We start from the raw sequence: 57671 nt of genomic DNA, 5'->3' as shown, positions 1-57671 counted from the left end.
ATTCTCGCCATCTCGTTGGCGCTCATCGCCCCGACGAACGCCACTGCCGCCCCGCCGGCCGACTGGTCCAAAGCCGTCGTCGACTCGACGATGAAACGCTTCACCCCGGACAAGCTGGGCGGCTGGGGCTACACCCGCGGCCTGTACCTGTACGGCCAGTACCTGGTCTACAAGCGCACAGGCGACAAGAAGTACTTCGACTACATCAAGGCCTGGGTCGACCGCTTCGTGAAGTCCGACGGCAGCATCAGCAACAGCTTCAACAACCTCGACGCCATGCGCTCCGCCACGCTGTTCGTGATCCTGCACCAGGAAACGGGCCAGGCGAAGTACAAGAAGGCGGCCGACAAGCTCCGCGCCCGCTTCACCAGCTACCCGCGCACCTCCGACGGCGGCATGTTCCACGCCACCAGCAAGGTCGGCCAGCTGTGGGCAGACGGCGTCTACATGGCCCAGCCTTTCATCGCCATGTACGCCAAGGCCTACAACGATCCCTACGGCTACGACGAGGCCGTCCGCAACATGAAGGCCTACTTCGCCCACCTGAAGTCCGACGACGGCCTGCTCTGGCACGCCTACGACGCCGACGGCTCGGAATCCTGGGCCAAGAACCCGGGCAGGCACTCGTCCGAACACTGGGCCCGCGCCATCGGCTGGTTCGGCATGACCGCGGTCGACCTGCTGGAGATCCTGCCCGCCAACCACCCCGGTAGGACGGACCTCATCAGCATCGTGAAGCACCTGGCCATCGGCTACACCCGCTACCAGGACGCCGCCACGGGCCGCTGGTGCCAGATCGTCGACAAGTGCTCGAACCCGAAGAACTGGACCGAAACCTCAGCCTCGTCGATGTACACCTTCATGCTCTCGCGCGGCGCAGAACGCGGCTACATCGACGCGTCCTACAAGGCCGTCGCAACAAAGGGCTACCAGGGAGTCCTCGCCAAGGCGTCGGTCGGCTCAGACGGCCTGACCAACATCAGGGACATCTCCGAGGGCACCAACGTCGGCAACGCCGACTACTACTACGCCCGCCCACGAAACACGAACGACTTCCACGGCCTGGGCGCTTTCCTAATCATGAACGAACAACTGACCCGCACGACCTAGCCTCCGGCCGCGAGGGAGTCTCTTCGGGCGACTCCCTCGCGCACGGCCGATGGCTCTTCTAGTCGTACCCGCGAATGTGGCCGTCCTCGTCAGCGAGAATTTCGTGGCGATCCATGTCCGGCTCCTTCCGTCGTGGCTGACATCACAAAGGTAGAGGCCCAACGACGTCCTGTGGAGTGAATTTGGACAGCAACCGGGGTATCACTCACGAACCCAAGGGGGTCGTAGGGGTGACCCCCACCACACACCCCAGCGCGTGGCCTCCATCACACCCATAGGCTAAGACCCGGCTACACAGAGCCAATCAAGACGCCAACTTTGCCCCAACGGGTTGCCTCCCCTACCCCACTCGGGGGACAAACCCAGTCATGCGAACGATGCTGACCGTAATCGCCGCAGCCACCCTCCTGGCCACGGCGACACCCCCTGCCGCGGCCGCCGACCCCGTGGCCAAGACGGTGGAACTGCTCAACGCCTACCGCGCAAAGCACGGCGCACCGCCTCTCTCCCTCGATTCCGAGGTGACCCGAACAGCCCAGGAATGGGCAGATCACCTGCACGAGACAGACGGTTTCGAACACCGCCCAGCCAACCCCTACGGCGAGAACCTGTACTGGACCGGCAGCACCCGACGATCCCTCGACACGGTCGCCACAAACGCACTGGAAAAGTGGTACGCCGAATCCACCGGCTACGACTACACCCGCGAGATGACGTCCGACAACATCAACTACGACGTCCTCCACTTCACGGCCATGGTCTGGAAGTCCTCCGACCGCGTGGGCGTGGGCCTGAAGCAGGGCACCAACGGCACCTACGTGGTGGTCAACTTCGCACCCCGGGGCAACACGCTGACCCAGTTCGTGGCGAACGTCCTCCCCCCAACCACCACCGCATGACCCACGCAACGGCACCCCAACCACGCAGCCGAGCCCAAGCGATGGCGCAGCCGAGCAGTCCTTGGCATACCCGGCTGGTGGGGTGGGTCCCGCCCGGAACGCAACCCACCTACGCAACCGGCGGCCGCCCATCGCACCAGGCGTGCCATCAACCCGCCCGCGGCGCTGGTGGGTCTTTGATCAGATTGGCGGGGTCTGGGGCGGAGCCCCAGAAAGCAACCGGAACATGACTACGGCACGCGCCCACCTACGGACACGCAACAGGAAGACGCCAACGCACCAGGGGGACGACCCACAAGACCCACGCGCCCGCCGAAGGCGGCAATCACCGCAACCCAGCAGTCTCGGTAACAGCCCTCAAAGCCGCCACAACAGCCGAAAACGGCGGCAAAAACGGCTTCTCCAGAGGCGGCTCCCCCAACCACCCCACCACCCCACGATCAATCCGGGAAGGCGGCAACGGCACCAACGTCCCCAACCGATGAGTCAACGCGCCCCGAGCCCGCAACCGAATCAGATTCACCTGAGAAGCCGAATCACCGGAAGCAGTGAGGATGAGCCACCGCCGGGAAGCCCCCGGCAGCACCACCACCGGCCCGGCCAGCATCCGAACAGACAGGTAGTGCTGCACCTCCCCGCCAATCCCAGCCGCAAGCTCCACAGCGGACACCTGATGATCAGTGGTGAGCAGCAGCCGGTTCTCCGAGCGCAGTACGAGCCATCCCCACGACGAGTACCGCTCGAACGCGCTGGAGAACGAGTCGAGCCGCGGCAAAGCTCCCTTGGGCGAGTTCATCGATCTCACCTCATTGGATTGACGTGTAACCCCGATCACACGATTTGACTCTCCGCCGCCATGAATTCACTATCGGCCCGCCATCGGCACACTCGAACGGGGCTGGAGAGCGTGACCCACCTGCACCAACGCCATGTCACCATGATCGCCCTGGGAGGTGTGATCGGCGCCGGCCTCTTCGTGGGCACAGGCGCGGGCATAGCGCTGGCAGGCCCGGCGGTCCTCATCTCCTTCGCCCTGGCAGGCCTCCTGGCGCTCCTGGTCATGCGCATGCTCGGCGAGATGGCAGCAGAACACCCGAGCGGCGGCGCCTTCTCGGTGCACGCCGAAAAGGCCTTGGGCGAATGGGCGGGCTTCACGATCGGCTGGCTCTACTGGTCGACGGTGGGCGTGGTCCTCGCGGTGGAAGCCACCGGCGCCGCCAAGATCGCGTCAACCTGGATCCCGGCGGTCCCGCAATGGGCCTGGGTCCTCATCTTCATGTCCGCCCTGACCGCGGTGAACCTCACCAACGTGCGAAACTTCGGCGAGTTCGAGTTCTGGTTCGCAGGCCTCAAAATCGCCGCCATCGTGGTGTTCCTGGCCCTGGGCGCAGCCGCCATCGCCGGAGTGATCCCGTCAGTCGACTCGCCTGGGCTGGCCAACCTCACACCGTTCCTCCCCAACGGCTGGGGCGGCGTGGTGGCAGGCCTGATGGCGGTGGTGTTCGCGTTCGGCGGCCTGGAAGTGGTCACGATCGCCGCGGCCGACGCGGAAGACCCGAAGCACGCCATCGGCAAAGCGGTCCGGACCTCCATCACCCGGCTGCTCATCTTCTACCTGGGTTCGATGGCCGTGGTCGTCACCCTCCTCCCCTGGAACAGCGCGGAAGTTGGCGCCAGCCCGTACGTCGCGGTGCTGACCAGGATCGGCATCCCGGCGGCAGGCCAGATCATGAGCGCGGTCATCCTGATCGCCCTGCTGAGCGCCATCAACGCCACCCTGTACGGCGCGTCCCGCATGCTCTGCTCGCTGGCCGAGCGCGGCGAGGCCCCCAAGGCGTTGCTGAACAGGAAGAACGGTGTGCCCCGCAACGCCGTTCTGGCCTCCGTGACGTTCGGCTTCATCTCGGTCCTGCTGAACTACCTCTGGCCGGACACCGTCTTCCTGCTCCTCCTCAACGCCGCGGGCTCCTCGCTCCTCATCGTCTGGGGCTTCATCGCGATCTCCCAGATCCGCCTGCGCCGCACCATCGAGAACCCGACGGTGAAGATGTGGGGCTACCCGTACCTCTCCTGGCTGACGCTCGCCGGCATCGTCGCCATCATCGGCCTGATGCTGAACGACGACCAGGCCCGCGGACAGATCCTGTCCACGGGCCTGCTCGTGGCCGTCATCGCCGCGATCGCGCTCAGCAGGACAGCTTCGCGCCGGCGAAGTCTCCGCGGTCGAACCTGACGCCGTCGCCGCCGTCGTTCAGCACGAGCCGCAGGAACTTGGCTCCCTGCAACGATCCTGAGATGGACACCGCGTCGTCCTTCCACGTGCGCACACCGCTGGAGGCGACGCGGGTGCCGTCCGCCCAGATCTCGAAGATCGCCGAGCCCTGCTGGTTCACGTCGCGTTCGTCGTCGATGCCGACGTCGGACGAGAACGACGTGCAACGCCCGCCCACGTACAGGATCAGCTCGGCGTTGGCGTGCGCGCCGAGGCCCTTCTCGTAGGTCTTGCCGTTGATGGTCAGCGTCTTGCCGTCACCACCGAGGTAGCCGCCGTTGGACCTGTCGCGCTCGACCGGCCCGTAGCCGCTGCGTTCGGTGGTGAACGTGACGTCGCTGGCCCACAGCGAGGCACCCGACGGCGGCGCGACCGGCACCAGCACCGGCGAGGTCACCGGCCGGGTGAGGGTGCCGTGTCCGACCCACGTCACGCCCAGCGAGCCGTTGAGCACATGGGCTCCTGGCGCGGCATCGGCAGGTGGCGTGACCCGCCACTTGCTCTGCACCGACTGCGAGGTCAGCAGCACGGGCGCGCGTTCGGAGGAGAGTTTCTCGACCTTCCACCCGGCGGGTGCGGTGAAGGAGGTCGACGCGTCCAGCACCGGGATCGGTGCCTGGTTGGTCGCCGTCACGGTCGCCACGAACGGTTCACCGGCCGGGGTGATCGTGCTCGGGATTCCCGCGTACTTCTCGGCGATGTCCAGCGAGGTGTCGATCGCGGGCTCGTGGGTGAACCAGTCCTGGGAGGCCTTCACCCGGAAGATCGCCGTGCCGTGCGGCGGCAGCGAGGCCGAGACCCTGCCCGCGGACTGGAAGTTCTTGTGCTGCCACAGGTCCCGCACGGTGTAGCCGACGCTGCGCGGCAGGCCCAGCTCGCGGGCCGTGGTGGAGATCGTCGCGTTCACCTCGGACTCGTTGAACAGCGCCACCGCCTTGTCACCGTTGGCCAAGGGCTTCACGAACACCCAGTGCCCGTCCTTCTGATGGATCACCTTGCCCTGGACGCCGAGCTTGTCCTGGTTGACCGCGATGATCTCCTTGTTGCGCAGGATGTCGAGGTGCTCCGGCGCGATCTTGCGCAGGTCCGCGCCGATCAGCAGCGGCGCGGCCATGATCGACCACAGCGCGAAGTGGCTCTGGTACTCGGTCGTGGTCTGCCGGCCGTTGCCGACCTCGAGCATGTCCGGGTCGTTCCAGTGGCCCGGTCCCGCGTACTGGTCCAGCGGCGCGTTGAGCTTGAGGATCTCGACGGTCTTGGACCAGGTGTCGTTGATGTCGCCGGTGGTGCGCCACAGGTGGCCGACGCCCTTGCCCCATTCCCACGGCTTGTTCTGGCCCCACTCGCAGATCGAGTAGACGATCGGGCGGCCGGTCTTGCGCAGCGCGTCCCGCATCTTCGTGTAGCGCTCCAGCGCCGGGCGGCCCTGGTTGTTGCAGTTGTCGTACTTGAGGTAGTCGACGCCCCAGTCCGCGAACGTCTGCGCGTCGAGCTCCTCGTGGTCCAGCGCTCCCGGCATCGTCTTCGCGCACGTGAGAGTGCCCGCGCTGGTGTAGATGCCGAACTTGAGGCCGCGGGCGTGGACGTAGTCGGCGAGCGCCTTCATGCCGCTGGGGAACCGGGTCGGGTGGTTGCGCAGCCGTCCCGTCTCGGGATCGCGGGTGGCGTCGGCCCAGCAGTCGTCGACGTTCACGTACTGGTAGCCCGCGTCCTTCAAGCCCTTGGACACGAAGATGTCCGCCATGTCGCGGATCATCTGCTCGTTGATGTCGCAGCCGGTGGTGTTCCAGTTGTTGAACCCCATCGGCGGTGTGAGCGCCAGCGTCGGGTCCGCCGCGACGGCGGGTGGTGCGGGTACGGCCACGGACGCCGCGACGAGCGCCAGCGCGGTGAGCAGTGATCTCACTTCGACTTCTCCAGGGTGATCGCGAAGACGTGCAGGCGCGGCCCGCCCGTCCTGGGCAAGGTGACGGCGGAGAGCTCCTCGGCGGGATCGAGCTCGATCGTCTGGTGGAAGATCGACACCTGCTTCTGCACCGGCCCTGCGGGCGTGTGCATCAGCGTGGTCGCAACGGGTTCCGATTCACCGAACTGCGGCCGCTGCTGCCACGCGGTGACGCGGAACCGCGCGGTGGCCGAGCGTCCGGCGTAGGTGACGGCGCCGTCCGCTTCGACGTTGCCGGTGTCGGCGGCCGCGAGCAGGTGCAGCTTCACGTACTTCCCGGTGGGGACGGCCAGCGTCTGGCCGTTGGCGATGACGTTGTTCTTGCTCGCCTCGTCACCGTTGTGGAACTCGAACAGGACGCCGTCGTCGGTCACCGACCCCGTCTGCGGCAGCTGGGCGGCCGGGTAGGTGTTGCCGAGGCCGTCGAAGTTCCCGTCCCTGCTGGTGAACTCGTTGGAGAGCCCGTCGTTGTCGAACGCCGCGCTGAGGTCCACCGGCACCGTGCTGCCACCAGGCGGCAACGCGGGCAGGCCCCACCGCTTTCCGGGCTGGGAGATCCGCACCGGCGCGATGGTGAAGTCGCGCTCGCCCTTCGCGTGGATCAACGCTTCCTGGCCGCGCCGCAGTTCCAGCTCCACGACGCCGTCGTGCACGCTCCACTTCGAACAGCCGCGGACGCGCAGGGGACCTTCGATGCCCGTGCGGATGCGGCACGGCTGACCGGCCTCGCTGTGCACGCGCACGAACCGCGTCCTGCCGCCGCGCCGCACCGCGCTGACCAGGAACGCGCCTTCGGTCCTGGTGTCGTGGATCGTGACGTCCTGCCACACGGACGGCACGGCCGGGAAGATCCGGATCAGCCCGCCCCAGCTCTGGATCAGCATGTCCTGCAACGACTTCGCCGCGGAGAGGGGTGTCTCGATCACCGGGCCTGCCTCGAAGTACATCGTGTTGGGCTGAGCGAACCTGGCCACGAACTCCCGCAGGTACCGCAATGCGTCGTCGCCGCGGGTCATCTGGGCCGCGATCGAGGCGGCGCCGGTGAAGGTGAAGCCGCGCAACGACCCCTCGAAGCTCAGCCAGTGCTTCAACGACCGCTCGATGAGGTCGCGGCGCTCCGGCTGCTCCCAGTTGACCTCGTGCAGCGGGTAGACCGCGAGCAGGTGCGAGTAGTGCCGGTGCGACTTCGCGAACGGCACCCCGGCGCCGATCATGAACCCACCCGCGTCGACCGGGTACTCGACGAGCTGGTCGAGCACCTCCTGCCACCTCGGCGCCAGCGGGTCGTCGATCCTGAGGATCCTGGCGCTGTCGAGGAGGGTCCGGCACGACCAGCGCAGCAACGCGAGGTCGAAGTTGCAGTCCGGTGCGACGCCGTACTCGGGTGAGTAGGTGGGCAGCAGGTGCAGCTTGCCGTCGTTGCCCTTGCGCAGGAAGTGCAGGTAGTAGTTGGTGGACCTGCGCAGCACCGGGAAGGCGATGTCTCGGAGGATCCGTTCGTCCATGGTGTGCCGGTAGCTCAGCCACGCGTTGTGCAGCAGCCACGGCAGGTTCCCGATCTCCGGGTCCGGTGACGGGTGCAGCGGCGATCCGACGAACCCGGCGTCCTGGAAGGTCGGGTCGGTGCTGCGCCGCAACCCCATCGAGTCGGCGCGGAACTCCGGCCGCAGCGCGTCGACGAGGATCTGCTGGTTCTGCGCGATCGTGCGCGGGATCGGGTCCAGTTCGAGGTGGTTGGACGCGTGCACGGGCCAGTACTCGAGCTGGGCGTTGAGGTTGAACCACACCGAGGGCCACGGCGTCGGCTCCAGCCACGGCCCGGTGGTGGGCATGATCGGTGCCTCCGCACGGGCGCCGGACGCGAGCTTGTACAGCTGGATCCAGTAGAAGCTCTGCATCAACGCGTCCGGCACGGACACGAAGCTCTTGCGGTAGAAGCGATGCCACCACCGCTGGTGCTGATGCCGCAGCACCTCCGGGATCGGCGCTCTGCCGATGGTCTCCCTGACCGTCACCTCCGCGGTGCGGTCCGGGAACGAGTGGTCCACCGACAGCAGCAGCTCCGTGCGGCCGTGGAGTCGCCTGATGCGATACGCGGTGGCGGTCTGGCCGCCCGCGACCATCTCCTGCGTGACGAGCGTCAGCCCGTTCTCGGTGCGGGTGACCGGCTTGGGGTTGAGGGGCAACGTCGCCGGCGGTGGCTCGCGGATGATGCGCGGGCTCATCGCGTCGAGCGCCCGGAACTCGAGCGCGCAGTCCTTCTCGCCGCTCGTCGGCCGCACCTCCAGGTGCAGCAACGACTTCTCGGCGTGCACGAACGCCCTGACCCTCAGCTCGCCCCGGTCGGTGATGATCCTGCCGCGCAGCTCGGCGTTGAAGAGGTCGAGCCGGAGGTCGACCCCGGTGATCTTGCCTTGTGGCGTCAGCAGGAGGCGCCCGACCGGCAGCCGCGCCACGCCCCACTCGTTGCCGAACTGCGGCCGGTGGTCCTGCACCTTCGCGTGGTCGACGGTGAACCGGACCGCGTTCGCACCCGGCTCGCGGTAGACGGCCGTGGCGAGAAAACCGTTGCCCAGGAACGGTCCCTCGTACCAGGCGCGCGGGATACGCTGCCACACCAGGTCTTGCTCGCCGAGGAACCGCTCCCAGTCGATCCTCGTCGCGCACCCGGTGAGCTCCGGGTCCGCGTTCGCCTTGGCGGGCAACGCCGTGAGCGCCGCCCCAGCCACCACCCCACCGAGCAGTCCGCGCCGCGACAGATCCACTCCAACACCCTTCAGGTCCGCGGCGGCAGCGAACAAAGATCGGAGGTGTACCTTCCAGCGCAGCCTAGGACGCCCCTCAAACGCGGTCAAGACCAGTCAAGCCTCGGATGAAACCGTTTACCAACTCTGGAGGATGCTCGTGATTGCGCGTTCCTACCCGTTCGGTCCGGTGGACGGGCTCGAGATCGACCCGATGTACGGCCGGCTCCGCGACACCGAACCGCTGGCCCGCGTCAAGCTCCCGCACGGCGAAGAAGGTTGGCTGCTCACGAGATATGACGACGTGCGCCTGGCGCTCAGCGATCCGCGGTTCAGCCTCGCGCAGGCCGCCGTCCGCGACACACCGCGGATGGGCCCGCAGCGGATGGGCGCGATCCTGACCGACCTCGACCCGCCCGAGCACACCCGGTTGCGCAGGCTGCTGGCGCACGCGTTCACCGTGCGCCGCGTCGAACAGTTGCGGGCCGGCGCGGAACGCACGGCCGGTGAGCTGCTCGACGAGATGGAGAAGGCGGGCCCGCCTGCCGATCCCGTGACGGCGTACGCGGTTCCCTTGCCAGGACTGATGATCTGCGATCTGCTCGGCGTGCCGTACGCCGACCGCGACCACTTCCAGGACCTCGCCGCCGCGTTCATGTCGATCACGGCCATGACGGACGAGGAGAAGATGTCGAGGCTGGGCGAGCTCGCGGCCTACCTCGCCGGGCTCGCGGACCAACGGCGCGAGCACCAGGAGGACGACCTCATCAGCACGCTGGTGGTGGCGCAGGAGGAAGGCGACCGGCTCACCGCGGACGAACTGGTGCAGCTGACGGTGTTGCTGCTCGGCGCCGGCTACGACTCGACCGCCGCCCACATCGCCAACTCCGTGTACACGCTGCTGAAGTTCCCGGATCAGGCCGATCTGCTCCGCTCGAACCCGGACCTGATGCCGTCCGCCGTCGAAGAGCTGCTGCGCTGGATCCCGGCCCAGGAGATCGCCGACATCCTGCCGCGGTACGCGCTGGAGGACGTGGAACTGAGCGGTGGCACCGTTCTCGCGGGTGAGCCCGTGCTGCTCGCCAAGCACGCCGCCAACCGCGATCCGCGCCAGTACCCCGACCCCGACCGGTTCGACGTGACGCGCAACGCCAAGGGGCACCTCGCGTTCGGGCACGGGCCACACCACTGCATCGGCGCCCAGCTCGCGCGGATGGACCTCCAGGTCGCGTTGACCGCGATCCTCGAACGGTTCCCCGGCCTGCGACTGACCGGGGAACCGCGGTGGCGGACCGGCATGGCCATGCGGGGTCCGCTGGCCATGCCGGTCACCTGGTGATCAGCCGGTGACGTTCTTGAGCCGGACAGCGCGGTACTTGCTGTTCGGCTCAAGGCCGTACCTGAGCGGACGGTGGTCGGTGCCGAACCCGCCGCGCTGCTCGTAGGCCAGGTACTCCGACCTGTCGCCCTTGGTCCACTTCTCGAAGATCACGACGTGCCGGAAGTCCGACCCCGGTTCGTCCACCGGATCGATGAACAGGTCACCCGGCTTCATGTCGGCGATCTTCACCGGCGTCGTGTACTTGGCGGTGGCCAGGGCCTCGGTGTTCGGACCACCCTTGGGATTTGCGTTCCCCAGTTTCGCGGCCATCGACACATAACCCGAACAATCCTGCCGGTAGCCGTCCTTCCAGTACGTCTTCATGCTGTACGGCACGCGGCCACCGTTGTTCGCCGTCAGCCACGACGCCGCGCGCTGCAGCATCTCACCCCTGCTGACCTGCTCCGCCGGTGCCGCGGACACCGCGGGAGCACCGACGAGTGCGAACGTCAGGAACGCAGCGATCACCGCTGAAATGAATTTCATCATTCCCCCTGTTGCGAGAAGAGTGAATCTCGTGGATCCACCGGAACACGCAGCAGGAAGGCAAGTCAAAGGTTTACTCGGCGAACGGCCGGGGTAGGACCAACTTTCGTCGTCACTCACCCGAGGCGAATTCCCACTATCGCGGGACGTCCTAGGCCGAGCGGCTCTGCGGCGCCAGCACCTCGTTGATGGCGTCCAGCGAGATGCCCAGCGCACCCGCGAGCGCGGCGATGGTGAAGAACGACGGCGTGGGGGCACGTCCCGTCTCGATCTTGCGCACGGTCTCGGCCGACAACCCGGCGCGGGCCGCGATCTCGACCATGCTCTCGTCGCCGCGGGCGTTGCGCAGCAACTGTCCGAGCCGCCTGCCGCGCTCCCGCTCCGTCGAGGTCAGGGGAATGCGCACCATGTCTGCGGATTCTACGCGAAACGCGCAAGTCGAGACGGTCGTAAAACTCCGTTGCACCGCCAGCGGATCACGACATAGGTTCGTCGTACACAAGAGAGGAGGTGGTCCGAAGTTGTATAGCTACAGGACTCGTGAGGTGGCTGTCCGCTAGGACCAGTCCTCGGTGACGCCTAGTGCAAACCAAGGCAGCCACCCGGCCCCCGGACTCCGAGCGCTGGTCCCGCTCGGCCCGCTCACGCGGGAGTCGTCCGGGGGTTGTCCCGTTTCACAGCGCTTTTCTCAACGCCTTGAGATCGGCCACGAACGCCTCGTAGGCCTCGGTCCAGTTCTCCGCCCGCAGCACGGACGACGGGTGCACGGTCACCCCGATCTTCAACCCGTCCTGCTCCAGCACCTCGCCGCGGTGCTCGGTGAGCTTGAACGACGACCCCAGCAACGCCTTCGCCGCGACGGCCCCCAGGCACACGATCAAACGCGGCTGCACGACCCTGATCTCCTCGCGCAGCCACGGGAAGCACGCCACCACCTCGGACCGCCGGGGCTGCTGGTGGATCCGGCGCTTCCCCCGTTCGGTGAACTTGAAGTGCTTCACCGCGTTGGTGAGGTACGCCTCGTCCCGCGCGATCTTCGCGGCCGCCAGCGCCTTGTCCAGCAACCGTCCGGCAGGGCCCACGAACACGTGCCCCTCGACGTCCTCGCGGTCACCCGGCTGCTCGCCGACCATCATCAGCGGCGCCGGCACCGGGCCTTCGCCGAACACGGTCTGCTTGGCGTCCTTGTAGAGCTCGCAGCCTCGGCACGCGCAGGACGCCGAACGCAGCGCCGCCCAGTCCTTCCCCTCGGGGACGAACTGGGCGGCGCTGGTCGCGTCACTTGTCCGAGCGGAAGGCATCCTTGACCTTCTCGCCGGCCTGCTTGATGTCGGCCTTCGCGCGCTCGGCGCGGCCCTCGGCCTGCCACTGCTCGTTGTCGGTGGCGTCGCCGACAGCTTCCTTCGCGCGGCCCTTCAGCTCTTCAGCCTTGTTGCTGAACTTGTCGTCGGCACCCATGGATCAGGCTCCTTCGGTACGTGGTCAGCTACGTCGATTGGTTACCCGGCGAGCACCGTCCGAAACAGTTGATAAGGTGATCACTCGCGGTTGAGAACCCAGCCGCAAGCCGATGAGATGGCTTGCTCTGGGTGTGTCCCGCCTTTTCGAGCGCTCCCGAGCCGTCGTCCCCATCGGCATGCCGCTGTGACCATGACGACGTGAAAGGAGCCGGCGGTGTCGTCCGCGAGAATCACCGCCCTCGAGGCCGAGGTCGCGGGGCTGCGCAAGGCTCTGGCGTCCCGGACCGTCATCGGGCAGGCCACGGGCCTGATCGCCGCACGCAAGCCCTGCACACCCCAGCAGGCGTTCGGGCTGCTGGTGCACGTGTCCCAGCACCACAACATCAAGCTGCACGTCGCCGCCGACCGGCTGGTGACGGCGTTCGTGCACGCTCACCTCGGCCGGCCGGTCAACCCGGCCGACCAGGTGTTGTGGGATCACGTCAGCGCGACCACCGCGAACGACTCCGGTGAAACCGATGACGGGTTCGCCGAGGAGGTCAACAGCACGTCGCCCTGAGGCAGCGGGACGGGCGTCGTGCCGAGGTTCACCACCACGCGGGTCGCCCCGCGGTGCAGCACGAAGCACAGCCCGTCCTGCTCCACCACGAACCTGTCCAGCCGCGGATCGGCGAGCTCCGGCCTGCGGCGGCGCAACGCGATCAGCGCCCGATACGTCTCCAGCACCTCCGCGTGCTCACCCTCGTGGACCTCGTCCCAGCGCAGCCGCGAGTTCTGCACGGTCTGCGGCGACATCGGGTCCGGCACGTCGGACTCACCCCAGCCGTGCCGCGCGAACTCCCGGCGCCGCCCCGTCCTGACCGCCTCGGCCAGCCCGGGATCGGGGAAGGACGCGAAGAACTGCCACGGCGTGGAAGCCGCCCACTCCTCCCCCATGAAAATCATGGGCGTGTACGGCGAGCACAGCACGATCGCCGCGGCGCACAGCAACTTCTGCTTGGACACCGACGCGGGCAGCCGGTCTCCGGTCGCCCGGTTGCCGATCTGGTCGTGGTTCTGCGTGTACGCGAGGAACCGATGGCCGGGAATCAGCGCCGTGTCGACGGGCTTGCCGTGGTGCTTCTCCCGGAACGACGACCACGTGCCCGCGTGGAAGAACACCTTCTCCAACGTGTTCTTGAGCGCGCCGGGCGCCGCGAAGTCCTCGTAGTAGCCGAAGGTCTCGCCGGTCAGCGCCACGTGCAGGCAGTGGTGCAGATCGTCGGACCACTGCGCGTGCAGGCCGTAGCCACCGCCTTCGCGTGCGGTGACCAGCTTCGCGTCGTTGAGGTCGGATTCGGCGATGAGGCTCAACGGCCGGTTGAGGCTGGCGGAGAGCGCGTCCACCTCGACGGCGAGTTCTTCGAGGATGTGCACAGCGCGCTGGTCGGCCAACGCGTGCACCGCGTCGAGCCGGAGCCCGTCGACGTGGAAGTCCCCCAGCCACTGCAGGGCGTTGTCGATCACGTACCGGCGGACCTCGTCGGAGTGGGGTCCGTCCAGGTTCAGCCCCGGACCCCAGTCGTTGCGGCCGGCGAAGTACGGCCCGAACTTGTCCAGGTAGGCCCCGGACGGTCCGAGGTGGTTGTAGACCACGTCGAGCAGCACGGCGAGCCCCTTGCGGTGGCAGGCGTCCACGAACCGCTTGAACCCGTCGGGGCCGCCGTAGGGTTCGTGGACCGCGCCCCACAGCACGCCGTCGTAGCCCCAGCCCTCGGTGCCGTCGAAGCTGTTGACCGGCATGACCTCGACGAACGTGATGCCGAGATCCACCAGGTGGTCGAGCTTCCCGATGGCCGCGTCGAACGTGCCCTCCTGCGTGAACGTGCCGATGTGCAGCTCGTAGATCACGCCGCCCGGCAACGTCCTGCCGGTCCACGCGCTGTCCGTCCACTCGAAATCGTGCCGGTACACACGGGACGCCTCGTGCACCCCGTTGGGCTGCCACAGCGACCGCGGATCCGGATACGCCTTGTCGTCGATGACGAACGCGTAGTCCGTCCCGTCGGCGGCCAGATCAATCTTGGGTGAGTGCCACCAGTCGCCGTCGCGCTTCATCTCGTGGTCGACACCGTCGACGCGGACATGGACCTGCTCGGGCGTGGGAGCCCAGACCGAGAACGTCACCGCACACACGCTAGTCCCCCGGACGCGGGGAGGGGCGGTGGCCGCGGCCACCGCCCCCTGCAGGGTGATCAGGTCACCAGGCCGTGCCACCCGCCGGGATCTCGGCGTAGGCGGCGAACCAGTCGTGCCACTTCACCGCCGTGCCCACGAACGAGGAGCTGTTCGAGGTCGCGACGTACACGTCGGCCGCGTCGCCGCGCGTGAACGTGACGATGTCGTCCCTGCCGTCACCGTTGAAGTCACCGGTTCCGGGGATCTCGCTGTACGCGGCGAACCAGTCGTGCCACTTCACCGCCGTACCCACGAACGACGAACCGTTCGACTTGGCCACGTACACGTCCGCGGAGGTACCACGCGTGAACGTCGCGATGTCGTCCTTGCCGTCGTTGTCGAAGTCGCCCACGGCCGGGAACTCGGCGCCCGCCGCGAACCAGTCGTGCCACTTCACCGCCGTACCCACGAACGAGGAACCGTTCGAGGTGGCCACGTACACGTCGGCCGAGCCGTCCCTGGTGAAGGTCGCGATGTCCGCCTTGCGGTCACCGTTGAAGTCGCCCACCAGCGGGATCTCGTTGTACGCGGCGAACCAGTCGTGCCACTTCACCGCGGTACCGACGAACGACGAACCGTTGGACAGAGCCACGTACACGTCCGCCGACCCACCACGGGTGAACGTCGCGATGTCGTCCTTGCCGTCGCCGTTGAAGTCGCCGACCGCCGGGATCTCGTTGTACGCCGCGAACCAGTCGTGCCACTTCACCGCCGTGCCGACGAACGAGGAACCGTTCGACAGAGCCACGTACACGTCGGCGGAGGTACCGCGGGTGAACGTCGCGATGTCGTCCTTGCCGTCACCGTTGAAGTCACCGACCAGCGGCACCTCGTCCCACGCGGCGAACCAGTCGTGCCACTTCACCGCGGTACCCACGAACGACGAACCGTTCGACAGCGCCACGTACACGTCCGCGGACCCACCACGGGTGAACGTGACGACGTCGTCCTTGCCGTCACCGTTGAAGTCGCCGCTCTTGCTGGCGAAACCGTCGGCGAACGAGCCGGGGATGTTCGAGCGCACCCAGTCGTTGGTCGACTGGTCGCCGATCCTGGTGTAGACGCCGGGCTTGTTCGGCCGGGCGCAGCCGGTGCCCCACGACACGATGCCGACCTGCCGCCAGCCGCGCGCGGTGCCCGCGAGCAGCGGACCGCCGGAGTCGCCCTGGCAGCTGTCCTTGCCACCGGCCAGCGGACCGGCGCCCAGCATCGTGTCGGCCTTGAAGGTGCTGCCGTAGGCGGCCGCGCTGGACATCGTCGAGTCCGGCTGGACGGGCACGTCGACCTCGCGCAGGTCGTTGCTGCCCGCGCCGCCCTCGGACGTGGCGCCCCAGCCCATCGTGCGCACGGTCGCGTTCGGCATCCACGTGTCGCGCTCGGCCGAGGTCGCGATCTGCAGCGGCGCCTTGGTCGACGCCGAGCTGAGGCGCATCAGCGCGACGTCGAAGCCGCTGCCGCTGGCGCTGGTGTACTGCGGGTGGATCCGGATCTCGGCGACGCTGCGGACGTCGCCGCCGGAGCCGCCGGAAATCCGGGTCTGACCGATCAGCGTGCTGAAGTTCGCGGCGGTGAGCCCGCTGACGCAGTGCGCCGCCGTCAGCACCCAGTTCGGGTCGATCAGCGTGCCGCCGCACCAGTGGTTGAACACGCCGGGCCGCGAGATGGACACCATCCACGGGTAGGCGTTCGTCGGCGAGACGTTGCCGCCGACGATCCTGGTGCTGGGCGGGTCGGTGTCATCCCCGTGAGCCTGCGCCGCCAGCCCCGCGGTCGCCATGCTCGCCGCGGCCAGAACGGCCAGGGATCTCTTGATGAGTCTCACTTTTCGCGATTCCCCCTCGCTTGTTGAGCTGTTCACCGCGGCCGACAGTGCCGACTGGCCCCTCGCCAGTCACCGTTCTCGACCAACTTCGACCACTGAGCGGTCCGCCCCGGTGACAGCCGGCGACGGCCTCAGTACGTTGAAGCCCTCCTGGGGGGAACGGGAGAAAATGCGTGGCCAGAGGGGAAAGAGGCGGACCGGTGGGGGATCCTCCCGGACCGCAGGGGGCAAGAACGTTCGAAGATCTCGCCGGCCGCTTGCGCGCGTTGAAGTCGTGGGCAGGTGTGAGCTACCACGAGGTCCACCGCCGGGTGGTGACTTTCCGACGGACCAGGGGGATCGCCGAACTTCCTTCCTACAACACGGTTTTCCGGTGTTTCCAGGCCGGGCGGACGCGCATGGACGTCGAGCTGGTGGTGCACATCGCGCGTGTGCTGCTGGGTGAGGACGACGCGAGAGCGGCCGAATGGCGGCTCGCGCACCAGGTGATCACCGGGGTCGCGACCGAGGCCGGGATGGTCCGGGTGAGCGGCGCGCTGCCGGACGACGTCGCCGATTTCACCGGCCGTGCCGCGGAGTTGGACGTGATCATGGCCGCCGCGGAGGCCGTCGTGATCGAGGGCATGGCGGGTGTCGGCAAGACGCAGCTCGCCACCCGTGCCGCACATTTGTTGCTGCGCCAAGGAATGTATTCCGACGTGCAGCTCTCGGTGAACCTGCGCGGGTACGATCCCGAGCGGCCTCCCGCCGATCCCGCCGCGGTCCTGGACGGCTTCCTCCGGCAGCTGGGCGTGTCCGGTGACCGCATCCACGCCCTGGACCTCGCCGGTCGCAGCACCGCGTTCCGCAAGCTGCTGATCGGACGCAAAGCGTTGGTGCTGCTGGACAACGCGATGAGCGAGGACCAGGTGCGGCCGTTGCTGCCGGACAGTCCCGACGCGCTGGTGCTGATCACCAGCCGCCGCGTGCTGCCCGGCCTGCCGGGGGTGCGGCTGAGCTTGACCGCGTTCGGCCAGGAGGAGGTGCTGGACCTCTTGCGCCGCAGGGCGGGCGCGGACCGCGTGGCCGCCGACGTGGAGACCGCCACCAGGATCGGTGAGCTGGTGGGACGGCTACCGCTCGCACTGGGACTGGTCGCCGGCCTGATCGCCGATCGTCCTCATTGGACTCTGGCCGACCACCTCCTCCGGCTGACCGAGCGGCACGAACTCCGGCACCTGGACAGCGGCGTGGAGCTGGCCCTCGACCTCTCCTACCGCGCCCTGCCCGCCGGGCACCAGCGCACGTTCCGGCTGACAGCGCTGCACCCCGGCCACGACTTCGACGCCGCGGCCGCCGCCGCGCTGGCCGGCGTCGACCTGGGCCTGGCGCAACGCCACCTCGACGACCTGCTGGCCGACCACCTCCTGCAGCTCAAGACGCCGTCGCGGTACGAACTGCACGACCTGGTGCGCGTGTTCGCCGCCGCCCGCGTCGTGGACGAGGAACCGAAGTCCGCGCAACGCGAGGCTTTGACCCGCCTCTTCGACCACTACCTGCAGACGGCGGCGGCCGCGCGCAACACGCTCAACCCCGCCGAACGCCACGAGTGCGTTTCCGCCGCCTCCGTCACCGACGCCAGGGCGTGGCTGGAGGCGGAGCACACGAACCTGATGGCGGTGGCCGACCACACCGCCCGGCACGGCTGGTTCAGCCACACCGCGCGGCTGATGACGACGCTCGCGAGGCACCTGGACATGACCGGCCGGCACAACGACGCCATCGCCCTCTACCAGCACGTGCTCAACACGGCCGACCGCCAGGGCCAGGGCGCCGCACTGCACAACCTCGGCCGTGTCTACTGGCGGCTGGGCGACCACGAGGCCTCACTCGACCACTTCGCGCGAGCCCTGGAGATCCACCGCGACACGGGCAACCGCGCGGGCGAGGCCGCCGCGATCAACAACATGGGCAACGTGCACCAGCGGCTGGGCCACTACGACCTGGCCCTGCAGCTCTACCTGCGCGCACTGGCCCTGCGCCGGGAGCTCGGCGACCGCGTCGGCGAGGGCGCGACCCTCGGCAACATCGGCATCATCTACCACCGCACGGGCCACTACGACGAAGCCTTCGCCCACTACCGTCCGGCACTCGCGATCCGCCGCGAGGTGGGCGACCGGGAAGGCGAGGGCGCGGTGCTGGCCAACATCGCCGAGACCCACCAGTGCCTCCAGCAGTGGAACGCCGCCCGCACCCACTACGAACAGGCGCTCGCGATCTTCGACGAACTCGACGACCGCTCCAACCGCTCCTACGCCCTCGCCTACCTCGCCCAGGTCCTGCAGAAGCTGGGCTTCACGAAGCTCGCCGTCGACCACCACGAGGAGGCGCTGGAGCTGGCCAGGGAGGTCGGCGAACTCAGCGTGGAGACCGAGGCCCTCAACCGCTACGGCGAGACCCTGACCGCTCTCGGCCGCCCCGCCTCGGCCCGCCCGTACCACGAGCGGGCCCTCGAACTCGCCTCGCAGACCGGCATCCGGTACGAGCGGGCCCGCGCCCTCGACGGCCTCGCCGCCGCCCTGTCCCGCACCGGTCGTCACAAGGAGGCGCTGCGCCACCGCACCGAGGCGCTGGCGCTGTTCGCCGAGCTGAACGTGCCCGCGGTCAGCCGCGCACCAGCAACGCCACCGGATACTTCTCCAGCAACGACGCCAAGTCCTCCGTCGCGGGCCGCCCGGTCAGCATGTCCGTCCACTCCGGACCGTGCGGCAACGGCAGCACCGTGCCCTGCCAGCCCTGCCGCGCCAGCCCGACCGGCAGCCTGGTCGCCACCGTGATCACGCCGGACCGTTCGAACGCCAGCACGTGGTCAGCAGCCGGTCCTTCCGCGCGCAACGGCCGGTAGCCGCGCAGGCCTCGTTTGCGGACCTGCAAGGCCTTCTGCACGACCAGGAGCTTCGCGGCGCCCGAGTCGTCGACCTCGGGCAGCCAGCCCGACTCGATGCGGTCCAGCAGCTCGGCGCGGACCGCGTAGTCGACCGGCCGGCGGTTGTCCGGGTCGACCAGCGAGAAGTCCCACAGCTCGGTGCCCTGGTAGACGTCCGGCACGCCAGGAGCGGTGAGCTGGACCAGCTTCTGCCCCAACGCGTTCGAGTAGCCCGGCGCCTTGATCCGTTCGACGAAAGCGGAGACCTCGGGCTCGTTGAGCACCTTCGCGGGCCACGCGGCCACCTCGGCGTCGAACTCGGCATCGCGGTCGACCCAGGACGTCTTGATCTTGGCTTCCCTGGACGCCTTCTCCAGGTACTGCCCCAGGCGCTGTTCGGTGATCGGGAAGGCTCCGACGAGCGACTGCCACGCCAGCCGGTTCAGCGACGGCTCGGAGATCCCGTGCCGCTTCGACATCTCGGCCTCGAACGCCAAGTACTCGTCCGGGATCTCGGCCAGCACCGCAAGCCGCGCCCGCACGTCCTCCGACCGCTTGGTGTCGTGCGTCGACAGCGCGGTCATGGCCTGTGGCGTCTGCGCTTCACGAACCGCCGCGCGCTGGTGGAACTCCTCGACGGGCATCCCGAACCGGTCCGGCGAGCCACCGACCTCGTTGAGCGCCACGAAGTTCGTGTACCGGTAGAACGCGGTGTCCTCGGTGCCCTTCGCGACGACCATGCCGGACGTCTGCTGGATCCTGGTCGCCAGCTCGCCGTGCGGGTCGGCGCGCACCTGCTCGTCCAACGCCCGCACGGCAGGCGACTTGCTTCGTCGCACCGCGGTTTCCCAGTACCGCAGGCCTTCCGGCAGGTACGAGCGGTACACCGGGAAGTTGACCATCACCTCGGCGACGGCCTGGCACGCGTCCTCGAACGGCACGTCCCGCACGAGCCGGGCGATCCGGCGCACCTCGGCGACCAGGATCGAGTCCGCTACCTGCCGCCGCGACGCGTGCTCGACCTCGTGGAAGTCACCGGCGAACGCGTCCGTGGGCGCGATGAACACACCGCAGATCTCGCGCAACGCGTCGTAGCCCGTGGTGCCGTCGACCGGCCAGCTCTGGGGCAGCTGCTCGTCCGGCCCGAGGATCTTCTCCACGACCAGCCAGCCGTCGAAGTGCTCGCGCAGCCGCCGGAAGTAGCCGCCGGGGTCGGCCAGGCCGTCCGGGTGGTCCACGCGCAACCCCGTGACGCCCCAGGACAGGACCTCGCGGTGGGTCGCCTCGAACACCTCCGGGTCCTCGACCCTGACCGCCGCCAGCTCGGTGATGTCGAAGAACCGCCGGTAGTTCAGCTCGGTGTTGCCGCGCCGCCAGTTCACCCTGACGAAGTGCTCGCCCGGCTCGTCCTGGGCGTCCTCGGCGAGCACGGGCAGCAGGACCTTGCCGGACGACCAGTCGATGTCGAAGTACCGCGCGTACTTGGAGCGCTGCCCGTGCGCGAGGACGTCGTCCCACCACGGGTTCGGCACGACCATGTGGTTCGGCACGATGTCGACGACGAGCCCGAGGTCGTGCTCCGCCAAGCTCTTCTGCAACGCCCGGCGACCGTCGTCACCACCGAGCTCCGGCCGCGCCCGCGTCGGGTCCACGACGTCGTAGCCGTGCGTGGAACCCTCGCGCGCGTCGAGCATCGGCGAGGCGTACAGCGCCCCGATGCCCAGCCGCCGCAGGTAGTCCGCGATGCCGGCGGCGTCGGCGAAGGTGAAGTCGGGGGTGAACTGGACGCGGTAGGTGGAGGAAGGCGCGCCCATCAGCCCACCCGCTGCAGCACGACGAGCGACCGGGCGGTGAGGTTCAGCTGACCGCCCGCGACGACCGGCTTCTCCCCGTTGCCGACGTGGCCGGTCGTCGTGTCGACCACCACCGTCCACTCAGGACCGTACTCGGCGTCCGGCAACGTCACCTCGATGTCCTCGTGATGTGCGTTGAACGCCATCAGGAACGAGTCGTCGACCACCCGCATGCCGCGCGAGTCGAGGTCCGGGATGCCTTCCCCGTTGAGGAAGATGACGATGCACTTGCCGAAGTCGTCCTCCCAGTTCTGCTCGGTCATCTCCTCGCCGGACGGGGTGAACCACGCGATGTCGCGCAGCTCCTCGCCCTTGCGGATCGGCCGGCCCGCGAAGAACCGCTTGCGCCGGAACACCGGGTGCGCCTTGCGGAACCGGGTGAGCGCCGCGGTGAACTCGACCAGCTCGGCGTTGGTCTCCAGCAACGACCAGTCGACCCACGACACCTCGTTGTCCTGGCAGTACGCGTTGTTGTTGCCGTGCTGCGTGCGCCCGAACTCGTCGCCGTGCAGGATCATCGGCACACCCTGCGACAACAACATGGTCGCCATCAGGTTCCGCCGCTGCCGCGCGCGCAGTTCGAGGACTTCCGGGTCGTCCGTCGGCCCCTCGACCCCGCAGTTCCAGGACCGGTTGTGGCTCTCGCCGTCCTGGTTGTCCTCGCCGTTGGCCTCGTTGTGCTTCTCGTTGTACGACACCAGGTCGTTGAGCGTGAACCCGTCGTGCGCGGTGACGAAGTTGATCGACGCGTACGGCCGCCGCCCGTCGTCCTGGTAGAGGTCGCTGCTGCCGGTGATCCGCGAGGCGAACTCGCCGAGCGTCGCGGGCTCACCGCGCCAGAAGTCGCGGACCGTGTCCCGGAACTTGCCGTTCCACTCCGTCCACAGTGGAGGGAAGTTGCCGACCTGGTAGCCACCGGGCCCGACGTCCCACGGCTCCGCGATCAGTTTGACCTGCGACACCACCGGGTCCTGCTGCACGACTTCGAAGAAGGTCGCCAGCCGGTCGACGTCGTAGAACTCGCGGGCCAGCGTCGCCGCGAGGTCGAACCGGAACCCGTCGACGTGCATCTCGGTGACCCAGTACCGCAGCGAGTCCATGATCAGCTGCAGCGTGTGCGGCGTGCGCACGTTCAGCGAGTTACCGGTACCCGTGTAGTCCATGTAGAACTTGGGGTCGTCCTCGACCAGCCGGTAGTACGCCTCGTTGTCGATACCGCGCATCGACAGCGTCGGCCCGAGGTGGTTGCCCTCGGCGGTGTGGTTGTAGACGACGTCGAGGATGACCTCGATCCCGGCCTGGTGCATCGCCCGCACCATGCCCTTGAACTCCTGCACCTGGTTCAACGGCAACGCGGAGTAGCCGTCGTGCGGCGCGAAGAAGCCGATCGTGTTGTAACCCCAGTAGTTGCTGAGCCGCCGCTCGGCCAGCGTGTGATCGCTGATGAACTGGTGCACCGGCATCAGCTCGACCGCCGTTACACCGAGCTTCGTGAGGTGGTCGATCATCACCGGATGCGCGAGCCCCGCGTAGGTGCCCCGCAGCCGCGGCGGGATCTCGGGGTGGTCGATGGTGAGGCCGCGGACGTGCGCCTCGTAGATGACGCTCTCGTTGTACGGCGTCCTCGGCAGCCTGTCGTTCGTCCAGTCGAAGAACGGGTTCACCACCACGCTCTTCGGCACGTGCGGCGCCGAGTCGGTGTCGTTGCGCTCGTCCGGTGACCCGAACTTGTACCCGTACAGCGCCTCGTCCCACGCCAGGCCGTTGGAGATGGCCTTCGCGTACGGGTCGATCAGCAGCTTGTTGGGGTTGCACCGCAGTCCGCGCGCGGGATCGTGCGGGCCGTGCACGCGGTACCCGTACCGCTGTCCCGGCCCCACGCCGAGCAGGTAGCCGTGGTGGACGAAGCCGTCCACCTCCGGCAGCCGCACGCGGGTCTCGGTGCCGTCGTCGTCGAAGAGGCAGAGCTCGACGTACTCGGCCACCTCGGAGAACAGGGCGAAGTTGGTGCCCACGCCGTCGTATCCGGCGCCAAGGGGGTAGGGCCTTCCAGGCCAGGGTCGCACGATGCTCCTCGTCACAGCGAAGCGGCTACCGACATGACCGTATCCGACTGGCACCGGCAGGGCATCCCACCGGTAGATCGGCACTTCGGTCTGGACGCTTCACAGCCGCCTGCCCGCAGAGTGCGCGGGTCTTGCGGTCGGCTCCACGTCCGTTCGAGCACGGTGGCTCCAGGTCTCCGGTGCCTCCGGTACCTGTCGTGCTGCTCACCGCCAGTGCGGCGAGGTTGCGGGCAGCGTTCAGATCGCGATCGATCTCCAACCCGCACGAGTCACAGCGGAACACCCGGATGTGCAGCGGCAGCTTGGCTTTCGCAGCGCCACAATCCGAGCAGGTCCTCGACGACGGGAACCAGCGGTCGGCCACGACCAGACGACTACCCCGCCACCGAGTCTTGTACGCAAGTTGCCGTCGAATCTCAGCGAAGCCGGCGTCTGCGATGGAGCGGGCCAGTCGACGGTTGGACAGCATCCCCGCCACGTTCAGATTCTCGATCACGATCGTGCCGAACCCGGCGGCAAGCGCCGTGGTCAGCTTGTGCAGGCCGTCACGGCGCAGATTCGCGACGCGGTGGTGGATGCGGTTGCGGCGCTGGTCGGCCCGCTCCCACCGCTTCGACGGCCTGGCGCCGGTGCGGCTGTCCGGCCCGTGCTTCCGCGACACGGCACGGGATTTCCGACGCAGCGCGGCTGACGCACGCGCGAAGTGTTTCGGGTTGGGCACCGCCCCAACCGCGTTGGTGACGCCGGACAGCGGCCGGGACAGCACCGCGAGATGCGTGATGCCCAGATCGACGCCGATGACAACATCCGGCTGGGCTGGTGGCGGGTCCGCACGCTGCACCTCGCACGTGAACGAGCAGTGCCATCGGCCGCCCTCGAGACGGACCGTGGCCGACAGAACGCGAGCCGTTCCCGCCTCGAGCCGACGGGCCAGCTTGCGGGTCGACTCGTGGGTCCTGATCCGCCCCAGCTTCGGCAGGTTGATGTGGCGACGATCAGCCTCGACGCGGACACCGCCTGTGGTGAACCGGCATGATCGCCTCGCCCGCCGTTTCGACCTGAATCTCGGAAAGCGCACTGCACGGCCCTTGCGCTTGCCGTCCCTGGACGTCGTCCAGTTGTTCAACGCCCGTGCGAGACTGTCCAGGCCACTGCTGTAGGACTCCTTCGAACACTCGGCCCACCAAGGAGCAACGTCATCTTTGACCTGGTTCCACACCTTTCGCAGTGCGGGAAGCGACCACCGCAGCGGCGGGGTGAGGTCCGCAGGCGCGATGCCATAGCTCTTCTCGGCTTCTCGCTGATCCATGACCGCCTTGACCAGCGCCAAGCCCCAGTTGAACGCGAACCGCGCGGCACCGCAGTGCGTGGACAGTGCCCGCGCCTGTGCCGGAGTCGGGTCCAATGCGAACCGGTACGCCTGATGGACGATCACACCCGAACCCTACGAGCGGGCACCGACAAAATCGGGCCCGTTACTCGAAGGTTCTCACGAGGGTGGGAGCGGCTTAAGTCGAACGTGTGATCGTCGCCGACTGGCGACTACCGGTTGCAGTCACGCCCTTTCGTGTGCCAGCACCAGCTGCCCACGTGCGGCCGTGAGCAACGTGCGTGCTTCCTGGATTTCGCAGTACTTGAGGTGCTCGCAGGCGGCCTCCGCGCAAGCCAGCGCGTTCTGCAGAGCGATGTTGTCGTCCACGGGTCCTGCGTCCCGCAGCGCGTCACGCAGGGATTCCTCCGCGCGCCGTGCCCCGACCACCGGGTCGCCGAGTGCGGCCGGTCTCATCGATGCGAGAACCTGCTCGACGGCCAGTTCCAGCACGCCGGTTGGTGTCCGCGTGCTCACGGCTGAGCTCATCTGGTACGCCACCTCCAAAACGTTCGTCCGCCGCCGGGTGACGGCCCTTACAGTACTCCGCACGTCCATGACCTGCTGTTACGTGGAAGTTTCATCTATTTCTGGTGCGCAGGGGGCGGGTGATGTCCCTGACGCGGGGGAAGAGATCTTCCACCGGCACGGGCAGCGGGATTCTCCAGTTCGGGTGCTCGTCGATCGTGCCCGGCACGTTGGGCTGCCGGGTGTCCCGCAGAGCGTCCTGAGGTGAAGTCAGGACCAACGCGCAGGGTGCCTGCGCGAGCAACTCGTGGGCGCCCGCGACCCGGTCCGACGCGTCGATGCCCTCCTGGCGCATCAGGGCGTCGAAATCGGGGCCGTCCTCGCCGGCGAAGAACGTCGCGGCCGTCGGGAGGTCGTGCGTGGAGATGCTGGCCATCGCCTTCGGGTTCCACCGCGACGGCGGGATCAGCGGGTGGCCCTCCGCGTAGTAGTCGCGCTGGAAGTAGAGGACGGCGCTGGTGAGCATGCCGTTCTCCTGCAACGTCTTCGTGACGACCGGCTCGACCGTGCCGAGGTCCTCGCCGACCACCACGGCGCCCGCGCGGTAGGCCTCCAGCGCCAGCACGCCGAGCATCGCGTCGGCGTCGTAGTGGACGTAGGTGCCGCGCGACGGCGGTTCGCCCGGCGGGATCCACCACAGCCGCCACAGGCCGGCGACGTGGTCGATGCGGATGCCGTCGGCGTGCTTCAGCACGCTGCGCAGCACCTGGCGGAACGGGCGGTAGCCGGTCTCGGCGAGCTTGTCGGGGCGCCACGGCGGCAGGCCCCAGTCCTGGCCGTCGGCGCTGAACGCGTCGGGTGGCGCACCGACCGTGACGTCGATGGCGAACACGTCCGGATCCGCGAACGTGTCCGCGCCGCCGGGTGACACCCCGACCGGCAGGTCGTGGATGACGCCGACGGCCATGCCCGCCTCGTGCGCGGCGAGCCGGACGTCCTGCAGCTGGCGGGTGCACAGGTGCTGGAGCCAGGCGTGGAAGGCGACGCGTTCCGCCGGTGCTTCTGCACGGTCCTCCGGCCAGGTGCGCCAGTCCTTGCCGTGGATCTCGGCCAGCGCGCAGTAGGTGGCGAACGCCTTCAGGTCCGCGTCCATCTCGATGTCGCCGCCGGGGAACAGCAGTTCCAGCGCCTGCCTCTTGGCGTCCCAGATCGCGTCGTAGTCGATCAGGTCGGAGTTGGCTGGCCGCAGGTCGCGGATGAGCTGGCGGGTGCGCGGGCAGGCCTGCAGGAACTCCGCGGTGTCGGTGATGCGCAGGTACAGCGGGTTCACGAACCGGCGGCTGACCGGCGAGTACGGCGAGCGTTCGACGGGGTGCGTCAGCGAGGGCGCCTGCACCGGGTTGACGAGCACCACCCCGGCGTCGAGCTCCAGACAGGACCGGCGCGCGATCGTGGCGAGGTCGGCGAAGTCGCCCATCCCCCACGAGTCCTTCGACCGCGCCGCGTAGAGCTGCAGCATCCAGCCCCAGGTGCGCGGGACGTCCGGCAGCGTCCTGGGCGCCACGGCCAGCGTGATCGTCTGCGTGGCGGTGACGACGCGGTGCCAGCCCAGCGGCAGGCTGTCCGGCAGGTGCCGCTCGACCTCGAAAGTGGTGCCGTCCTCGAGCTCGACGGTCGCCGGGCCGCGCAGGTCGTACGTCTCGTACTCGCGGATCACGATCGTCGGAGGAAGCGCTTCGACGGCCCGGCGCCGCTCGATCTCGGCGAGCTCGCGCGCGATCGAGTCCTCAGTGGACGCGTCGACGCCGAACTGGGCGAGGACCTTGACGACGACCTCGGTGTCGACCACGACCTCTTGCTGGTCCGCGTTCTCGTACCGAGTGGCAACGCCCCAGGCGTCCGCCAGCCGCGCCACCAACTCCTCCACAGGTACAACCTATGTCACAGCTCGGTCCGCATTACCAGAGCAAATGGTCCCTGGTCACCCGAAGGGTGCAGGCCGGTCGGGACGCACACTCTCAGATGCATTTGGCTAAACATCCGATGCTTCTGCGGGAATCGCCACGACGGCCTCGACCTCGACCAGAAATTCCGGCCCGAACAACGCCGCGACCTGAACCAGCGTGCTCGCCGGGTTGTGCACATCTCCCAGCGCGGGTCGCAGAATCTCGTCACGCACGTCGCGAATGGTCTGCACCTCGGACGCATCGAGCACGTACCAGGTGAACTTGATGACATCCGACCAGTCGGCGCCGAGGTTTCTGATCACGTGATGAAGATTGGTCAGGGCCTGCCGAGTCTGGGCACCCAGGTCGTCCACGCCGACCGCGCGCCCCTGCGCGTCGACCGCGACCTGGCCGGACACGAACGCGATCTTCCCGGTGACCGTCACCGCGTGGGCGTAGCCTGGCGTGTCCGGCAGCTCGGTCAGTTCGGTCAGACGATCTTCGGTGGGCATGCGCCGAACACTACTGGGGGACCGGCCCGCTCGAGTTGCGCACCACCAGCCGCACCGGGTGCTCAGCGGGCTCGATCTCCCCGCCCCTGATCAACGTGAAGAGGTCGGCGACCGCCCGCTCCCCCTGCTCCTTCGCCGCGCCCTCGACCGCGGTCAGCCCGACCACGCGGGTGAGCTCCTGCCCGTCGAGCGACACGATCGACACCTCGTCCGGCACCGCCCGCCCGTCCCGCTGCATGCGCAGGTAGATCCCCACCGCCGCGGCACCGTTCGAGCTGATCACGGCGGTCGGCAGGCGTTCACCGTCGAGCAGCACGTCGACCACCTGCTCGCCGCCGTCGACGGTCGGCGAGCACCACACCGTCCACTCCGGACGGACCTCGAGCCCGGCCTCGCTCAGGATCTCGTCGTACGACTCGTCGACACCGTCGGACAACACCAGCGCCACGTCGTGATGACCGAGCGTCTGCAGATGCGCGACGGCGGTCTGCAGGGCACGTCGCAGATCAGCGTCGTCGACCGTGATGTGCGGGACCTCGAGCGACTCCAGCGCCGCCTGTTCGGCTTCTGTCATCGATATGGACAGAAGAAGCACTCCGTCCACCCGGCGCCCCAGCGGCAGCTCGTCGAAGAACTTCTCGCGCGCCTCCGCGGACCCCAGCACGTAGAGCAGCACGTCGTAACCGGCCTGCCGCAGCGCGCCCTCCGCGCCCGCCAGCACCGGGCTGACCTCGGACGTCAGCACCGCGATCGCGTAACGGCGCCCACCGGCCAACGACGACGCGTCGCGCGCGATGGCGTACTTCATCCGCCGCGCGACCTCGCTCACGTGCTGCCTCGTGGCCTCGGACACGCCCGGTTCCCCCCGCAGGGCCCGCGATACGGTCGCAGCGGACACCCCCGCGGCCTTGGCCACATCGGACATGCTGGTCACGGTTTCAGAGCGTATTGGAGATCCATGAAGCCCGGCGACATCGCCCCCGACTTCTCCCTGCCCGACCAGGACGGCGTCGAGCGCAAGCTGTCCGAACTGCTCGAAAACGGCCCTGTGGTGCTGTTCTTCTACCCCGCGGCGATGACGGCCGGCTGCACCGCGCAGAGCTGCCACTTCCGCGACCTCGCCGCGGAGTTCGCCGAGGTGAAGGCGCAGCGCGTCGGCATCTCCACCGACGACGTGGCGAAGCAGAAGCAGTTCGCCGAGCTGAACGGCTTCGACTACCCGCTGCTGTCCGACGTCGGCGGTGAGGTGGCCGAGCAGTTCGGGGTGAAGCGGCGGTTCGGGCCGATCCCGGTCAAGCGGCACACGTTCGTCATCGACACCGACCGCGAGGTCATCGAGGTGATCAAGAGCGAGTTCTCGATGAACTCGCACGCGGACAAGGCGTTGGCGGCGCTCAGGAACCGGTGAGCCCGGCCAGCACGAAGTCGGCGATCTCCGTCGCCAGCCGGGCGGGCGGCTTCGCGCCGTCCGGCCGGTACCACACGGGCAGCTGGTTCACGACGCCCACCGCGATCCGCACGACGGTGTCCGCGGGCACGGCGGAGCTGAACTCCCCGTCCGCCTGCCCCTTCTCGATCACCCCGAGGAACGTCTCGTGGTAGCGGCGGCGCTCGGCGCGGAACTCCGTCATCCGCGCCTCGTCGAGCCGGTGCATCTCACGCACGAACACCGCGGTCTCGTCGACCCGTTCCGCCGTCGAGACGACCAGCGACACGAGGATCTCCCTGACCGTGTCGGCCGACGACAGCCCGAGCTCGATGATCCGGTCCATGTCCGCGGACTGGGCCGTGATCAGCTGCCGGTAGATCTCGAAGAGCAGGTCGTCCTTCGCGCGGAAGTAGTGGTACAGCGCGCCTTTGGTCACCTCGGCGGCCGTGACGATCTCCTGCACCGAGGTCGCGTCGTAGCCCTGGGACGCGAAGAGGCGCACGGCCGCGTCGATGATCTTCTGCTCGGTCGCGCTGGACACGGCTAGGCCTTCGGTGCCAAGGCGCGTACCTGCTCCACCTGGTCGCCACCGGTCGGGAGCAGCGCGATGATCGGCGTGTCGACGCCCGCGGCCTGGTACTCGGCGACGCGCGCACGGCACTCGTCGACCGAACCGTGGACGATCAGCGCGTCGACGACCTCGTCCGGGATCGCCTTCGACGCGCCCTTGCGGTCGCCCGCCGCCCACGCCTCGTGCATCGGGCGCAGCGCCTCGCCGCGGCCCAGCCAGTCGTGGAACGCCGCGTAGGCCGGCACGGTCAGGTAGGTGCTGATCAGCATGCGGCCCAGCGCCCGTGCCGCGTCGGCATCCTCGGTCGGGCACACGAAGATCCGCGCCGCGAGCTCGGAGTCGCCGAGCTCGCCGCGCACCTGCGCCACGTCGGACGCGGCCAGCCAGTTGGTGATCGCGCCGTCGGCCTCACGACCGGCCAGGCGCAGCATGTTCGGCCGCAGCGCCGCGAGCATGATCGGCACCTTCTCGGCGGGCGGGCGCTCCAGCTTGAAGCCGGAGACCTGGAACGTGTCGTACTCGGCGGTGACCTTCTCGCCGGCCAGCGCGGCCTTGAGGAACCGCAGGGTGTCGCGGGTGCGCTTGAACGGCTCGGAGAACGGGATCGCGTTCCAGCGCTGCACGATCGCGGGCGACGACGAGCCGATGCCCAGCACGAACCGGCCGCCGGTCACCTCGGCCATCGTCGCCGCGGTCATCGCCAGCGTCGCGGGTCCGCGGGTGTAGACGGGCGCGATGGCCGGTCCGAAGCGCAACTCGGAGGACCACTGCGCGGCGAGCGCGAGCGGCGTGAACGCGTCGGTGCCGGTCGTCTCGGCCGACCACACGTCCGTGTAGCCGAGCCCGGCGAGCTCGGACACCAGCGCGCGGTGCTCGAGCACCGGCACGCCGATCAGCGGCAGCGTGATTCCCCAACGAGCCATGAACGCCTCCAGGTCAGCGACTGACCCCACCCTACCGACCGGTCGGTATGCCCACAACCGGTCGGTAGGACACCTCACTTCTTGCGGGCGAGGGTCAGCCCGTCCGCGATCGGCACCAGCACCGACTCGACGCGCGGGTCGTTGCGCACGAACGTGTTGAACGCGTCGATCGCGGCGGCGTTGCCCTCCGGCTGCTCCGCGGCGGCCTCGCCGTAGTAGAGCGTGTTGTCGGCGAGCAGCAGGCCACCCTGACGGACCCGTGGCACCAGCAGGTCCCAGTAGTGGACGTACCCGACCTTGTCCGCGTCGATGAACACCAGGTCGACGACCGGCTCGTCGGGCAGCTCGGCCAGCGTCTGCGCGGCCGCGCCGAGCCGCAGGTCGATCCGGTCCCGCACGCCTGCCGCCTGCCACGCCTCCTCGGCGATCGAGGTCCACTCGGTGGAGATGTCGCAGGTGATGACCCTGCCGTGCGGGGGAAGCGCCTGCGCGAACGCGAGCGTGGAGTACCCGGTGTACGTGCCGACCTCGACGACTGTCTGCGCGCCGGTGAGCTTGACCAGCAGCGACAGCAGCACCGCCTGCTCGTGCGGGATCTGCATCTCCGCCGAGTCGCCGAGCTCCAGCGTCCTCGCGATCAGCTTCTCCTGCACCGCACTGGGCTGGCCTGCCTGGGTGCGCACGTACTGGTAGATCTGCGGGGTCATGACCACGGTCTTGAAGTCGTTCACGCGCGGCCTTCTCTCATAGTCGGGTGACGAACGTCCTGAGTGTGTCGCTGTACTCGGGCCGCAGGGGGTGTTCCGCGAGGTCACGACCGATGGCGGACAGGACGGCGGCGCGGTGTGCGCGGTAGCGGCTCACGCACACGATCTCGCGGCTGACGAGGAAGAACTCGTCGAACCGGTCGCGCTCGGCATCGGTGGTGGGCACGCGCGTACGCCCCGACTCGCGCAGCAACGAGTTGCCGCAGGGCACGAGTCTGCGCATGACCTCCATGTGTGCCAACAGGTTCGCCTTGCTCGCGGAGGAAAGCGGTGCGGCCGCCGCGGGCCCCAGTGCGGTACGCGCCCGGCGCAGCAGGCCGGGCAGGGGCTCGTAGTCACGCGCCCACCGCCCGCTGAACGCCGGGTCGAACGCCACCATCATCGGCCGGATGACGTCCTCGTACACCTCACGGGAACAACTGCCCGAATAGGCAAGCATCACCGAGTACGCGTCATATCCAAGCGCAGCGAGGCGGACTAGTTGCGAATCAGGCTCGCGTATCAACCGATCGAGTGAAGCCGAAAGAAACCTCCAGACCAGAAATGCGCCGTGATGGCCGAGAAACCACCGGTGGACGGCACGTTCCACCGGGTCTTCCGGGGCGTCGATGACGATCGGAAGCTGATAACAGCCGGTGCACGGAATCAATTCCGTTCCCGGCATCGGCAGCCGCAGCACGGGCACGCCGACGTGCGCGTGTCCCCACGTGGGCGCGCAGACCGGAGCGCTCATCACACACCCTCCACTTCGGACACGATCTCGTCCAGGAGGTCGGCGACGCGGCCGAGCGCGACGTCGAGCGGCCGGTCCTCCACGATCGGTGGCACTTCCCCGGCGATCCGGTCGAACACCTCCGCGAGCCGCGGCGCCCGCGGACGGCGTGCCCCGACGTGCACCGCCTGGCGCAGCCCGAGCGCGAGCCCCGCGTGCAGGTAGCGCAGCAGTCCCGCCTGGTCGAGCGCGGTGAACGCGGCCTGGGTGCCGAACGGGACGACGTCCTGGTTGTGCAGGTTCGTCGGCAGGCTCTGCACCGAGGCGGGCATGGCCGCACGGCGCATCGCCGCCACCGTCGCGGTGGTGCAGAGCTGGACGCCCTGCAGCGCGTGGTGCTGACCGGGAACGGGGCTGAGCATCGGTGGCAACCCGCTCGTGCGGTGCGGGTCGACCAGCAGGTCGAGCTGACGTTCGGCCAGATTGCCCAGCTGCACCAGGGCGACGCCCAGCTGGTCGGCCGCGAAGGCGCTGGGCTGACCGAAGAAGTTGCCGCCGTGCACGACCTCCTCGGTCTCCGGGAAGAACAACGGGTTGTCGCTCACGCCGTTGAGGTCGCGGCGCACCACCTCCTCCGCGTGCCGCACGCTCGTGCGGCACGCGCCGATCAGCTGTGGCGTGCAACGGATGCTGTAGGCCTCCTGCAGCGGACGCTCACCGGACGGCGTGCTGCCCGCGAGCCAGGTCCTGATGGCCGCACCGGTTTCGGCGACGTCCGGGTGCCCGAACGCGGCCAGCAGCCCGGCCGAGGTGAACTCGGTGCCGCAGCCCAGGACATCGGTCATCAAGGCGGACAACAACTCCGCGATCCGCCGCGCCCGGTTCGCCTGTGCCACAGCGAGTCCGAGTGCTGCGGCGGTCACCGAAATGCCGTTCACCAGCGCGAGCGCGTCCCGCCCGTCCAGCTCGAGCGTGCGCAGACCCGCCTTGCCCAGCGCATCGGCGGCAGGCATGAGCTGCCCCCGGAAGTACGCGTTCCCATTACCCCGCAAGGCATGCGCGACGTAGGCCAGTGGCTGGAGGTCACCGCTCGCACCGACCGAGCCCAGCCGTGGCACCGCCGGGGCGAATTCCGTGCCCAGCACGGCGATCAGGGCCTCGACGACGTGCTCCGACACCCCGGATCGCCCCTGCGCCAACGAGAACAGCCGCGCCAGCACGGCCGCGCGCGCCACAGCGGGCGGCATCAGCTCGCCGTGCCCGACGATGTGGTGAATGATCGTGTTGTCGCTCTGGCCGGCGCCGTCCGCGCGGCCGGCGAACTCGACCAGCGGGCCGAAACCCGTTGTGACACCGTAGACAGCGCGTCCGGAGCCGCTCACCGCGAGCACGAACTCGCGGCAGCGCGCGACCCGTGCCCGCACGTCCTCGGGCAAGTGGACGTGCAGGGGTTTCCCGGCGAGTTCGAGATGTCCGGGTTCGAGTGCCGCCGCCAGGTTCAGGGCAGCGGAGGATGTTCCGACAGGCACGACGCCTCCTGTGGACGTTTTCGGGGGACCTCTCGCGACGATCCCCGTTGACCTGTCGGCGAGGAAGGGCCTGAACGCACTACCGAAGAGATAGCGGGTCACCGTTCCTCCCCGTGGCGGAAGTTCTTGGCCGTTGACAGTGCAGGCGTTTTCACCCGTCCGCAGGCGTGATGAGCTCACCGGACCGGTGATCGAACTCTCCGCTCACGATTCGAGCCAAAAGACCGGCCGACTGCTCCACCGGGGTGAACCTGCCCTGGTCGCGCTGAGATCTCGCCCACTGCGTGATCCGCTGCACGTGCGGATCGTCGGACTCCACGTCGCAGCCGCGGCCCATCAGGCCAACGCCGACCATGCCGGGGTCGTAGCTCAGCACCGCGATGGGCCGTCGTTTCAGCTCGACGGCCAGGTTCTCGGTCAGCTTGATCACGGCGGCCTTCGACACGGAGTACGCGGTGAGGTAAGGCCACCGGTGCACGCCGGCGTTGCTGACGATGTTGATGATCCGACCGCTCGTCATCGCGCGGATCGCGGCGTTCGCGGCGAACGCGGTGCCGCGCAGGTTCACCTCGATCGTGCGCCACCACTCGTTCTCGTCGACCTGCCACGTCGGCCCGATCGGCCCGCCGAGCGCGCCGTTGTTGACCAGCACGTCGATCTCGCCGAGGCTCTCGATCAGCTTCGGTGTCGCGCCGGGGTCGCCGAGGTCCGCGACGTGCGCCTCGACGTCGACGCCCTTCGCCCTGAGCTCTGTTTCCGCTGTGCGCAGCGCATTCTCGTCGCGCCCGGTGATGACGAGCTGGTGCCCTTGCGCGCCAAGGACTTCGCTGAACGCCCTGCCGAGCTCCTTGGCGCCACCCGTGATCAGGACTCGCACTCGTCCGCGTCCTTGAGCAACCGGCGCAGGATCTTGCCCGAGACCGACTTCGGTATCTCTTCCACGAACTCAACCTGGCGCACCTTCTTGAACGGCGCCACCTCCGCCGCGACGAACGCCATCAGTTCGTTCGCGGTGACGTCGCCTTCCGTCACCACGAACGCCTTGGGCACCTCGCCGTTAACCCGATCGGGCGCACCGATCACCGCGGCGTCCCGCACCGCGGGATGCCTGCGCAACAAGGCTTCCAGCTCCGCGGGCGCGACCTGGTACCCCTTGTACTTGATCATTTCCTTCACGCGGTCGACGACGTAGAACCGGCCGTTGTGGACACGCACGAGATCGCCCGTGCGCAGCCATCCGTCCACGAAGGCCTGTCGCGTGGCCTCCTCGTCGTCGAGGTAGCCGTCCATGAGCTGCGGACCGCGAACGAGCATCTCCCCCACGGCCGTGTCGGTGGTTGTGCCCGGTTCGACGATGCGCGCCTCGGTGCCGGGGCTGAGCACGCCCACACTCGCGGGGTCGGTGTCGAGGTCGCCGTCGAACGTCTGGTGCGTGCCGCCCGCCTCGGTGAGCCCGTAGCCCTGGCGCACCGGCGCGCCGAGTTTGCGTTCGGCCTCCCGGCGGATGCCCTCGTCGAGCGGGGCGGCGCCGCAGAGGACGAGCTTGAGGCCGAGGTTCTCCGGTACTTCTCGCTGGTCGGCGATCGCGGCGGCGAGCGGCGGCACGAGGAACGCCCGCGTGACCCGGTGCTCGGCGAGGCGGCTGAGGTACGTCCCGGCGTCGCTGCGGGGCATGGTCACGAGCGTGGCGCCGCCGAGCAACCCGGAGTTGAGGACGATCGAGAACCCGTAGACGTGGAAGAACGGCAGGTTCGCGGCGAGGACGTCGGTCTCGTCGATCCGCCAGCCCTGGCGCTGCTGCTCCAGGTTGGCGACGAGGGCCCGGTGGCTCAGCTTGACGGCCTTGGTGAGCCCGGTGGTGCCGCTGGAGAAGAGGACCGCCGCGATCCCCCGCGGGTCCGGCGGCGGGAGCGTTGCGGTGTCGCTCGCGGGAAGGTCGTCCAGGTCGAGCGTGGTGGTGACCTTCGCGAGGGCCTTGAGCCGCTCGATCTCGGTTGCCGTGAGCAGCGGGTTGATGAGCGCGGCCGTCGCACCCGCCGCCATGATCGCGTGCAGCCCGACCGCGTACATCGGCCTGTTGCCGCTCACGACCGCGACTGTGTCGCCGGGCGCGATCCCTTGTGCGACCAGGCCTTTCGCGGTCCGCTCGACCTGTGTCGCGAGCTCGTCGTAGGTGAGGCTCTCGCCCGTGACGGCGTCGAGCAACGCCAGTTTGTCTCTTCGCTGCCCGAGGACGTGCGCGGGCACCGTGGTGTCGGGAACGACCACCGCCGGCAGGGGGCTGCGGTAGATCATCAGTCGGCTCCGGGTTCCACGCCGCCGAGCCTCATGCCCGGCGGCGTGGCCGGAGGGTAGTCGTTTCCGGCCCCTTGCGGGAACGTGCCGAGACGCCTACAGCGTGACGCCGCGCTCCGCCAGCCAGCCCACCGGGTTGATCTTCTGCGAGCCACCGACCCACACCTCGAAGTGCAGGTGCGGCCCAGTCGACTGGCCGCGGTTGCCGATCGTCGCGATCTGCTGCCCTGCCTTGACCTTCGCACCCTGCGGCACGTCGATGGTGTTCATGTGCCCGTAGACGGTGATGGTCCCGTCCTCGTGCTGAATCCTGACCCACAACCCGAACCCGGACGCGGGCCCGGCCTCGATCACCGTGCCGTCCATGGCGGCCACGATCGGCGTGCCGATGGCGTTGGCGATGTCGACACCGTTGTGGCTGGTACCCCACCGGGCACCGAAACCGGACGTGAACGTCCCCTGCGCGGGCCGCACGCACTTGGGCCTTTTCGCCTCTTCCTCGGCGGCGATGCGAGCCTGCTCGGCCTTGATGGCCGCCTGCCGCTCGGCGTAGGCGCCCTCGGCGGACCGCAGCGCCTCGCGGACGTGGAACTGCACCTCGATCTGCTCGGCCTGCAACAGCTTGCGCGTCTCGGCGCTGGTGTCCATCGCGTGAACGGTCTTGATGCCCTCCGGCTGCGGCGTCATCGCGGCCGCGAGGTCCTTCGTGGCGGCGACCGGCATGATGCGGTCCACGGGAGTGACCGTCGCCATCGCCTGGGTGAAACCGGCGCCGGCCAGGGCGCCCGCGGCGACCACCGCCGCTACGGCCTTCTTGCGGTCCAGGTCCACTCTGGCCAGTACGTCGACCAGCTGACCCTTCGCTCGATGCCGTGCCAAACCTGCCTCCATGCACTCGGGGGAGTTCGGCTAACCGCTGGGGTGCTTCGGCGTTCGGGCGCCTGGGCGGGGCCGGGGTGGCCCGTTGGTGCGGGCTTGGGGGAGCCCATTGCGGACTGGACCGTTTCGGGGGAGATCCGTGTCCTCGCGGTTATCGAACCGTGACATGCGGCGGAGAACGTAACCTCGTGTCACCGGCGCGGGCAAGCTATGTGGGCGTTTAGGTGATGAGGGCCACGGTTGGTCACTTTGAGTAGTCGAGCGGTTGGGGCGATGGTTAACGCTCTTTAGACCAATGCCCGACTTGGCGTTTGTACTGGTCAGTCGCTTTATCGTGAAAGTTTTGCGGTGGGTTTGGGCTGGGGTGTGGCCGGGTTGGTGGCTACCAGGCGTGCTCGGAGTGCTTGGTGCGCGCTCATGCGCGATTGGGGTGCTCTCGCCGTCGGCCCCCGGGCAAAGCGAAGGGCCGCCGGACGCTGTTCGCGTCCGGCGGCCCTGTGTGCGGTCAGTCCGCTACTTGTAGCGGGGCGCGGCCGGCGGCAGCGGGACCACGGGCAGGCCCTCGTGGATCGCCTTCATCGCGTTGAACCAGGTTGGAGCTGCTACCTGGCCACCGAAGACACCCTGGCTGCTGCCAGGGCAGAAGCGGATCGGGTTCGCGCAGATCACCTCGGGGCGGTTGCCGTCGGCGTAGGTCATCACGGCGCCCGCGTACTGCGGGGTGGCGGCCATGAAGGCGACCGACTTGTGCTCCTCGGTGGTGCCGGTCTTGCCGATGGTCGGGCGGTTCCAGCCGGTACCGCGGGCGGCGTCGGCCGCGGTGCCGTTGCCGACGGTGTCGTGGGACATGCCCTGGGCCAGGGAGTTGGCGAGGTCCGTGTTCACGGCCTGCTCACAGGGCTTTTCCTTCAGCGGGATTTCCTTGCCGTAGCGGTCGATGACCTTCTCCACCGGGGACGGCGGGCACCAGGTGCCGCCGGAGACGATGGTCGCGGCCACGTTGGCCAGTTCCAGGACGCTGGTGGCGCCGGGGCCGAGGGTGTAGGAGCCCGCGTTGTTCTGCTTCGTCCAGTCGCCCTGGGACGGGCCGTTGGACTTGTCCTCCTTGAGGGGCTCGCCCGCGCGGTTCACGCCCTGGAGGGTTTCGCGCATGCCCAGGCGGTAGGCCATGTCCACGACCCTGTCGAGACCCGTGTTCTCCTGCAGGATCACGAAGCCCGTGTTCGGGGACTGCGCGAGGGCCTGGGTCAGCGACATCTTCTCGGGGTACTTGCCCGCGTTCTCCACCTTCCACGGCGCGCCGCCGTTCGGGTAGACCTTCGAGTAGTAGGTGGCCGGGACCTGCATCTCCTTGTCGATGCCGATGACACCCTTTTCCAGGGCCGCGGCGGCGGTGAAGACCTTGTTCACCGAGCCGGGGCCGAACGGCAGGACCTCGGCGGGCACGGGGCGGGCCACCTGGCCGAGCTCGGCCTTGTTGCCGTAGTCGCGGGAGGCGACCAGGGCGCGCACGCGGTGCTTGTCCTTGCCCGGTTCGACGACGGACATGACGTTCGCGATGCCGTTCTGGGTCTTCGGCACCTGCTGCTCGGCCGCCTGCTTCGCCGCCTTGGTGGCCTTCGGGTCCATCGTCGTCTTGATGGTGAGGCCGCCGCGCTGCAGTTCCTTGTTCGTGATGCCGGACTCGCGCAGGTAGTCGAGCAGGTAGGAGCAGAAGAAGCCGTAGATCGGGCCGTCGCCGGCGCCCACGCAGCCCTTGGGCAGGATCTGCAGGTCGTCGACCACGCCCAGCGGCGCGGCCTTGTACTCGTCCGCCTTCTTCTGGGCCTCGGCCTGGTCGGTGCCGAACGCGCCGTTCTCGCGCATCTTGTCGATGACGATGTTGCGGCGCTCCAGCGCCTTGTCCGGAGACGCGCCGGGGTTCAGCGACGACGGGCGGTTCGCGATCGCGGCCAGCAGTGCGGCCTGCGGGACGGTCAGCTTGTCCGCCGTGGTGTTGAAGTACGCCTTGGCCGCCGCGCCGACGCCGTAGGTCTGGTTGCCCAGCGGCACGATGTTCAGGTAGCCGGTGAGGATGTCTTCCTTCGACGTCTGCTGCTCGAGCTGCAGGGCGATGCGGGCCTCGCGCATCTTGCGGCCGATGGTCGCCTCGGTGGCCTTCTCCCAGGCCTCCTGCTCGTTGTCGGCACCGAGCACGAACGCCATGTAGTTCTTGACGTACTGCTGGGTGAGCGTCGAGGCGCCCTGCGTCGCGCCACCGTCCACACCGGCCTTGGCGGCGGCACGGGCGATGCCCTGCCAGTCGACGCCTCGGTGGTCGTAGAAGCGCTTGTCCTCGATCGCGAGGATCGCGGCCTTCATCGTGTCCGAGATGTCCGCCGACGACAGCGGAATCCGGTACTGGTCGTACAGGTAGGCGATCGGGTCGCCGTTCATGTCGGTGATCGTCGTGACGAGCGGCAGCTCCGCCTTGGCGAGATCACCGGACGTCTTGTCGACCTCGTCGGCCGCGCGGTTGGACGCGAGCCCGAGGCCTCCGACGAACGGGAACACCATCGCGGCGAGGAGGACACCCGCCGTCAGGCACAACCCCAGCAACTTGACCAAGCCTGACGCGCGTGCGGCGAACAAACCCGCAACTCCTTCCGAACGAGCACCCCAGAGATCTCTACCTATAAGTCGCGCGGGAGGCCCGTGAGGTTGCGTCCACTGATCGAGAAGATCTCAACCTACCGGAGCAACCGGAGGCCGATCGTCGGACTAGCCCTCCGCACCTCCACGCCCGCGTGGTCGGGCAGCACGTCGTCGAGGAAGCCGTAACGGGCCAGTTCCTCGTCCGGTCGCCTGCTCACCGTCCGCCACCAGACCGCGATGTCGCCCCAGCCCGGCGCCGACAGCGAACCGCCGAAATGTTGCACGGACAGCGCGGCGCACAGGTTCGCGAACCGCACCCGGTGCTCCAGCGGCCACCCGGCCAGAGTGCCCATCACGAACCCGGCGCCAAACACGTCACCGGCACCCGTCGCGTCGAGCTGGGCGACGTTCAGCCCCGGCACGTCCGCGATCTCGCCGGTGGAGCTGTCGACCGCGACCGCGCCGCCTCCCCCGCGTGTGACGACCACCACCGGCACGTGCTCGGCGAGCTTGCGCGCCGCGGACTCCGGCGTGTCGGTGCGCGTGTACCCCTGCGCCTCCACGTGGTTGGGCAGGAAGACGTCGTACCCCTCGAGCCGCCGCAGCAACTCCGGCGACCACGCCCCGGTGCGGTCCCAGCCGATGTCGGCGAAGAGCAGCGCGCCGTTCTCCTTCGCCGTGCGCACCCACTGCTCGTCCTCCGCCTGGATGTGCACGAAGCACGCCTTCGTCGACGGCGGCGGGTCGAGGAGGTCGTCCGCACACACCGGCGCCTTGTGGCCGTGCGTGACCATCGACCTGTCGCGCTCCATCGCCATGGACACGGTCACCGGCGAGTGCCATCCGTAGAAACGACGGCAGTAAGAGAGGTCGACCCCTTCCTGCTCGGCCAGCACGTCCCAGCAGAAGTCGCCGTACGCGTCCTCCCCGAACGCCGCCGCCAGCGCGGTCCTGAGCTCCAGCCGGCGCAACGCCACCGCGAGGTTCGCGATGCCGCCAGGACACGACCCGAGGCCCTCCGCCCACACCTCTGTTCCCGCGGCCGGTGGGCGGGGCAGGCCGGTGAAGATGATGTCGAGGAACACGGTGCCGGTGAGCAGCACGTCGAAGTCCGGATCAGCCATGCACAAACCATGCCATCCGACACCGACAACCACGGGCAGGAAACGGTCACCGGCCTCAGGACGCCTGTTCCGCGGCAATCTCGACGTGCTCGTCGCGCAGCTCGATCAGCACCGTGATCGGCCACCAGCGCGACAAGAACTGGATCATCACCGACGGCGGCTCGTGACAGGGAGGTCAGCCCTCCTCGGCGATCATCTCCCGCATCCTCGTGAGCGCACGGTGCTGCGCCACCCGCACGGCACCGGGCGTCGACTCCACGGCCAGCGCGACCTCCTCGGCGGACAGCCCCACGGCCACCCGCAGCACGAGGATCTCGCGCTGACGGGCCGGTAACTTGTGCAGCAGCCTCGTGACCTGGGCCATCATCTCGCCGTTGACCGCGTGCTGCTCGGGGCCGTCCTCCAGGGAGGGGCAGTCGGGCAGCTCGGGCACGACCTCGGCGCGGTTGCGCACGGCGCGGCGGCGGGCGTCGGCGACCTTGTGCGCGGCGATGCCGTAGACGAACGCGAGGAACGAGCCGGGCTCGTAGCGGTACTTGGACAACGCGCCGAGCACCGCCACGCAGACCTCCTGCGCGATGTCCTCGGCCGAGACCAAGGTGCGCTCACGGCCGCCCACGCGGGCACGGCAGTAGCGCACGATCAACGGCTGGATCCGGCCGAGCAGATGCTCGACCGCCCGTCTGTCTCCGTCCAGGGCGGCGTCGACGAGGTCGGTGAACTCGGCTTCGGCGAGCCACTGGTTGGAGACCGGTGCCTGGCGCACCCGACGGCGCATGGGCACCGTTGGCTGGTTCCAGGCCTCCTCCTCGGGGGAGAGGACGCCGACACCGCCACCGGACCGCACGGCTGTGGGCTGGACCATCCCGGCGACCTCCTCCACTACAGCGACACTGGGGGCTTCACAGAAGAAGAGAACGCAGCGAGCCGTCTGATACCGCCTGCTTCCAAGAGGACCACGAAGTCCAGCCGGGTGGGGAAAGCAGCACCCTTTTGGGGTAGAACGTGGTCCTAATGGCCCAGTCTTTCGGCCATGGCGAACTGCTGAACTCCGAGGTAGCCGACGCGGAAACCGGCCTCCGAGTAGGCCAGATAGAACTCCCACATCCGGCGGAAGGTGTCGTCGAAGCCGAGCTGTTCCACCTCGTCCCAACGGGTGAGGAAGGTGTGCCGCCACCGCTTCAGGGTCTCGGCGTAGTCGTGCCCGAACGACCGCGTCTCGACGATCCGCAGCCGCGTGTGGTCGCGCACCGACTCCTCGATCGAGCGCACCGACGGGATGAGCCCGCCGGGGAAGATGTACTTGTGGATCCAGGTGTAGCTGGCCTTGCTCGCGATCATGCGGTCGTGCGGCATGGTGATCGCCTGCAGTCCCACCCGGCCGCCAGGCGCGAGCACGCGGTCGAGCATCGAGAAGTACGCGGGCCAATATTCGGCACCGACTGCCTCGATCATCTCCACGCTGACGACGGCGTCGTACTGACCGTGCTCCTCTCGGTAGTCCCGCAGCTCGACCGTCACTCGATCGTGGAGCCCGGCGTCCCTCACCCGGTCCAGTGCCAGCGTGCGTTGCTCCGCTGAGATCGTCAGCGACGTGACGGTGGCGCCGCGCTGCGCCGCCCGGATGGCCAGCGCGCCCCAGCCCGTGCCGATCTCCAGCACCCGCGAGCCGGACCGCACGCCCGCGTGGTCGAGGACGCCGTCGATCTTGCGGAGCTGGGCCGTGCGCAGATCGACGTCCCGGTTCTCGAACAGCGCGGACGAGTACGTCATCGTCTCGTCCAGGAAGGTCGCGAACAGCTCGTTGGACAGGTCGTAGTGCCGGTGGATGTTCTGCCGCGACCCGGCGACGTCGTTGACCTCGGTCTGCGGCCGGTCCACCCACCGCCGCAGCCGCTGCAGGCCGGGCGGGATCAACGTGGTGAGCCGCGCCGCGAACGCCGACAGCACGTCCGCGAGCTCGTCGGACTCCCAGTCGCCCACCATGTACGCCTCGCCGAAGCCGATCTTCGCGTCGGCGCCGAGCCGGTGGAAGAACGCGGCGGGCCGCACCAGCCGCATGACGGGCCCGCCGGCACCCCAGGTCCTGCCGCCGGGCAGCCGCACGGTCACCGGCAGCGTGCGCACGGCGTTGCGGAACAGCGACTCGGCGATCCGGGCGCGCAACGGCGAGCGCGGCGTGGTGAACAGGCCCGGCCAGATGCCCTGGTTGGGCCGGGGCAGCGACAACGTGCTCATTGACCACTACTCCTGGGGACGATCGGCAGGCGCCGGAGGTACAGGGCGATGCCATGACGGCGGATCAGCGCGGAGATGCGCTGGGGCATCAGCGGCCGGCTCAGCAGCATGCGCAGGCCCGTGGTGCGCTCGCCCCGCATCGTCGCGCTGAAGGTCGTCTTCCCGTTCTGCCGCAACGCGATGGTCACGGACAGCTGCTCACCCGGTTTCGGCAGCCGCATCACGTAGTGGCCGTCGACCTCGAGGAACGGGGAGACGTAGAACTCCTTGTCCACCGACGCCCTGCCGTGGTCGTCGGTGCGCAGCAGGTAACAATGCCGCCCGCCGTAGGTGTTGTGGACTTCCGCGACCACGCACACGAGTGCCCCGGACGCGTCGTGACACCAGTAGACGGACAGCGGGTTGAAGACGTAGCCGAGCACGCGGGCGTTGGCGAGCATCAGCACCTGCCCGCCGCCCAGCTCGATCCCGCGGTCGGCCAGCCACTCGGTCAAGTTCTCCCTGATGGACTTCTCTGGCGAACCGAGGTGGTCGCGGGATTCGAAGCGCGCGAACGGCTTCACCCACCACGGCAGCCGTGGCAGCTCGTCGAGGTCCACGAGCCACATGTAGGCGCGGTGGCTGAACGTCCGGTCGATCAGCTCGCGTCTGGCGTGGGTGATGACGACGTCGTAGATCACCAGTCGACCCCGAAATGCCGTGCCGCGCGCACTCCGGACGCGCAGCCGTCCTCGTGGAAGCCCCAGCCGTGGTACGCGCCGGCGTACGCGGTGGACGGGGAGTTGATCCCGGGCAGGCGTCGTTGCGCGGCAACGGACTCCGGCGTGTAGATCGGGTGCTCGTAGACCATCCGCGCGAGCACCCTGCCGGGGTCCACGTCGTGCGGGTTGAGCGTGACGACGTAGTCGCGCGGTTCGTCGAGCCGCATCAGCCGGTTCAGGTGGTAGCTGACGAGCACCTGGTCGCCGGCTTCCCGGCAGGCTCGCTTGTAGAGGTTCCACGACGCCTTCGCGCCGGTCGTGCGGGGCAGGATCGAGGCGTCGGTGTGCAGCCAGGTCTCGTTGCGCGAGTACCGGAACGCGCCGAGCACCTCCTTCTCCTCGCGCGTCGCATCCGCGAGCAGGCCGAGCGCCTGGTCCGGGTGCGTGGCGATGACGACGTGGTCCGCGGTGTGCAGCACGTTGCCGTCGTCGCGGATCTCCACGCGGCCGCCGGTCCTCGTGACCGCCCTGATGGGAGTGGAGACGTGCACTGCGTGCAGGTTCTTCACCGCGCGGTCGACGTACGTGCGCGAGCCGCCGACGACGGTCTTCCACTGCGGCGTGCCACCGATCGAGAGCATGCCGTGGTTGCCGAGGAACTCGAACAGGTACCAGGCCGGGTACTTCATGCTCAGCGCCGCGCCCGCCGACCACACCGCGCTGACCAGCGGGACGATGAAGTGGTCCACGAAGTACCGCGAGTAACCGCCGATCGCGAGGAACGCGCCGAGCGTGACGTCGTGCGCCTCCTCGTGGCCGAGGACGCGCTGGGCGTGCCGGTAGAAGCGCGTGATCTCGCCGAGCATCCGCACGTAACGCCCGTTGAGGGCGTTCTCGGGACGGGCGAACAGCCCCGGCAGCTTCTTCGCCCCCGCGTACTCGAGCCCGCAGCCGTCGCACCGGACGCTCATCGACATCTCGGAGTCCTGAGTGGACACGTTCAGCTCGCGGAAGAGCTTGATCAGGTTGGGGTACGTCCGTTCGTTGTGGACGATGAACCCGGAATCCACCGCCACACCACCGATGTCGTGGGTGTGCGCGTGCCCGCCGAGCCGGTCGCCGGCCTCGAACAGCGTCACGTCGTGCCCGCGTTGCAGCACGTAGGCGGCGGTGAGCCCGGCGACCCCCGCCCCGATGACGGCGACCTCAGCCACGCGAACCTCCTAGAGGGACGTCGAGGCCACGCGGCGAGGCCTCCCGCATGGCGTTCGCGATGTCCGGCGCCACCGGTTCGAGCCCGAGCTCGCCGTGCACGAAATCGACGACGAGCCGCGTCCAGTCCCGTGCCCGCCTGAGCATCGCGTGCCCGTCGCCCTCCACGGTGAACCGCGCGACCCGGTCCGTGACGGTCTTGGCCTGCCGCGCGAACCACAGCGACTTCGCCGGGTCGGTCATCCGCTCCTGGTCGCCGTGCGCGATGAGCAGCGCCTTGCCCTTCAACTGCTCGAACGGCTCCCCTGGCACGATCCACGGCGCGAGCGCGCACACCGCCACCACGCTCGGATGCCCGGCGACCCGCAGCGCGGTCCGGCCACCCATCGAGTGCCCGACGAGCACGACGGGTTTGCCGGGATGCAGCTCGGTGATCTTGTCGAGCGCCCACCGCGCGTCCTGGACGGGATCGAGGCTCGGCGCGTTCCAGCCGCGCACGCGGTAGCGCAGGTTCCAGACCTCGACACCCGGTGCCCGCAGCGCGCGGGCCAGCGGAACCATCCGCAGGTACGCGAGGTTGTGGCGCCGGACGGGTTCGGTGCCGTGTTCCCGTCCGCCGTGCAGCACGAGCACGACTGCATTCGTATCGCCCGGTGGTTTCAGCACGTCGACATGCGGATGCACACCCGATGTTCGCGAGGCCACGTCTTCCGGCTCGGCCGTTGAGAGCCAGGTCACACCACCACCCACTCAGGTGACGCCCCCTGCCGCCGGACCGCACGCGGGGGCCCCGCGTGCCGTCGGGAAACACGGACGGGTGAAGGGGTGGGAGGGGGTGGGGGCGAAGTAGGGTTCGAAACTGTGATCGACCACGTGAGCATCGAGACCGAGGCAGGCACCTTCGACGCCATCGCGTCCGGCCCCGAGGACGGCCGCCCGGTCCTGCTGCTGCACGGCTTCCCCGAGGCCGCCATCGAGTGGGAGCACCAGGTCGCGGTGCTCGGCCAGAACGGCTTCCGCGCCGTTGCCCCCGACCAGCGCGGCTACTCCCCCGGCGTGCGGCCGGAGCAGCCTGGCGAGTACACGGTCACGCACCTGGTCGGCGACGTGATCGCGATGGCCGACGCGCTGGGTTGGTCCACTTTCGACCTCGTCGGCCACGACTGGGGCGGCGCCGTAGCGTGGTGGACCGCGATCGACCACCCGGACCGGCTGCGCACGCTCTCCGTCTTCTCCACCCCGCACCCCGGCGCGTTGAAGACCGCGCTGCAGACCGACGAAGAGCAGCGGATGCGTTCCCAGTACATGCTCGACTGGCGCGAACGCAGCACCGAGCGCCGCATGCTGGAGAACAACGCCCACGCGCTGCGGCAGATGTTCGAGTACCGCATCCGGCCGTCGCACGTCGACGAGTACATCCAGCGCCTGTCCGAGCCGGGCGCGCTCACGGCCGCACTGAACTGGTACCGCGCGGGCAAGCCCCAGGGCGCCGCGGACAAGGTCGGCGTCAAGACCATGTACGTGTGGAGCACCGAGGACGTCGCGTTCGGGTCGGTGGCCGCGTTCGAGACCGAGAAGTGGTGCACCGGGCCGTACCGGTTCGAGATGGTCGAGGACGTGAGCCACTGGATTCCCGAGGAGATCCCGGAAGCGGTGAGCTCCCTTCTCCTCGAACACCTCGGCTAAACCTCGATTTCCGGTTGCGGCAGTTGCCGGAAGCGGAAGCCGTTTTGCCTGGTCCGGTCCTCGGCCCTCTCGTTACGTTCGGTCGGCGCGCGCTGAATCGACAACACCGACGAGGAGAGGTGCGAACCATGTACGAGACCCCGCAGCTGATCGACCTCGGCACGTTCGAAGCGCAGACCGGCCTGCTCGGCAACGCCGGCAACGACCGGCTGATCCTGAGCAAGAACTGACGCGACACCACCGCGAATGCCTGATCAGGCCTCGCGGGGTCACGGCGAGTCGCACTTCGTGGTCCTTCCCGACCACGAGGCCGCGCTCGCCGTGGCCCGTCGCATCAACGCGCCGGGGACGTTCACCCATGCGTCGGGGCGTCCGTGGCTCGTCGGGCGGTGGCGCGACGACGAGATCACCGTCGCCGCGGCGGGTGACGTCCGGCTGGCGGTGATCGGCTGGTGCCCGGCCGGCGCCGCGGAACTGGAGCGGGTCGCACGCGATCCCTCCGGCATCGACGACTTCGCCCGGCGCCTGCCGGGCAGCTTCCACCTCGTCGCGTCGCTCGGCGGACGGTGCCGTGTGCAGGGCACGGCCTCCGGTCTGCGACTCGTGTTCCACCGCCGGATCGACGGCGTGGTGGTCGCGGCCGACCGCGCCGACGTGCTGGGCGACGCCCCGATCGACGAGCGGGCGCTCGCCGTCCGGCTGCTCTTCCCGACGCCGCATCCGTTGCTGGAGCGGACGATGTGGCGCGGCGTCGAGTGCGTGCCGCCCGGCAGCGCGCTGGTGATCGACGGCGAACGGGCCCGCCTCACCCGCTGGTGGCGAGCCCCCGAGCCGGTGCGCGGCCTCGCGGAGTCCGTCGAGCAGGTCAAGGACGCTCTCATCACCGCTGTCGACGTGCGGACACGCCAGGGCGGGGCCGTCGCGTGCGACCTGTCCGGCGGGCTCGACTCCACGTCGATCACGTTCCTCGCCGCCCGCTCGGACGCGCGGATCGTCGCGAGCACGTGGCCGTCGCTGGACCCGCTGGACGAGGACGTGGCGTGGGCGCGCCGGGCCGCGGCACATCTGCCGCAGGTCGACCACGTGGTCTGGCCGGCCGAGCGGATCCCGCTGGTGTACGAGAACCTGCTCGGCATCGACGACCCGATGGACGAGCCCACCATCGGCGTGATGGACCGCCAGCGGTTGCTGGAGGACCTGAAAGGCTTGGCGGACAAGGGTTGCCGGGTCCGGTTGACCGGCATCGGCGGCGACCACGTGGCCTGGTGCTCCGAGGCGCACTACCACTCGTTGCTGCGCAGGCGACCGCTTTTCGCGATCCGGCAGCTGCGCGCGTTCCGGGCGTTGTTCCACTGGCCGCTACGGCCGATGATCGCCGCACTCGCCGATTCCCGCTCCTACGGCGCATGGCTTGCGGACGAGGCGGAGAAGCTGCGAGCGCCCCGCGACCCGAACGTCACCGGAACGCTCGGCTGGGCCACCGGGCCGAGGTTGTTCGACTGGGTCACGCCCGAAGCACACGACCTCGCCCGCGACGCACTCCGCGAGGCCGCCACGACAGCGGAACCGTTGGGGCGCACCAGAGGCGTGCACGGTGACCTGGAGCCGATCCTGTCCTGCTCGCGCATCATCCGGCAGTGGGAACAGATGAGCGCGCGGGCAGGACTCCCGATCCAGTCACCGTTCCTGGACGACCGCGTGATCGAGGCGTGCCTGGCGGTACGGCCGGAGGAGCGCGTGACCCCGTGGCACTACAAGCCCGTGCTCACCGAGGCCATGCGCGGGATCGTCCCGGACGAGTGCCTGGCGCGCACGAACAAGGCCCAGGCGTCGCTGGAGGCTTCTGCCGGACTGCGCCGCCACCGCGGCGATCTCGTCGAGCTGTGGGAGGGCTCGAAGCTCGCCGACCTGGGCCTGGTGGACCGGCGCAGGCTCACCGAACTGGCGTTGCGGCCGGACACCCCCGAGCTCCGCTCGGCGATCTTGTACTCGACGATCGGCTGCGAGGTGTGGCTGCGCAGCCTGGACAAGGGAGCAGAACATGCGGCTGCGCGATGACGTCTCGGTCGCCGACACCGACTACGGCCAGGTGCTGCTCGACGAACGCAGTGGCCGGTACTGGCAGCTCAACCCGACAGGTGTCGTCGTGGTGCGCGCGTTGCTCGACGGGGCCGACGAGAGCGCGGCAGTCACCGCGCTGACCTCCGCCTACGAGGTGGACGAGGCGCAGGCACGACAGGACGTGTCGGCCCTGGTGGCGGGACTGCGGACCGCGGGCCTGGTGACGGCGTGACCACACCGAGCTCACTCAGCCGCCCCACCGGCATCCCCCTTCGCCGCCGGCTCGGGGCCCGCCTGGCCGTCACCCTCGCCACCCCGCTGGCCCGTCTCAAGCCGCGCACCCTGCGCCGCGTCCTGACCCTTCTCCGCCGAGGCGCCGGCCCCGCCGGCTACGACACCGCCAAAGCGGCACGCGACGCCGTCCTCGCGGTGAGCCTGCGTTGCCTTGGCCCACAAGGATGTCTGCCTCGATCGGTGGCCGTGGCGTTGCTGTGCCGGATGTCCGGCACGTGGCCGACCTGGTGTGCGGGCGTGCGCGTGATGCCGCCGTTCGGGGCGCACGCGTGGGTCGAGGCCGACGGCGTGCCGGTCGACGAGAACCTGCCAGCGCAGTACTTCCGGCCGTTGATGACGGTATGAGGACGCTCGATCTGCTGCGCCTGGCCTCCGGGCACGTCCGCGGCCTCGCGCTGGCCGTGACGGCGACCCTGGTGGCGTCCGGGCTGGGACTCCTCCAACCGCAGCTGCTGCGTGCCGCCGTCGACTCCGCCGCGTCGGTGCCGTGGCAGCTGCTCGCGGCGATGGCGGCGTTGTTCGTGGCGCAGGCGTGCGTCGACGGACTCGGGCTGTTCCTGTTGGAACGCACCGGGGAACGGGTCGTGCTCGGCGTGCGGAAACGACTGGTGGCCCGGCTGTTGCGGCTGCGGATGAAGGAGTTCGACGAGCACCGCGTGGGCGACCTGATGTCGCGGGTCAGCGTCGACACGACAGTGCTGCGCGAGGTCGTCTCCACCGCGTCGGTCCAGCTGATCACCGGCACGCTCACGGGCGTCGGCACGGTGGTGCTGATGCTGCTGATCGACCCGGTGTTGTTCCTGTGGGTGGGCACGACCGTCGTCGTCGCCGCGGTGATCGTCTACTCGCTGCTCGGCAGGCTTCGGGCCGCCGGTGAGCAGATGCAGCGCGGCGTCGGTGACATGACCGCGGAGCTGGAGCGCGCGCTCGGGGCGTTGCGCACCGTGCGCGCGTGCCGGGCTGAAGAACGCGAAGAGGAGCTCATCGGGCAACGCGCCGAACAGGCGTGTGCGGCAGGAGTGCGGGCCGCGCGGATCACGTCGGTGATGAGCCCCGCCGTCGAACTGGCGATGCGCGGGTCGTTGCTCGTGGTGCTGCTGGTCGGCGGGACGCGGGTGGCGAGGGATGCGGCGTCGGTCGGCGACCTGATGGCGTTCCTGCTCTACGCGACCTACCTGATCATCCCGTTCACCTCGGTGCTGCAGGGCGTCGGGCTGCTGCAGAAGGGCATGGGCGCACTCGGGCGGGTCACCGAGGTGCAGGCGCTGCCGGTCGAGGACACGGCGGGTGCGGCGGTCCCCGCCGGCTCCGGCCTCGCGCTGGAGTTCCGGGACGTCTGGTTCCGCTATCGCGACCGGCCGGTGCTGCGCGGGGTGTCGTTCACCGTCGAGCCGCGTTCGCACGTCGCTGTGGTCGGGCTGTCCGGAGCCGGCAAGTCGACCGTGTTCTCGCTGATCGAACGGTTCTACGAGCCGGATTCCGGAGTGGTGCTCGCAAACGGCTCGGACATACGGGATTTCTCCCGGGACCAATGGCGTTCGCGAATTGCTCTGGTCGACCAGGACTCGACGGTGCTGAACGGCACCCTGCGTGACAACCTCAGTTACGCAGCGCCGCATTCGTCCGATCGCGATCTTCACGAAGTGCTGGAACTTGCGAATCTCAGCGAACTCGTCGCACGCCTCCCGGACGGACTGAACACACCATTGGGTGAACGCGGACGTGCGTTGTCAGGCGGCGAACGCCAGCGCATCGCACTCGCCCGCGCTCTGCTGACCAGGCCTGACCTGCTTCTTCTCGACGAACCCACAGCTCACCTCGATCCGGTGAACGAACGGGCATTGCACCGCGCGATTCGACACGCCGCACAGGAGTGCGCATTGCTGGTGATCGCACACCGGTTGTCGACAATTCGCCAAGCCGACCGGATCGTGGTATTGCGCGCGGGCGAAGTCATTGCACAGGACACCCACGACGAGTTGCTCGGTATTAATAACTTCTATACCACGCTGGTCACTGGTGGATTCGTCGACAATAGTAAGTCGTTAGAGACCGAAATATCCCCTGGATGGAGGTAGGACGTTCGACTGCGTCGATGCGAACATGGCTGAGCCGTCAGCATTCGGGAGAAAGGCGAAGTCGTGTTGCAGCGATCTCCAACAGGCCGCACCGAATTCGTCGAGGTCCTGCACGACCGGTCCGCCGTGATGCGCACGCTCGATCACCTCGTGAGCCGTTCGACGTCGGTCAGAGGCGTGCTGTCGAGCCGTGGCGGCATCGACAGCGCGTTGCTCGGCTTGATGACCAACGCCGCCGAACGCGGGCGGCTGCTGCTCGACCCACCCCTCGCCAGACACGCCGAGACGATCGAACGCGTGGCACGGCACAACGTGGACATCCGGGTCCACAGCCAGCCTGCCAGGCACATGCTGGTCTTCGACGACCGCGGCGCCGTCCTGCCGCTCGACGCGAGCGACCTGAACACCGGCGCGGTCCTGCTGCGCTGCCCGTTGTCCACGCCGTACGGCCAGCTGTTCGAGCTGATGTGGTCGGACGCCGAGACGCTCTCCGACACCATTCCTCAGCACGACGGCCTGACCAGCCGCGAGGCCGAAGTCATCGGACTTCTGCTCGACGGTGCCACAGATCATCAGGTCGCCACCCGGCTGGGCATGAGCAGCCGCACTGTGCGCGCTGTGGTCGCCCATCTGCAACAGCGCTTCGGCACCCGGTCCCGCATGGCTCTCGGCTTTCAACTGGCCAGATCGGCGAACTAGGGCTGGACATCGGAGTTCTGACCCAGTTAGGTCGTGGGTGCCGCCGCCAGGGCATTCCCTTGGAGGAGCACGCATGACCACGTCCAGGCGCGACTTCGTCAGACTCGGCGGCGCCGCACTAGCCGGTGGCGTCGCACTGAGCACCGGTACGGCGTCGGCGAAAGAGCGCGTCGACTGGTCCGTCGAGGTCGTCGAGTCGACCATGAAGCAGTACACGCCGGAGACGCTCGGCGGCTGGGGCTACACGCGCGGGCTGTACCTGTGGGGTCAGTGGCTCGTCTTTCAGCGCACCAGGAACAAGAAGTACTTCGACTTCATCAAGGCGTGGGTGGACCGGTTCGTCGGCCAGGACGGGAGGTTCAACCGCACGTTCACGCACCTCGACTCGATGCGCGCGGGCCAGCTGCTGCCGTTGCTCTACACCGCGACCGGCGACGTGCGGTACCGCGTGGCCTCGACGCAGATCCGCGAACGCCTGAACACCTACTCGCGCACCAAGGAGGGCGGCTTCTGGCACGCCGAGGGCGGCACGCGCGACTGGCAGAACTGGTCGGACGGCGTCTACATGGTCGTGCCGTTCATCATGCGGCACGGCTACACGTTCGGGGAGAAGGACTGGGCGACCGCGGAGGCGTTGAAGCAGCTCTTCGTCTACGCGAAGAACCTGCAGCACGAGGACGGCCTGTTCCACCACGCCTACGACGAGTCGCGCACGGCCTCGTGGGCCGACAAGGCGACCGGGGTGTCGCCGGAGTTCTGGGGCCGGGCGATGGGCTGGTACGCGATCACGTGCTGCGACGTGCTGGAGGACCTGCCGCGCACGCACCCCGACCGGCCGAAGCTGATCGCGATCCTGGGCAGGTTGATCGCGGCGCTCGCGAAGCACCAGGACCGCGAGACGGGCCGCTGGTTCCAGGTCGTGGACAAGGGATCCCATCCGCAGAACTGGACCGAGACGTCGTGCTCGTCCATGTACTCGATGGCCATTTCACGGGCCGTCGAACGCGGTTATGTGTCCCGCCGGTACGACATCGTGGCCCGGCGCGGCTACCGCGGCGTCCTGGAGCGGGTGTCGATCAACGCGCAGGGGCTCACCGAGATCTCGGAGATCTGCATCGGCACGAACGTCGGTGACCTGCCGTTCTACCTCGCGCGGCCGCGGGCGGTGAACGACCTGCACGGCATCGGGGCGTTCCTCATCATGAACGAGCAGTTCCAGAGGCGGTAGCGTCTGGGTATGCGCGTGGCCGGCCTCCTGCTAGCTGCGGGGGCCGGCCGCCGGTTCGGCACCCCGAAAGCCCTCGTTTCGTTGCACGGCAAGCTCTTCGTCGACTCGACGGCGGAGCTGTTACGCGCTGCCGGGTGCGAGCCGGTGGTCGTGGTGCTCGGCGCCGAAGCGGACGAGGTGCGGGCCACGGCCTCCCTGGACGGCGTGACCGTCGTCGACAACCCGGACTGGGAGTCCGGCATGGGTTCGTCGTTGCGCACCGGCCTGCACGCGGTCGGCATCGTCGACGCGGTGGTGGTGCTCCCGGTGGACACACCCGGCGTCACGGTCGCCGCCCTGCACCGCCTGATGGAGCTCGCCGGACCGAAAGCGCTGGCGCGCGCGGTCTACGACGGCGTCGTGGGTCACCCGGTGCTGATCGGCTCCGACCACTTCGCGGGCGTGATGGCGTCGGCGGCGGGCGATCAGGGCGCGCGGGACTACCTGAAAGCCAACACCGTCCGCCTCGTCGAATGCGCTGACGTGGCGGACGGTGCGGACGTGGATCGGCCAGAGGACCTCAGGCCACGTAACGGCGGAGCTTGATGCCCGACGCCACGTTGGACGCGCTCAGCCACGCCAGGCGGCCACCCGCGTAGGCCGGGTCGGCCACGGCGAACTCGTTGCCACCGGCGCGGTAGCCGACGATCGTGGCGTAGTGGCCGCCGGAGTAGCTGCGGCCGTTCAGGCGGATCACGTTGATCACGACGGCGTGGCCCTTGCTGACGTTGTAGATCACGTCCTCCTTGAGCCGCCGCTGCAGCTCCGTGTCGTTCGACCACTGCTTGACCTGGTAGTAGGTCGAGCCGGTGTAGTGGTCGAGGGCGCTCTCGAGGTTCTTGATGTTCGGCAGGCCGTCGGTCGTGACCTTCATGTAGGAGGCCAGTGTGGACTGCTCGACCTTCTTGCCGCGCGCGGTCAGTGCGATGCGTGCGGCGGCAGCGGAGCACCAGTAGCCGGTCTTCTGCACCTGGAACTCGTACGGCAGAACGCCTTCAGCCTGGACGCCGAGCTCGGCGGCGGCCGGGATGACCGTCTCGCCGGGCGCCGCCAGAGCGACAGGCGCGGTGAGGATGGTCATCGCGACGCCGGCCGCCGCGACCGCCCCAGTGATCTTCGCAAGCTTCATCTCTCGTTCCCCTCAGTGGTGGCGCCGACCCCCTTGCCCGGCGCTCGGCGACAGCTTGTCGGCTGTCCGCGACCACCCGCCACCACATTCGGCCGAGTCCTAAAAAGCCAGGTAGAAGTACTCAAGCGACCGTTGAGTCGGCCCGAATCCCGGACAAGCCCCACGACGCTGTGCCACTCTCCTTGCCGTGTTGCGTGTCCACTTCACGGCGGAGGACCTGGCGAGGGTGCGCGTCGCCCCCGGTCCCGACCCGATGTGGGAGATCCTGCTGAGCCTGCACGTGCTGCGGCAGCGTTCGGCGACCCCGGTGTTCGGCACGTGGCGCACGAACGTCCGCTCGACCCTGCCCGACGACACGCGCTGGCTCATGCAACTGGCGCCACCCGTCGGCTACTCCCCCGACTTCCTGACCCCGACCGCGGGCTCCTGCGCCCTCGACGCGGGCATCGACGCCGTCCTGTCGACGCCGGTGGAGGCGTTGCGCGCCGACCTCGCCCAACTCGGCTGCCAGCAACGCCTCGACCCGCGCACCCACCTCCTGGCCAGCGGCGACACGGCCACTTTGGACTCGCTGGGCGAGGCGTTGCGCACCTACTACCGCCACGCGCTCGCCCCGATCTGGGACGAGGTCCGCGCCGTCGTCGACGCCGACCGAGCAGTGCGCGCGCGGTCCTTTCTGGACCACGGCTGCGAGGGCATGCTCGCGGCCCTGCACCCGACGATCTCGTGGGCACCACCCGTGCTGTCGATCGAGTCCCGCTTCCCGCGACGCGACATCCACCTGCACGGCCAGGGCCTCGTGCTCGTCCCATCCTACTTCTGCCGGGAGCGCCCGATCATGCTCCGCGACCAGCGCCACCCGCCGGTCCTCGTCTACCCCATCGCCCGCGACCTGCACGTCACCAGCACCGGCAAACGCTCGCTGGAAGCCCTCCTGGGCCGCACCCGCGCCGCCGCCCTGGAGGTCATCGCCGGCGGCTGCACCACCACCGAACTCGCCCGCCGCCTGGGCATCTCCGCCGCCTCGGCCAGCGCCCACGCCACGGTCCTGCGCGACGCGGGCCTGGCCGTGGCCCAGCGCCACCGCAACTCCGTGCTCCACACCGCCTCCGCCCTGGGCGTGGAACTGCTCGCCTAAGGCCGCGCGTGCACCGCCGCCCGCGCGCACCCACCGGCGACGACGAGCTGAGCCAGCGCCACCCACACCGGCCACAACACGGAGTTGGTGATCGCCAGCGCTATGTGCGTGGCCCCCGCAGCCGTGAAGACCGCCGCCAGCACGACCCAGAAGTAGAAGTACCGCCTGATCAAACCCACCCCCGTCCGCCGCCCAGAGCCACGACACCTGTTATCGCCCGTATCGAGGTTTGTGGTGCTCGGGTTACTGGTGGGGTCAGGACACATCCGGTACTACTGACCCGCATGACGACCGACACCGTGACCGGCTCCGACTACGGCAACCTCGTGCGCACGCACCTGACACGCGTGGAACAGCACAACGCGGCAGCGCTCGACGACGTGGCCGAGCTCGTGCTGGCCGCCGTGCAGGCGGACGGCACGATCCTCACCGCAGGCGCCGGCCACTCCCTGGCGGCGGTCGCCGAAACCTTCTACCGGGCAGGCGGCCTGGCCTGCGTCCGCCCGATCTACCACCCGGAACTGCTTCCGATGCACGGCGCCATCAGCAGCACCGCGGCCGAACGCCGCTCGGGCCTGGCCGGCGAAGTCCTCCGCGAGGCAGGCCTCGCCCCTCACGACGTCCTCTTCGTCTTCTCCACCTCGGGCGTCAACCACTACCCGGTGGAACTGGCCCAGGAGGCCGCCGGCGCGGGCTGCCCCGTGGTCGCCGTCACCTCGGTCACCGCCAGCGCCCAGGCCCCACGCCGAGCAGGCTCCACCCTCGCCGAGGTGGCCACGGTCGTCCTGGACAACCTCGTCCCGCCAGGCGACTCCACCTACCCCGTGCAGGCCCCGATCACCGCGGCGGTCTCCACCCTGGCCACCACGTTCCTGTGGAACCTCCTGATGGTCCGCCTGGTCGACAAGGCAGCCGAAACCGGCGTTCAACTCCCCCTCTGGCGCAGCGCCAACGTGGAAGGCGGCGACGCGGCCAACGCCGACCTCCTCAGGCACTACCAGACCCGCATCCCACAGCTCGGTTGAGTAGCAATACTCACGGACCTCTCAGCCATCACGCGTTAGTCTCCCACCGGGGAAAGCACTTACCTTGGGGGGACTTCACCAGTGCAACCGAAAACGCGCAGATGGATCCTGATCAGCGGCGCCCTCGCCACGGCGACCACAGTCGGCGTGGCAGGCGCCCTGCTCTGGAGCCCGGACCCGGTCAGCTCGGAAACCCGAACCGCACCGACCGACCGCCCGGCAGAACGTCAGGCCAACCTCCCGGCCGAAGTGGCCCAGTCCTTCGTGAGCGCGCTGTTCAGCTCGGACGCCACCCTGGCGGCCAACATGACCGACGCCTCAGACGCCGCCACCACGGCGATCAGGGCCACCAGAACGGGCATGGCCTCCTCCGCCTACCAGGCAAGGCTGGCCACCACCTCACCACCGCCACCCGACGCCACCACGGCAGAAGTAGCGGCTTCCGTGACGTGGACGATGCCGAACTCGAGCTACCTGAAGTACGACATCAAGATCCCGCTGCAAAAATCCGGCACCCGCTGGCAGATCCACTGGACCCCAACGATCATCCACCCCCAGCTGACCGACGGCGCCTCCCTGACCTACCGCACGGCCCTGGCCGACGGCGCCCTCCTGGGCCGCGACGGCAAGCCTCTGGTCGCAGGCACCATCCCGGACGGCATCTACAAGGCCATCACCGGCCAGGTGGGCGACGTCAAGGGCACCGACGGCTGGGAAGTCGGCATCACCAACGGCACCGCGTTCACCGCACTGGACGGCAAAAAGCCGGAGTCGGGCGAAAAGATCACCGTCACCATCGACCCGGCCCGCCAGGCAGCAGCCCAAGCAGCGGTAGACGCCCTCCCACAGGGCGCGGCCATCGTGGCCATCGAACCCTCAACCACCGAAATCCTGGCCGTAGCCCAAAACAAGGCCCTGTCCGGCACAAACCCGTTCGTAGGCCGCTACGCCCCAGGCTCAACGCTGAAAATCGTGACCGCGGCAGCCGCCATGAACGCGGGCCTGGTCCAGGCCAACACCTCCGTCCCCTGCCCGGCCACCGCCACCATCGGCACCCGCCGCATCAGCAACGCAGGCTTCGGCCACGACTCCTTGCCCTTCCACACGGCCTTCGCCCTCTCCTGCAACACGACGTTCGGCGACCTGGGCTCCAAACTCCCACCCAACGCCCTCCCGGACATGGCCAAACGCTTCGGCCTGGGCGCCGACTGGACCATCACAGGCGCCGAGACCAACACGGGCAAGGTCCCACCGGCCTCCGGCGACCAACAGGTGGAAAACAGCTTCGGCCAGGGCAACGTGGTGGCCAGCCCGTTCGGCATGGCCCTGGTAGCCGCCACCGTGGCCTCCGGCAGAACACCAACGCCGACCCTCATGCGAGGCAAGCCACCAACAGCCAATGACGTGGCCGCCGCCCCATCCCAAGCCGTACTGGGCCCGCTCCGCGCGATGATGCGCGAGGTGGTAACCGCCGGAACGGCAAAGCAACTCTCCGGTATCCCCAACCTGTCAGGCAAAACCGGCACAGCAGAAGCCGGCGGCGGCACGGCTCACGGCTGGTTCGTGGGCTACCAGGGCAACGTGGCCTTCGCGGTGTTCGTGGAAAACGCAGGCTCAAGCCAAAGCGCCCTAACGGCAACAGCAGCCTTCCTGAAGGGCTGACCGACCGGCAACGCGAAGCCGCAGGCGAGCCCACCGCGATGGCGCAGCCGAGCCGACCCGAAGCCGAAGGCGAGGCTCAAGCGATGGCGAAGCCGAGCAGTCCCTGGCATACCGGGCTGGTGGGGTGGGTCCCGTCACGAGTCGTGCCTGATCGTCTGCCGCG

51 protein-coding genes and 1 pseudogene (1 of these 52 running past the window's edge) are annotated in these 57671 nt (G+C 68.8%); 19 read left to right on the top strand and 33 right to left on the bottom strand.

Annotated elements, in window-relative coordinates; genetic code table 11:
• Together IEZ09_RS36020 and IEZ09_RS36015 are read left to right on the top strand one after the other, a co-directional pair.
• Positions 1 to 1110, top strand: the 3' portion of a protein-coding gene (locus tag IEZ09_RS36020) for a glycoside hydrolase family 88/105 protein (RefSeq protein ID WP_370467776.1). 24 nt of this gene lie to the left of the window's left edge; only the last 1110 of its 1134 coding nucleotides appear in the window; its start codon lies beyond the left edge, outside the window; its stop codon occupies positions 1108 to 1110.
• A 368-nt stretch (positions 1111 to 1478) separates the two neighbouring features.
• Complete coding sequence (locus tag IEZ09_RS36015; RefSeq protein WP_189258291.1) at positions 1479 to 2009, top strand: CAP family protein; 531 nt, start codon at positions 1479 to 1481, stop codon at positions 2007 to 2009.
• Positions 2010 to 2334: 325 nt separating this feature from the next.
• On the opposite strand, the gene IEZ09_RS36010 is transcribed toward IEZ09_RS36015, so the two are convergent.
• The gene (locus IEZ09_RS36010) at positions 2335 to 2805 is read right to left on the bottom strand and encodes a hypothetical protein (RefSeq protein ID WP_189258290.1); all 471 of its coding nucleotides are present in this window, start codon (positions 2803 to 2805) and stop codon (positions 2335 to 2337) included.
• Positions 2806 to 2946: 141 nt separating this feature from the next.
• On the opposite strand from IEZ09_RS36010, the gene IEZ09_RS36005 reads away from it, so the two are divergent.
• Positions 2947 to 4242 carry an amino acid permease gene (locus IEZ09_RS36005; protein ID WP_229813273.1) on the top strand — a complete coding sequence of 432 codons (1296 nt, stop codon included), beginning with the start codon at positions 2947 to 2949 and terminating at the stop codon, positions 4240 to 4242.
• Here IEZ09_RS36005 and IEZ09_RS36000 read toward each other — a convergent pair.
• Positions 4196 to 6187: an NPCBM/NEW2 domain-containing protein gene (locus IEZ09_RS36000; RefSeq protein WP_229813272.1), complete on the bottom strand. Its 1992-nt coding sequence runs from the start codon at positions 6185 to 6187 to the stop codon at positions 4196 to 4198. The genes IEZ09_RS36005 and IEZ09_RS36000 overlap by 47 nt on opposite strands.
• Positions 6184 to 8991, bottom strand: coding sequence for a glycosyl hydrolase family 95 catalytic domain-containing protein (locus IEZ09_RS35995; protein ID WP_189258288.1), 2808 nt, complete (start codon positions 8989 to 8991; stop codon positions 6184 to 6186). Before IEZ09_RS35995 ends, IEZ09_RS36000 begins: the two co-directional genes overlap by 4 nt.
• Before the next feature lie 133 nt (positions 8992 to 9124).
• Between IEZ09_RS35995 and IEZ09_RS35990 the strand changes: the two genes are divergently transcribed.
• Positions 9125 to 10309 carry a cytochrome P450 gene (locus IEZ09_RS35990; protein WP_189258287.1) on the top strand — a complete coding sequence of 395 codons (1185 nt, stop codon included), beginning with the start codon at positions 9125 to 9127 and terminating at the stop codon, positions 10307 to 10309.
• Here IEZ09_RS35990 and IEZ09_RS35985 read toward each other — a convergent pair whose 3' ends face one another.
• The 4 genes from IEZ09_RS35985 to IEZ09_RS35970 all read right to left on the bottom strand — a co-directional run bounded on the left by IEZ09_RS35985 (position 10310) and on the right by IEZ09_RS35970 (position 12295).
• On the bottom strand, positions 10310 to 10819 hold the full coding sequence (locus IEZ09_RS35985) for a hypothetical protein (RefSeq protein WP_189258286.1): 510 nt from the start codon (positions 10817 to 10819) through the stop codon (positions 10310 to 10312).
• 169 nt (positions 10820 to 10988) lie between these two features.
• Positions 10989 to 11246 (bottom strand): helix-turn-helix domain-containing protein, encoded by a 258-nt coding sequence (locus IEZ09_RS35980; RefSeq protein ID WP_189258285.1) that lies wholly within the window; start codon positions 11244 to 11246, stop codon positions 10989 to 10991.
• A 265-nt stretch (positions 11247 to 11511) separates the two neighbouring features.
• Positions 11512 to 12138, bottom strand: a complete 627-nt coding sequence (locus IEZ09_RS35975; protein WP_189258284.1) for a UdgX family uracil-DNA binding protein — start codon at positions 12136 to 12138, stop codon at positions 11512 to 11514.
• Positions 12116 to 12295: a CsbD family protein gene (locus IEZ09_RS35970; protein ID WP_166045808.1), complete on the bottom strand. Its 180-nt coding sequence runs from the start codon at positions 12293 to 12295 to the stop codon at positions 12116 to 12118. Before IEZ09_RS35970 ends, IEZ09_RS35975 begins: the two co-directional genes overlap by 23 nt.
• A 216-nt stretch (positions 12296 to 12511) precedes the next feature.
• Here IEZ09_RS35970 and IEZ09_RS35965 point away from each other — a divergent pair, with 216 nt between their 5' ends.
• A complete protein-coding gene (locus IEZ09_RS35965; protein WP_189258283.1) occupies positions 12512 to 12856 on the top strand; it encodes an ANTAR domain-containing protein in 345 nt (114 codons plus the stop codon).
• Here the strand turns inward: IEZ09_RS35965 and treZ are convergent.
• Both treZ and IEZ09_RS46950 read right to left on the bottom strand, forming a co-directional pair.
• A complete protein-coding gene (gene treZ / locus IEZ09_RS35960; RefSeq protein WP_189258282.1) occupies positions 12775 to 14463 on the bottom strand; it encodes a malto-oligosyltrehalose trehalohydrolase in 1689 nt (562 codons plus the stop codon). The genes IEZ09_RS35965 and treZ overlap by 82 nt on opposite strands.
• Positions 14464 to 14536: 73 nt before the next feature.
• Positions 14537 to 16336 (bottom strand): trypsin-like serine protease, encoded by a 1800-nt coding sequence (locus IEZ09_RS46950; protein WP_229813271.1) that lies wholly within the window; start codon positions 16334 to 16336, stop codon positions 14537 to 14539.
• Positions 16337 to 16734: 398 nt separating this feature from the next.
• Here IEZ09_RS46950 and IEZ09_RS35950 point away from each other — a divergent pair.
• Positions 16735 to 18945: pseudogene (locus IEZ09_RS35950) on the top strand (tetratricopeptide repeat protein); the annotation flags it as partial.
• A 34-nt stretch (positions 18946 to 18979) separates the two neighbouring features.
• Here the strand turns inward: IEZ09_RS35950 and treY are convergent.
• From treY to IEZ09_RS35920, 7 genes are all read right to left on the bottom strand, one after another.
• Entirely contained in the window at positions 18980 to 21055 is a 2076-nt protein-coding gene (gene treY / locus IEZ09_RS46945; protein ID WP_229813270.1) for a malto-oligosyltrehalose synthase, read from the bottom strand.
• Entirely contained in the window at positions 21055 to 23160 is a 2106-nt protein-coding gene (gene glgX, locus IEZ09_RS35945) for a glycogen debranching protein GlgX (RefSeq protein WP_189258280.1), read from the bottom strand. The genes treY and glgX overlap by 1 nt, the downstream gene beginning before the upstream one ends.
• Before the next feature lie 25 nt (positions 23161 to 23185).
• On the bottom strand, positions 23186 to 24595 hold the full coding sequence (tnpB, locus tag IEZ09_RS35940) for an IS607 family element RNA-guided endonuclease TnpB (protein ID WP_189258279.1): 1410 nt from the start codon (positions 24593 to 24595) through the stop codon (positions 23186 to 23188).
• A 120-nt stretch (positions 24596 to 24715) separates the two neighbouring features.
• Complete coding sequence (locus tag IEZ09_RS35935) at positions 24716 to 25018, bottom strand: hypothetical protein (RefSeq protein ID WP_189258278.1); 303 nt, start codon at positions 25016 to 25018, stop codon at positions 24716 to 24718.
• Positions 25019 to 25109: 91 nt separating this feature from the next.
• Complete coding sequence (locus tag IEZ09_RS35930) at positions 25110 to 26924, bottom strand: 4-alpha-glucanotransferase (RefSeq protein WP_189258277.1); 1815 nt, start codon at positions 26922 to 26924, stop codon at positions 25110 to 25112.
• 105 nt (positions 26925 to 27029) lie between these two features.
• Positions 27030 to 27455, bottom strand: coding sequence for a RidA family protein (locus tag IEZ09_RS35925; RefSeq protein ID WP_189258276.1), 426 nt, complete (start codon positions 27453 to 27455; stop codon positions 27030 to 27032).
• A 10-nt stretch (positions 27456 to 27465) separates the two neighbouring features.
• Positions 27466 to 28380 carry a LacI family DNA-binding transcriptional regulator gene (locus IEZ09_RS35920; RefSeq protein WP_189258308.1) on the bottom strand — a complete coding sequence of 305 codons (915 nt, stop codon included), beginning with the start codon at positions 28378 to 28380 and terminating at the stop codon, positions 27466 to 27468.
• Between the two features lie 33 nt (positions 28381 to 28413).
• Between IEZ09_RS35920 and IEZ09_RS35915 the strand changes: the two genes are divergently transcribed.
• Positions 28414 to 28863, top strand: a complete 450-nt coding sequence (locus IEZ09_RS35915) for a peroxiredoxin (protein ID WP_189258275.1) — start codon at positions 28414 to 28416, stop codon at positions 28861 to 28863.
• Here the strand turns inward: IEZ09_RS35915 and IEZ09_RS35910 are convergent.
• From IEZ09_RS35910 to IEZ09_RS35840, 15 genes are all read right to left on the bottom strand, one after another.
• Positions 28850 to 29425, bottom strand: coding sequence for a TetR-type transcription factor C-terminal domain-containing protein (locus IEZ09_RS35910; protein WP_189258274.1), 576 nt, complete (start codon positions 29423 to 29425; stop codon positions 28850 to 28852). The two genes, IEZ09_RS35915 and IEZ09_RS35910, sit on opposite strands and share 14 nt — an antisense overlap.
• Positions 29426 to 29427: 2 nt before the next feature.
• Entirely contained in the window at positions 29428 to 30378 is a 951-nt protein-coding gene (locus tag IEZ09_RS35905; protein WP_189258273.1) for an LLM class F420-dependent oxidoreductase, read from the bottom strand.
• Positions 30379 to 30452: 74 nt separating this feature from the next.
• Positions 30453 to 31109: an O-methyltransferase gene (locus tag IEZ09_RS35900; protein WP_229813269.1), complete on the bottom strand. Its 657-nt coding sequence runs from the start codon at positions 31107 to 31109 to the stop codon at positions 30453 to 30455.
• A 13-nt stretch (positions 31110 to 31122) separates the two neighbouring features.
• Positions 31123 to 31878: a 3-methyl-L-tyrosine peroxygenase-related protein gene (locus IEZ09_RS35895; RefSeq protein ID WP_189258272.1), complete on the bottom strand. Its 756-nt coding sequence runs from the start codon at positions 31876 to 31878 to the stop codon at positions 31123 to 31125.
• Positions 31878 to 33386: an HAL/PAL/TAL family ammonia-lyase gene (locus tag IEZ09_RS35890; RefSeq protein WP_229813268.1), complete on the bottom strand. Its 1509-nt coding sequence runs from the start codon at positions 33384 to 33386 to the stop codon at positions 31878 to 31880. Before IEZ09_RS35890 ends, IEZ09_RS35895 begins: the two co-directional genes overlap by 1 nt.
• Before the next feature lie 151 nt (positions 33387 to 33537).
• Positions 33538 to 34263 (bottom strand): SDR family NAD(P)-dependent oxidoreductase, encoded by a 726-nt coding sequence (locus IEZ09_RS35885; RefSeq protein WP_189258271.1) that lies wholly within the window; start codon positions 34261 to 34263, stop codon positions 33538 to 33540.
• Positions 34251 to 35681, bottom strand: a complete 1431-nt coding sequence (locus tag IEZ09_RS35880; RefSeq protein WP_189258270.1) for an AMP-binding protein — start codon at positions 35679 to 35681, stop codon at positions 34251 to 34253. Before IEZ09_RS35880 ends, IEZ09_RS35885 begins: the two co-directional genes overlap by 13 nt.
• Positions 35682 to 35777: 96 nt before the next feature.
• A complete protein-coding gene (locus IEZ09_RS35875) occupies positions 35778 to 36560 on the bottom strand; it encodes a M23 family metallopeptidase (protein WP_229813267.1) in 783 nt (260 codons plus the stop codon).
• Between the two features lie 513 nt (positions 36561 to 37073).
• Positions 37074 to 39167 carry a transglycosylase domain-containing protein gene (locus IEZ09_RS35870; protein WP_229813266.1) on the bottom strand — a complete coding sequence of 698 codons (2094 nt, stop codon included), beginning with the start codon at positions 39165 to 39167 and terminating at the stop codon, positions 37074 to 37076.
• Positions 39168 to 39289: 122 nt separating this feature from the next.
• The gene (locus IEZ09_RS35865; protein ID WP_189258268.1) at positions 39290 to 40318 is read right to left on the bottom strand and encodes a carbohydrate kinase family protein; all 1029 of its coding nucleotides are present in this window, start codon (positions 40316 to 40318) and stop codon (positions 39290 to 39292) included.
• 175 nt (positions 40319 to 40493) lie between these two features.
• On the bottom strand, positions 40494 to 41183 hold the full coding sequence (shbA, locus tag IEZ09_RS35860; protein ID WP_189258267.1) for an RNA polymerase sigma factor ShbA: 690 nt from the start codon (positions 41181 to 41183) through the stop codon (positions 40494 to 40496).
• A gap of 146 nt (positions 41184 to 41329) precedes the next feature.
• Complete coding sequence (locus IEZ09_RS35855) at positions 41330 to 42556, bottom strand: SAM-dependent methyltransferase (protein WP_189258266.1); 1227 nt, start codon at positions 42554 to 42556, stop codon at positions 41330 to 41332.
• Complete coding sequence (locus tag IEZ09_RS35850) at positions 42553 to 43236, bottom strand: DUF1365 domain-containing protein (RefSeq protein WP_229813265.1); 684 nt, start codon at positions 43234 to 43236, stop codon at positions 42553 to 42555. Before IEZ09_RS35850 ends, IEZ09_RS35855 begins: the two co-directional genes overlap by 4 nt.
• The gene (locus IEZ09_RS35845) at positions 43233 to 44471 is read right to left on the bottom strand and encodes an NAD(P)/FAD-dependent oxidoreductase (RefSeq protein WP_189258265.1); all 1239 of its coding nucleotides are present in this window, start codon (positions 44469 to 44471) and stop codon (positions 43233 to 43235) included. Before IEZ09_RS35845 ends, IEZ09_RS35850 begins: the two co-directional genes overlap by 4 nt.
• Complete coding sequence (locus IEZ09_RS35840) at positions 44464 to 45102, bottom strand: alpha/beta hydrolase (protein WP_308202447.1); 639 nt, start codon at positions 45100 to 45102, stop codon at positions 44464 to 44466. Before IEZ09_RS35840 ends, IEZ09_RS35845 begins: the two co-directional genes overlap by 8 nt.
• Positions 45103 to 45330: 228 nt before the next feature.
• Here IEZ09_RS35840 and IEZ09_RS35835 point away from each other — a divergent pair, with 228 nt between their 5' ends.
• The 9 genes from IEZ09_RS35835 (at position 45331) to IEZ09_RS35795 (ending at position 53100) form a co-directional block, all read left to right on the top strand.
• Positions 45331 to 46155, top strand: coding sequence for an alpha/beta fold hydrolase (locus IEZ09_RS35835; RefSeq protein WP_189258264.1), 825 nt, complete (start codon positions 45331 to 45333; stop codon positions 46153 to 46155).
• 128 nt (positions 46156 to 46283) lie between these two features.
• Entirely contained in the window at positions 46284 to 46385 is a 102-nt protein-coding gene (locus IEZ09_RS35830; RefSeq protein WP_229813264.1) for a keywimysin-related RiPP, read from the top strand.
• 16 nt (positions 46386 to 46401) lie between these two features.
• On the top strand, positions 46402 to 48213 hold the full coding sequence (locus IEZ09_RS35825) for an asparagine synthase-related protein (RefSeq protein ID WP_189258262.1): 1812 nt from the start codon (positions 46402 to 46404) through the stop codon (positions 48211 to 48213).
• The gene (locus tag IEZ09_RS35820) at positions 48197 to 48448 is read left to right on the top strand and encodes a lasso peptide biosynthesis PqqD family chaperone (RefSeq protein WP_189258261.1); all 252 of its coding nucleotides are present in this window, start codon (positions 48197 to 48199) and stop codon (positions 48446 to 48448) included. The genes IEZ09_RS35825 and IEZ09_RS35820 overlap by 17 nt, the downstream gene beginning before the upstream one ends.
• Positions 48445 to 48855: a lasso peptide biosynthesis B2 protein gene (locus IEZ09_RS35815; protein WP_189258260.1), complete on the top strand. Its 411-nt coding sequence runs from the start codon at positions 48445 to 48447 to the stop codon at positions 48853 to 48855. Before IEZ09_RS35820 ends, IEZ09_RS35815 begins: the two co-directional genes overlap by 4 nt.
• The gene (locus IEZ09_RS35810; RefSeq protein WP_189258259.1) at positions 48852 to 50588 is read left to right on the top strand and encodes an ABC transporter ATP-binding protein; all 1737 of its coding nucleotides are present in this window, start codon (positions 48852 to 48854) and stop codon (positions 50586 to 50588) included. Before IEZ09_RS35815 ends, IEZ09_RS35810 begins: the two co-directional genes overlap by 4 nt.
• A 63-nt stretch (positions 50589 to 50651) precedes the next feature.
• On the top strand, positions 50652 to 51287 hold the full coding sequence (locus IEZ09_RS35805) for a helix-turn-helix transcriptional regulator (RefSeq protein WP_189258258.1): 636 nt from the start codon (positions 50652 to 50654) through the stop codon (positions 51285 to 51287).
• A gap of 73 nt (positions 51288 to 51360) precedes the next feature.
• A complete protein-coding gene (locus IEZ09_RS35800) occupies positions 51361 to 52515 on the top strand; it encodes a glycoside hydrolase family 88/105 protein (protein ID WP_189258257.1) in 1155 nt (384 codons plus the stop codon).
• A 9-nt stretch (positions 52516 to 52524) separates the two neighbouring features.
• Positions 52525 to 53100, top strand: coding sequence for a nucleotidyltransferase family protein (locus IEZ09_RS35795; RefSeq protein ID WP_189258256.1), 576 nt, complete (start codon positions 52525 to 52527; stop codon positions 53098 to 53100).
• Here the strand turns inward: IEZ09_RS35795 and IEZ09_RS35790 are convergent.
• A complete protein-coding gene (locus tag IEZ09_RS35790; protein ID WP_189258255.1) occupies positions 53075 to 53683 on the bottom strand; it encodes a C39 family peptidase in 609 nt (202 codons plus the stop codon). The genes IEZ09_RS35795 and IEZ09_RS35790 overlap by 26 nt on opposite strands.
• Before the next feature lie 187 nt (positions 53684 to 53870).
• On the opposite strand from IEZ09_RS35790, the gene IEZ09_RS35785 reads away from it, so the two are divergent.
• Positions 53871 to 54821, top strand: coding sequence for a MarR family transcriptional regulator (locus IEZ09_RS35785; protein ID WP_189258254.1), 951 nt, complete (start codon positions 53871 to 53873; stop codon positions 54819 to 54821).
• Here IEZ09_RS35785 and IEZ09_RS35780 read toward each other — a convergent pair.
• Entirely contained in the window at positions 54818 to 55000 is a 183-nt protein-coding gene (locus IEZ09_RS35780) for a hypothetical protein (RefSeq protein ID WP_189258253.1), read from the bottom strand. The genes IEZ09_RS35785 and IEZ09_RS35780 overlap by 4 nt on opposite strands.
• A gap of 105 nt (positions 55001 to 55105) precedes the next feature.
• On the opposite strand from IEZ09_RS35780, the gene IEZ09_RS35775 reads away from it, so the two are divergent.
• Both IEZ09_RS35775 and IEZ09_RS35770 read left to right on the top strand, forming a co-directional pair.
• A complete protein-coding gene (locus IEZ09_RS35775; protein WP_189258252.1) occupies positions 55106 to 55846 on the top strand; it encodes an SIS domain-containing protein in 741 nt (246 codons plus the stop codon).
• A 147-nt stretch (positions 55847 to 55993) separates the two neighbouring features.
• Positions 55994 to 57508 (top strand): penicillin-binding transpeptidase domain-containing protein, encoded by a 1515-nt coding sequence (locus tag IEZ09_RS35770; protein WP_189258251.1) that lies wholly within the window; start codon positions 55994 to 55996, stop codon positions 57506 to 57508.
• The last annotated feature ends 163 nt before the right edge of the window (positions 57509 to 57671 follow it).

Source organism: Lentzea flava (assembly GCF_014648475.1).
GTDB classification, from domain to species: domain Bacteria; phylum Actinomycetota; class Actinomycetes; order Mycobacteriales; family Pseudonocardiaceae; genus Lentzea; species Lentzea flava.
This window is presented reverse-complemented; position numbering and strand designations above follow the sequence as displayed.

Coding starts and splice junctions, on each gene's coding strand:
- IEZ09_RS36015 (WP_189258291.1), top strand. CDS start 1,479: ATGCGAACGATGCTGACCGTAATCGCCGCAGCCACCCTCCTGGCCACG.
- IEZ09_RS36010 (WP_189258290.1), bottom strand. CDS start 2,805: ATGAACTCGCCCAAGGGAGCTTTGCCGCGGCTCGACTCGTTCTCCAGC.
- IEZ09_RS36005 (WP_229813273.1), top strand. CDS start 2,947: ATGATCGCCCTGGGAGGTGTGATCGGCGCCGGCCTCTTCGTGGGCACA.
- IEZ09_RS35990 (WP_189258287.1), top strand. CDS start 9,125: ATGCTCGTGATTGCGCGTTCCTACCCGTTCGGTCCGGTGGACGGGCTC.
- IEZ09_RS35980 (WP_189258285.1), bottom strand. CDS start 11,246: ATGGTGCGCATTCCCCTGACCTCGACGGAGCGGGAGCGCGGCAGGCGG.
- IEZ09_RS35975 (WP_189258284.1), bottom strand. CDS start 12,138: ATGCCTTCCGCTCGGACAAGTGACGCGACCAGCGCCGCCCAGTTCGTC.
- IEZ09_RS35970 (WP_166045808.1), bottom strand. CDS start 12,295: ATGGGTGCCGACGACAAGTTCAGCAACAAGGCTGAAGAGCTGAAGGGC.
- treY (WP_229813270.1), bottom strand. CDS start 21,055: ATGGGCGCGCCTTCCTCCACCTACCGCGTCCAGTTCACCCCCGACTTC.
- IEZ09_RS35935 (WP_189258278.1), bottom strand. CDS start 25,018: ATGAGCTCAGCCGTGAGCACGCGGACACCAACCGGCGTGCTGGAACTG.
- IEZ09_RS35925 (WP_189258276.1), bottom strand. CDS start 27,455: ATGCCCACCGAAGATCGTCTGACCGAACTGACCGAGCTGCCGGACACG.
- IEZ09_RS35920 (WP_189258308.1), bottom strand. CDS start 28,380: ATGTCCGATGTGGCCAAGGCCGCGGGGGTGTCCGCTGCGACCGTATCG.
- IEZ09_RS35915 (WP_189258275.1), top strand. CDS start 28,414: ATGAAGCCCGGCGACATCGCCCCCGACTTCTCCCTGCCCGACCAGGAC.
- IEZ09_RS35905 (WP_189258273.1), bottom strand. CDS start 30,378: ATGGCTCGTTGGGGAATCACGCTGCCGCTGATCGGCGTGCCGGTGCTC.
- IEZ09_RS35895 (WP_189258272.1), bottom strand. CDS start 31,878: ATGAGCGCTCCGGTCTGCGCGCCCACGTGGGGACACGCGCACGTCGGC.
- IEZ09_RS35880 (WP_189258270.1), bottom strand. CDS start 35,681: ATGATCTACCGCAGCCCCCTGCCGGCGGTGGTCGTTCCCGACACCACG.
- IEZ09_RS35865 (WP_189258268.1), bottom strand. CDS start 40,318: ATGGCTGATCCGGACTTCGACGTGCTGCTCACCGGCACCGTGTTCCTC.
- shbA (WP_189258267.1), bottom strand. CDS start 41,183: ATGGTCCAGCCCACAGCCGTGCGGTCCGGTGGCGGTGTCGGCGTCCTC.
- IEZ09_RS35855 (WP_189258266.1), bottom strand. CDS start 42,556: ATGAGCACGTTGTCGCTGCCCCGGCCCAACCAGGGCATCTGGCCGGGC.
- IEZ09_RS35830 (WP_229813264.1), top strand. CDS start 46,284: ATGTACGAGACCCCGCAGCTGATCGACCTCGGCACGTTCGAAGCGCAG.
- IEZ09_RS35825 (WP_189258262.1), top strand. CDS start 46,402: ATGCCTGATCAGGCCTCGCGGGGTCACGGCGAGTCGCACTTCGTGGTC.
- IEZ09_RS35820 (WP_189258261.1), top strand. CDS start 48,197: ATGCGGCTGCGCGATGACGTCTCGGTCGCCGACACCGACTACGGCCAG.
- IEZ09_RS35810 (WP_189258259.1), top strand. CDS start 48,852: ATGAGGACGCTCGATCTGCTGCGCCTGGCCTCCGGGCACGTCCGCGGC.
- IEZ09_RS35800 (WP_189258257.1), top strand. CDS start 51,361: ATGACCACGTCCAGGCGCGACTTCGTCAGACTCGGCGGCGCCGCACTA.
- IEZ09_RS35795 (WP_189258256.1), top strand. CDS start 52,525: ATGCGCGTGGCCGGCCTCCTGCTAGCTGCGGGGGCCGGCCGCCGGTTC.
- IEZ09_RS35790 (WP_189258255.1), bottom strand. CDS start 53,683: ATGAAGCTTGCGAAGATCACTGGGGCGGTCGCGGCGGCCGGCGTCGCG.
- IEZ09_RS35775 (WP_189258252.1), top strand. CDS start 55,106: ATGACGACCGACACCGTGACCGGCTCCGACTACGGCAACCTCGTGCGC.